51 protein-coding genes and 3 pseudogenes (1 of these 54 cut by a window edge) are annotated in these 57671 nt (G+C 56.3%); 23 read left to right on the forward strand and 31 right to left on the reverse strand.

What is annotated here, in order from left to right; all coding sequences use genetic code 11:
* The first annotated feature begins 7 nt into the window (after positions 1–7).
* From N8E88_RS28425 to N8E88_RS28435, 3 genes and pseudogenes are all read left to right on the forward strand, one after another.
* On the forward strand, positions 8–238 hold the full coding sequence (locus N8E88_RS28425; RefSeq protein ID WP_262293465.1) for a hypothetical protein: 231 nt from the start codon (positions 8–10) through the stop codon (positions 236–238).
* A gap of 188 nt (positions 239–426) precedes the next feature.
* The gene (locus N8E88_RS28430) at positions 427–1200 is read left to right on the forward strand and encodes an NAD kinase (protein WP_262293466.1); all 774 of its coding nucleotides are present in this window, start codon (positions 427–429) and stop codon (positions 1198–1200) included.
* 206 nt (positions 1201–1406) lie between these two features.
* Positions 1407–2597 (forward strand): annotated as a pseudogene (locus N8E88_RS28435) (DEAD/DEAH box helicase); the annotation flags it as partial.
* A 343-nt stretch (positions 2598–2940) separates the two neighbouring features.
* Here N8E88_RS28435 and N8E88_RS28440 read toward each other — a convergent pair.
* Positions 2941–3264, reverse strand: coding sequence for a TfoX/Sxy family protein (locus N8E88_RS28440; protein WP_262293468.1), 324 nt, complete (start codon positions 3262–3264; stop codon positions 2941–2943).
* A gap of 9 nt (positions 3265–3273) precedes the next feature.
* Positions 3274–3648, reverse strand: coding sequence for a Fe-S cluster assembly scaffold SufA (sufA, locus tag N8E88_RS28445; RefSeq protein ID WP_114429356.1), 375 nt, complete (start codon positions 3646–3648; stop codon positions 3274–3276).
* Positions 3649–3755: 107 nt separating this feature from the next.
* Between sufA and N8E88_RS28450 the strand changes: the two genes are divergently transcribed.
* Positions 3756–4328: a hypothetical protein gene (locus N8E88_RS28450; RefSeq protein ID WP_262293469.1), complete on the forward strand. Its 573-nt coding sequence runs from the start codon at positions 3756–3758 to the stop codon at positions 4326–4328.
* 156 nt (positions 4329–4484) lie between these two features.
* On the opposite strand, the gene N8E88_RS28455 is transcribed toward N8E88_RS28450, so the two are convergent.
* The 7 genes from N8E88_RS28455 to N8E88_RS28485 all read right to left on the reverse strand — a co-directional run bounded on the left by N8E88_RS28455 (position 4485) and on the right by N8E88_RS28485 (position 11378).
* Positions 4485–4901, reverse strand: coding sequence for an SUF system Fe-S cluster assembly protein (locus N8E88_RS28455; protein WP_224505993.1), 417 nt, complete (start codon positions 4899–4901; stop codon positions 4485–4487).
* Between the two features lie 5 nt (positions 4902–4906).
* A complete protein-coding gene (locus N8E88_RS28460) occupies positions 4907–6148 on the reverse strand; it encodes a cysteine desulfurase (protein WP_262293470.1) in 1242 nt (413 codons plus the stop codon).
* Between the two features lie 32 nt (positions 6149–6180).
* Positions 6181–7452, reverse strand: coding sequence for a Fe-S cluster assembly protein SufD (sufD, locus tag N8E88_RS28465; protein ID WP_262293471.1), 1272 nt, complete (start codon positions 7450–7452; stop codon positions 6181–6183).
* 11 nt (positions 7453–7463) lie between these two features.
* Complete coding sequence (gene sufC / locus N8E88_RS28470) at positions 7464–8219, reverse strand: Fe-S cluster assembly ATPase SufC (RefSeq protein ID WP_262293472.1); 756 nt, start codon at positions 8217–8219, stop codon at positions 7464–7466.
* A gap of 82 nt (positions 8220–8301) precedes the next feature.
* A complete protein-coding gene (locus N8E88_RS28475) occupies positions 8302–8508 on the reverse strand; it encodes a hypothetical protein (protein ID WP_112530945.1) in 207 nt (68 codons plus the stop codon).
* Entirely contained in the window at positions 8508–10034 is a 1527-nt protein-coding gene (gene sufB, locus N8E88_RS28480) for a Fe-S cluster assembly protein SufB (RefSeq protein ID WP_262293473.1), read from the reverse strand. Before sufB ends, N8E88_RS28475 begins: the two co-directional genes overlap by 1 nt.
* 168 nt (positions 10035–10202) lie before the next feature.
* Positions 10203–11378, reverse strand: coding sequence for a cysteine desulfurase family protein (locus N8E88_RS28485; protein ID WP_262293474.1), 1176 nt, complete (start codon positions 11376–11378; stop codon positions 10203–10205).
* A 194-nt stretch (positions 11379–11572) separates the two neighbouring features.
* On the opposite strand from N8E88_RS28485, the gene N8E88_RS28490 reads away from it, so the two are divergent.
* Positions 11573–12247 carry an alpha/beta hydrolase gene (locus N8E88_RS28490; protein WP_027231414.1) on the forward strand — a complete coding sequence of 225 codons (675 nt, stop codon included), beginning with the start codon at positions 11573–11575 and terminating at the stop codon, positions 12245–12247.
* Here the strand turns inward: N8E88_RS28490 and N8E88_RS28495 are convergent.
* A pseudogene (locus N8E88_RS28495) lies at positions 12244–13375 on the reverse strand (anhydro-N-acetylmuramic acid kinase). The gene N8E88_RS28490 and the pseudogene N8E88_RS28495 sit on opposite strands and share 4 nt — an antisense overlap.
* 100 nt (positions 13376–13475) lie before the next feature.
* Between N8E88_RS28495 and tyrS the strand changes: the two are divergent.
* On the forward strand, positions 13476–14729 hold the full coding sequence (tyrS, locus tag N8E88_RS28500) for a tyrosine--tRNA ligase (RefSeq protein ID WP_262293475.1): 1254 nt from the start codon (positions 13476–13478) through the stop codon (positions 14727–14729).
* Positions 14730–14922: 193 nt separating this feature from the next.
* Here the strand turns inward: tyrS and N8E88_RS28505 are convergent, their stop codons facing one another.
* On the reverse strand, positions 14923–18261 hold the full coding sequence (locus N8E88_RS28505) for a YhdP family protein (protein WP_262293476.1): 3339 nt from the start codon (positions 18259–18261) through the stop codon (positions 14923–14925).
* Between the two features lie 201 nt (positions 18262–18462).
* On the opposite strand from N8E88_RS28505, the gene N8E88_RS28510 reads away from it, so the two are divergent.
* The 4 genes from N8E88_RS28510 (at position 18463) to N8E88_RS28525 (ending at position 21053) form a co-directional block, all read left to right on the forward strand.
* A complete protein-coding gene (locus N8E88_RS28510) occupies positions 18463–18936 on the forward strand; it encodes a peroxiredoxin (protein WP_262293477.1) in 474 nt (157 codons plus the stop codon).
* A 118-nt stretch (positions 18937–19054) separates the two neighbouring features.
* Positions 19055–20338, forward strand: a complete 1284-nt coding sequence (locus tag N8E88_RS28515; protein ID WP_262293478.1) for a M23 family metallopeptidase — start codon at positions 19055–19057, stop codon at positions 20336–20338.
* A 240-nt stretch (positions 20339–20578) separates the two neighbouring features.
* Positions 20579–20794: a type II toxin-antitoxin system RelE/ParE family toxin gene (locus tag N8E88_RS31615; RefSeq protein WP_315975270.1), complete on the forward strand. Its 216-nt coding sequence runs from the start codon at positions 20579–20581 to the stop codon at positions 20792–20794.
* Positions 20781–21053 (forward strand): helix-turn-helix domain-containing protein, encoded by a 273-nt coding sequence (locus tag N8E88_RS28525; protein WP_262293479.1) that lies wholly within the window; start codon positions 20781–20783, stop codon positions 21051–21053. Before N8E88_RS31615 ends, N8E88_RS28525 begins: the two co-directional genes overlap by 14 nt.
* A 1-nt stretch (position 21054) precedes the next feature.
* Here N8E88_RS28525 and prfB read toward each other — a convergent pair.
* The 12 genes and pseudogenes from prfB to N8E88_RS28585 all read right to left on the reverse strand — a co-directional run bounded on the left by prfB (position 21055) and on the right by N8E88_RS28585 (position 33100).
* Positions 21055–22184, reverse strand: a pseudogene (gene prfB, locus N8E88_RS28530) (peptide chain release factor 2).
* A 249-nt stretch (positions 22185–22433) separates the two neighbouring features.
* Positions 22434–24893 carry a penicillin-binding protein 1A gene (locus tag N8E88_RS28535; protein ID WP_262293480.1) on the reverse strand — a complete coding sequence of 820 codons (2460 nt, stop codon included), beginning with the start codon at positions 24891–24893 and terminating at the stop codon, positions 22434–22436.
* A 329-nt stretch (positions 24894–25222) separates the two neighbouring features.
* Positions 25223–25402, reverse strand: coding sequence for a hypothetical protein (locus N8E88_RS28540; RefSeq protein ID WP_112530935.1), 180 nt, complete (start codon positions 25400–25402; stop codon positions 25223–25225).
* Between the two features lie 75 nt (positions 25403–25477).
* On the reverse strand, positions 25478–25843 hold the full coding sequence (locus N8E88_RS28545; protein WP_262293481.1) for a GFA family protein: 366 nt from the start codon (positions 25841–25843) through the stop codon (positions 25478–25480).
* A gap of 79 nt (positions 25844–25922) precedes the next feature.
* Positions 25923–27101 carry a BaiN/RdsA family NAD(P)/FAD-dependent oxidoreductase gene (locus tag N8E88_RS28550; protein WP_262295673.1) on the reverse strand — a complete coding sequence of 393 codons (1179 nt, stop codon included), beginning with the start codon at positions 27099–27101 and terminating at the stop codon, positions 25923–25925.
* Positions 27098–27892, reverse strand: a complete 795-nt coding sequence (locus N8E88_RS28555; protein ID WP_262293482.1) for a YdcF family protein — start codon at positions 27890–27892, stop codon at positions 27098–27100. Before N8E88_RS28555 ends, N8E88_RS28550 begins: the two co-directional genes overlap by 4 nt.
* A gap of 1 nt (position 27893) precedes the next feature.
* Positions 27894–28379: a GNAT family N-acetyltransferase gene (locus N8E88_RS28560; protein WP_262293483.1), complete on the reverse strand. Its 486-nt coding sequence runs from the start codon at positions 28377–28379 to the stop codon at positions 27894–27896.
* Positions 28380–28389: 10 nt separating this feature from the next.
* Entirely contained in the window at positions 28390–29871 is a 1482-nt protein-coding gene (gatA, locus tag N8E88_RS28565) for an Asp-tRNA(Asn)/Glu-tRNA(Gln) amidotransferase subunit GatA (RefSeq protein WP_262293484.1), read from the reverse strand.
* Positions 29872–29886: 15 nt separating this feature from the next.
* Positions 29887–30369: a GNAT family N-acetyltransferase gene (locus tag N8E88_RS28570; protein ID WP_262293485.1), complete on the reverse strand. Its 483-nt coding sequence runs from the start codon at positions 30367–30369 to the stop codon at positions 29887–29889.
* Positions 30370–30377: 8 nt separating this feature from the next.
* On the reverse strand, positions 30378–30665 hold the full coding sequence (gene gatC / locus N8E88_RS28575; RefSeq protein ID WP_262293486.1) for an Asp-tRNA(Asn)/Glu-tRNA(Gln) amidotransferase subunit GatC: 288 nt from the start codon (positions 30663–30665) through the stop codon (positions 30378–30380).
* Positions 30666–30754: 89 nt separating this feature from the next.
* The gene (locus N8E88_RS28580) at positions 30755–32347 is read right to left on the reverse strand and encodes a hypothetical protein (protein WP_262293487.1); all 1593 of its coding nucleotides are present in this window, start codon (positions 32345–32347) and stop codon (positions 30755–30757) included.
* 48 nt (positions 32348–32395) lie between these two features.
* Complete coding sequence (locus N8E88_RS28585; RefSeq protein WP_262293488.1) at positions 32396–33100, reverse strand: metal-dependent hydrolase; 705 nt, start codon at positions 33098–33100, stop codon at positions 32396–32398.
* A gap of 372 nt (positions 33101–33472) precedes the next feature.
* On the opposite strand from N8E88_RS28585, the gene ruvX reads away from it, so the two are divergent.
* Entirely contained in the window at positions 33473–33973 is a 501-nt protein-coding gene (ruvX, locus tag N8E88_RS28590; RefSeq protein ID WP_262293489.1) for a Holliday junction resolvase RuvX, read from the forward strand.
* On the opposite strand, the gene N8E88_RS28595 is transcribed toward ruvX, so the two are convergent.
* The 3 genes from N8E88_RS28595 to N8E88_RS28605 all read right to left on the reverse strand — a co-directional run bounded on the left by N8E88_RS28595 (position 33937) and on the right by N8E88_RS28605 (position 36740).
* Positions 33937–34272, reverse strand: a complete 336-nt coding sequence (locus N8E88_RS28595; RefSeq protein ID WP_262293490.1) for a DUF6105 family protein — start codon at positions 34270–34272, stop codon at positions 33937–33939. The two genes, ruvX and N8E88_RS28595, sit on opposite strands and share 37 nt — an antisense overlap.
* Positions 34273–34562: 290 nt before the next feature.
* Entirely contained in the window at positions 34563–36194 is a 1632-nt protein-coding gene (locus N8E88_RS28600) for an acyl-CoA dehydrogenase family protein (RefSeq protein WP_262293491.1), read from the reverse strand.
* Positions 36195–36470: 276 nt separating this feature from the next.
* A complete protein-coding gene (locus N8E88_RS28605; RefSeq protein ID WP_262293492.1) occupies positions 36471–36740 on the reverse strand; it encodes a DUF982 domain-containing protein in 270 nt (89 codons plus the stop codon).
* 83 nt (positions 36741–36823) lie between these two features.
* Between N8E88_RS28605 and N8E88_RS28610 the strand changes: the two genes are divergently transcribed.
* The 5 genes from N8E88_RS28610 to dprA all read left to right on the forward strand — a co-directional run bounded on the left by N8E88_RS28610 (position 36824) and on the right by dprA (position 41306).
* The gene (locus N8E88_RS28610) at positions 36824–37039 is read left to right on the forward strand and encodes a hypothetical protein (RefSeq protein ID WP_262293493.1); all 216 of its coding nucleotides are present in this window, start codon (positions 36824–36826) and stop codon (positions 37037–37039) included.
* Positions 37040–37292: 253 nt separating this feature from the next.
* A complete protein-coding gene (locus tag N8E88_RS28615) occupies positions 37293–38258 on the forward strand; it encodes an aspartate carbamoyltransferase catalytic subunit (protein WP_262293494.1) in 966 nt (321 codons plus the stop codon).
* Entirely contained in the window at positions 38255–39541 is a 1287-nt protein-coding gene (locus N8E88_RS28620; protein WP_262293495.1) for a dihydroorotase, read from the forward strand. Before N8E88_RS28615 ends, N8E88_RS28620 begins: the two co-directional genes overlap by 4 nt.
* 20 nt (positions 39542–39561) lie before the next feature.
* The gene (gene plsY / locus N8E88_RS28625; RefSeq protein WP_262293496.1) at positions 39562–40176 is read left to right on the forward strand and encodes a glycerol-3-phosphate 1-O-acyltransferase PlsY; all 615 of its coding nucleotides are present in this window, start codon (positions 39562–39564) and stop codon (positions 40174–40176) included.
* Positions 40173–41306: a DNA-processing protein DprA gene (gene dprA, locus N8E88_RS28630; protein ID WP_262293497.1), complete on the forward strand. Its 1134-nt coding sequence runs from the start codon at positions 40173–40175 to the stop codon at positions 41304–41306. Before plsY ends, dprA begins: the two co-directional genes overlap by 4 nt.
* Here the strand turns inward: dprA and N8E88_RS28635 are convergent.
* Positions 41274–41474, reverse strand: a complete 201-nt coding sequence (locus tag N8E88_RS28635; protein ID WP_114429323.1) for a hypothetical protein — start codon at positions 41472–41474, stop codon at positions 41274–41276. The genes dprA and N8E88_RS28635 overlap by 33 nt on opposite strands.
* A 327-nt stretch (positions 41475–41801) precedes the next feature.
* On the opposite strand from N8E88_RS28635, the gene topA reads away from it, so the two are divergent.
* The 5 genes from topA (at position 41802) to rpmG (ending at position 49798) form a co-directional block, all read left to right on the forward strand.
* Positions 41802–44414, forward strand: coding sequence for a type I DNA topoisomerase (topA, locus tag N8E88_RS28640; protein ID WP_262293498.1), 2613 nt, complete (start codon positions 41802–41804; stop codon positions 44412–44414).
* Between the two features lie 11 nt (positions 44415–44425).
* Positions 44426–46747 (forward strand): ribonuclease R, encoded by a 2322-nt coding sequence (rnr, locus tag N8E88_RS28645; protein WP_410010628.1) that lies wholly within the window; start codon positions 44426–44428, stop codon positions 46745–46747.
* A complete protein-coding gene (locus N8E88_RS28650) occupies positions 46747–47178 on the forward strand; it encodes a DUF983 domain-containing protein (RefSeq protein ID WP_262293499.1) in 432 nt (143 codons plus the stop codon). The genes rnr and N8E88_RS28650 overlap by 1 nt, the downstream gene beginning before the upstream one ends.
* A 738-nt stretch (positions 47179–47916) precedes the next feature.
* On the forward strand, positions 47917–49092 hold the full coding sequence (locus tag N8E88_RS28655; protein WP_262293500.1) for an MFS transporter: 1176 nt from the start codon (positions 47917–47919) through the stop codon (positions 49090–49092).
* A gap of 538 nt (positions 49093–49630) precedes the next feature.
* Positions 49631–49798, forward strand: a complete 168-nt coding sequence (gene rpmG / locus N8E88_RS28660) for a 50S ribosomal protein L33 (protein ID WP_008122896.1) — start codon at positions 49631–49633, stop codon at positions 49796–49798.
* Between the two features lie 97 nt (positions 49799–49895).
* Here the strand turns inward: rpmG and N8E88_RS28665 are convergent, their stop codons facing one another.
* Both N8E88_RS28665 and N8E88_RS28670 read right to left on the reverse strand, forming a co-directional pair.
* Entirely contained in the window at positions 49896–51275 is a 1380-nt protein-coding gene (locus N8E88_RS28665; protein ID WP_262293501.1) for a PleD family two-component system response regulator, read from the reverse strand.
* Between the two features lie 18 nt (positions 51276–51293).
* Complete coding sequence (locus tag N8E88_RS28670; protein WP_008122893.1) at positions 51294–51665, reverse strand: response regulator; 372 nt, start codon at positions 51663–51665, stop codon at positions 51294–51296.
* Between the two features lie 286 nt (positions 51666–51951).
* On the opposite strand from N8E88_RS28670, the gene N8E88_RS28675 reads away from it, so the two are divergent.
* Positions 51952–52239: a DUF3572 domain-containing protein gene (locus tag N8E88_RS28675; RefSeq protein ID WP_262293502.1), complete on the forward strand. Its 288-nt coding sequence runs from the start codon at positions 51952–51954 to the stop codon at positions 52237–52239.
* A gap of 84 nt (positions 52240–52323) precedes the next feature.
* Positions 52324–53655 (forward strand): DNA polymerase IV, encoded by a 1332-nt coding sequence (locus N8E88_RS28680; RefSeq protein ID WP_410010629.1) that lies wholly within the window; start codon positions 52324–52326, stop codon positions 53653–53655.
* A gap of 105 nt (positions 53656–53760) precedes the next feature.
* On the opposite strand, the gene dnaE is transcribed toward N8E88_RS28680, so the two are convergent.
* Entirely contained in the window at positions 53761–57243 is a 3483-nt protein-coding gene (dnaE, locus tag N8E88_RS28685; RefSeq protein ID WP_262295675.1) for a DNA polymerase III subunit alpha, read from the reverse strand.
* A 392-nt stretch (positions 57244–57635) separates the two neighbouring features.
* Positions 57636–57671: the final stretch of an ABC transporter ATP-binding protein gene (locus tag N8E88_RS28690; RefSeq protein ID WP_114429312.1), read on the reverse strand. The gene runs 648 nt beyond the window's last position; the window shows 36 of its 684 coding nt (coding positions 649–684); its start codon lies off the right edge, out of view; it ends in the stop codon at positions 57636–57638.

Consider the following 57671-nt stretch of genomic DNA (forward strand, 5'->3'; position numbering starts at 1 on the left):
TGAAGAAATGACCATGAGCTTCGAGGAGTTTCAAGGTTCGCGTGACTATAGTGACGATCTCCATGCGGAAGGTTTGTGTGAAGGCGAAGGGTTTGTCTACGCCGATGGACTTTGTTGCATCGAAAAGAGTGGCGCCGTTTATTTGCTGCACAGCGATGGCCGGACACTGGTGAATACGGATCTCGAGGAACTTGAGCGGGAGCTGTATCAGCGATTTTATCTGGCTGCAGCGGCTTAGCCACGCTTTCGCAGCATGTTAAAGAGTCATCTATTGGCGGCGATCACCTGCCGCCCGATTGGCTTGTAACAGCATCGTTTCGATACCATCCTGTAGCGCTGCCATCTCCAGAATACTTCATGGTCTTTTTGCCAGATGGCTTCCGGCGTGTTAGGCACGTTGCCAGTCGTTCGGATATGCAGGCAGCCATGAACCGGAAAATCGAAACATTTGCTTTTCTTTCCTCCGGCACGCCGGATTCCGATGAGGCGCTACACGATCTCACAAGGATTTATGGGCAGGCCGAGGCCAAGGATGCCGATGTCATCATCGCGCTTGGCGGCGATGGCTTCATGTTGCAGACGCTGCAGAACTACATGAACCAAGGCAAAATGATCTATGGCATGAACCGTGGGTCGGTCGGTTTCCTGATGAACGAGTTCAGCGACACCGCGCTGAAGGAACGGGTGGAGGCAGCGCAAGCAGAGACAATCCGGCCATTGAAGATGGTAACGGAGTCCGCCGAAGACGGTACGTTCACGGCGTTTGCATTGAATGAAGTCTCATTGCTGCGACAGTCATACCAGGCTGCCAAGATCAGGATCAGCGTCGATGAGCAGGTGCGGCTGGAAGAACTGATCTGCGATGGCGTCATGGTCGCAACGCCGGCCGGCTCGACCGCATATAACCTTTCAGCGCAAGGACCGATTCTGCCGCTCGATGCACGGCTTCTTGCCCTCACCCCGGTTTCCGCTTTTCGCCCCCGGCGCTGGCGCGGTGCACTCCTGCCGAACAAAGTGACCGTGCGGTTCGATATCCTCGAGCCAGAGAAACGGCCGGTAAATGCCGTCGCCGATCATATGGAAGTAAAATCCGTTCTATCGGTCACCGTTGAAGAAGCATCTCAACTCAGGGCGACCATTCTGTTTGACAAGAACCATTCCTGGAACGAACGAATTCTCAAGGAACAGTTCCTTTATTGACAACATCAGAATAAAATGATGCACAATTGTAACGAACTCTTAAATCTGGCTTCATGCAAGAGTTGACTTTTGCTGGCATGCGCCGTAACGCCATTGTCAGCAAACGCTGTGCAAAATCGAGAGTGCCTGATGCTTTGATGCAGATGACGCCCTAGCCGACAACAGGCATGCGCAGCACCGACTGCAGATAGAAAGTTAAATCTCCATTGACCACCTTTGCTGACCTGGGCCTTTCGCCGAAAGTGCTCGATGCTGTAGAAGCAGCAGGATATACGATACCGACACCGATCCAGCTTGGCGCGATCCCGCACGCGCTGCAACGCAAGGACGTTCTTGGCATCGCCCAGACCGGAACCGGCAAGACCGCCTCTTTCGTTCTGCCGATGCTGACGCTGCTCGAACAGGGCCGCGCGCGGGCACGTATGCCACGCACACTCATCCTTGAACCGACGCGCGAACTCGCAGCGCAGGTTGAAGAAAACTTCGTCAAGTATGGCAAGAACCATCGCCTCAACGTCGCGCTGCTGATCGGCGGCGTTTCCTTCGACGACCAGCTGCGCAAGCTTGAACGCGGCGCCGACGTCCTGATCGCAACGCCGGGACGGCTGCTCGATCATTTCGAGCGCGGCAAGCTGCTTTTGAGCGCCGTCGATATTCTCGTCATCGACGAAGCCGACCGCATGCTCGATATGGGCTTCATTCCCGATATCGAACGCATCTGCAAGCTGATCCCCTTTACGCGCCAGACACTGTTCTTCTCGGCAACCATGCCGCCGGAAATCACCAAGCTGACGGAACAATTCCTGCATTCTCCCGTCCGCATCGAAGTTGCAAAGGCAGCGACGACGGCGAAAACGGTAGAGCAGCAGCTGGTGAAGTCAGGTAAAAAGGATTGGGAGAAGCGCGCGGTGCTGCGCGATCTCATCCGCGCCGAAGCTGACGGACTGAAGAACGCGATCATCTTCTGCAATCGCAAGAAGGATGTGTCCGAGCTTTTCCGCTCGCTGGTGAAACACGAATTCGATGCCGGCGCCCTGCACGGCGATATGGATCAGCGCGCGCGCACGACAATGCTGGCTAACTTCAAAGACAACAAGTTGAAGATTCTCGTTGCGTCTGACGTCGCCGCGCGCGGGCTCGACATTCCCGATGTCAGCCACGTGTTCAATTTCGATGTCCCGATCCATTCCGAAGACTACGTCCATCGTATCGGCCGTACGGGTCGCGCTGGCCGCTCCGGCAAGGCTTTTACGCTGGTGACGCCAGCCGATGTCAAATATCTTGCGTCGATCGAAAAGCTGATCGGCGAGGACATCAACTGGTACGATGGTGATCTGTCGACTCTGCCTGTTTCGACTGAGCCGGATGATGCGCCGCGCCGTGGCCGCAATAGTCGCGACAAGAGCGTGCCAAAGCGCAGGCCGCGCAATGAGGGCCGTGAACGCGAACGTCCACAGTCCGAAATCGACATTATCGCAGCGGCTGAAAAGGCCAAAGACGTCGATGCGCAGCCGATAGTCGATGATCAGCCGATCACTCGTACAGCTGAGAAACCGCAAAAGGCCGCGATCAAAGCGGAAAATGAGCAGCGCCGTGCCCGCGTTCCGCATGCCGAGCCGCGCCGTGATCACCGTCGCGACCGCGATGACATGGGTTCGGCACCGATTGGTTTCGGTGATGAAATCCCGGCATTCATGCTGATCGACACAAAGGTCTGAATTTTTATTGCAGGCGCGAGCGTTATTTGGCTATACGCAGTGACGCTTCGTACGCCCGTCTTGCCCATTCCGTCATGATGTCGGGGTCATCGAAAGCCTCTGCGGGGACCGACCAATAAGGCATGCCGACTGGCCTCCTGCCCTCGCGCTCATAGGTCCATTGGCGGCAATTGGCTGCCTCAAACTCGGGCGCTGAGACCTTGTCTGCTTTCAAGAGAATTTCGTCACTGACTTCGAGCGCGATGATCGTGCCCTCGAAATAGATACCCTTGCCGCCGCCAAACATCCGTTTGATCGTGACCGGCCCTAGCCCTGAAAACAAATCCTGAATTGCGTCATTGTCCATGACGGAAGATCAAGAAGCGGCTGATGCCAGCGCTTCCGGCTTGACCGGCGTCAACTCAACAGACTCTCCACAGCCGCAGGCTGAAGTCTGATTGGGATTGTTGAAGACGAAGCCTGTGCGCAGCTTGGTCACCTCAAAGTCCATCTGCGTGCCCAGGAGGTAGAGCACAGCTTCCGGCGCGACGAAAACCTTCGAGCCGTCTTTTTCGACCACATCATCACCGGCTTTTGCTTCGGTAACGAGATCGATCATATATTCCATGCCTGCGCAGCCGCCCTTCTTGATGCCGACGCGAATGCCGAGCGCATTTTCGCGCGTCGCCACAATCTCGCTCACGCGCTGTGCGGCGGCGTCAGTCAACGTCATGACAGAAAAACGACCCATTTCTCATCTCTCTTGTTCGAGATCGCTGGAACGATCACTCGAATAACATAGTTAGTGTTACACAACCGTCACTGCAAGTGTTCAAACTGTTCAAGAGGGCCGAAAGCATGAATTATCGCCATCTCGTTGTTTGCAGCGCAGCAGTGTTCTCGCTGCATATTGTACCAGGGCTTGCGCAGGAAGCGAAACAGCCTGAAGCAACCACACCTGCACCCGCGGAAACACCGGTACCGAAGGAACAAGCGGCAACCGCAACGCAGACGCCGCCCGAATATCTTGATGACCGGAGCAATCCCGAGGCCCTGATCAAATCCTACTATAATGCCATCAATAGGCAAGAATATGCCCGCGCTTACAGCTATTATGCTTCGGATAGCCCGCCGCAACCGTTCCCGCAGTTTCAGGCGGGATATGAAACCACCGCGTCGGTCAGCGTGCTGTTCGGCAAGGCTGTCGGCGAAGGCGCAGCCGGTTCCGCCTATTGGAGCCAGCCAATGGCGATTAAATCCGAGGGCAAAGATGGCAGCGTGACGGTGTTCAATGGTTGTTACCGTCTGCGGCTGGCAAATCCGGCGATTCAGGGCGTTCCCTACGTGCCGCTCTCCATATTGGACGGAACACTGCAGAAATCAGATCAACCGTTCGAAGAGAGCGTGCCGGAAGGCTGCGAAGCGCCTTAAAGAAAAAACCTGCTTAGGGTGCGTTGAGATTCGCGATCATGACGAGGCGAAAACGGTGGTTTTCGAGAAGCGGAGCGGAGCGTACTTGGAGTACGTGAGCACCGATCGCAGAAAAATGCCGTTTGCAGACCGTCAGGGCGTGAATATCAACTTACCCTAGTACCAGCCGACGGCAACCTGCGCCTCTTCCGACATGCGATCGGGTGTCCAGGGTGGATCGAATGTCATGGTGACATCGACAAAACTCACGCCTTCTACGGCGCTGACCGCATCCTGTACCCAGCCCGGCATTTCGCCTGCAACCGGGCAGCCCGGTGCCGTCAGCGTCATTTCGATCTTGACCGAACGGTCGTCTTCGATGTCGATCTTGTAGACCAGACCGAGCTCGTAGATATCGGCAGGAATTTCCGGGTCATATACGGTTTTCAACGCACCGATCACATCATCGGTCATCCGCGCCAGTTCGTCGGCAGGAATAGCCGACACAGGCGCGGTCTCGACCTCAGCCTTTGCAGAACCGGTTTCAACTACCGGTGTCTCAGCTTTTTCCAGTGTCTCGACTTTGTCAGTCATTGTCATCACCCAAAGAATTTCCGCGCCTTTTCCAGCGCATCGGCGAGAACATCGATCTCGTCTCTTGTATTATACATCGCAAACGATGCACGGCATGTGGATGTTACACCGAAGCGTTTCAATAGCGGCTGGGCGCAATGGGTACCTGCCCGCACCGCAACGCCTGCACGGTCGATGACCATCGATACGTCATGGGCGTGGATGCCCTGCAGTTCGAAGGAAATAATCGCACCCTTGCCCTTTGCATCGCCAAATATACGCAACGAATTGATTTCGCGCAGACGTTGGTGTGCATAGTCGCGCAAATCTTCTTCGTGGGCGAGAATGGCGGCGCGGCCGATCTTTTCCACATATTCGATCGCTGCGCCAAGCCCGATAGCCTGGGCGATCGGCGGGGTGCCGGCTTCAAACCTGTGTGGCGGGTGGTTGTAAGTGACGATATCCTCCGTCACCTCCTCGATCATTTCGCCGCCGCCCTGGAACGGCCGCATCGCTTCGAGCATTTCCTTGCGCCCATAAAGCACACCGATGCCCGACGGGCCGTAAATCTTGTGGCCGGTAAAGACGTACCAGTCGCAACCGAGATCCTGCACATCGACCGGCAGGTGCACTGCACCCTGGCTGCCATCGACCAGCACCGGAATACCGCGCGCATGGGCGATGCGTACGATCTCCTTGATCGGCGTCACTGTTCCGAGCACGTTCGACATATGGGTGATCGCGACAAGCTTGGTGCGGTCGGTCAGCCGCTTTTCAAATTCCTCGATGTGGAAAGCACCCTGTTCATCGACAGGCACCCAGACAAGCTTCGCACCTTGCCGTTCGCGAATGAAATGCCATGGCACAATATTCGAGTGGTGCTCCATGATGGAAAGCACGATCTCGTCACCCTCGCCGATATTCGGCATACCGTAGCCATAGGCGACGGTATTGATCGACTCTGTCGCAGATTTGGTGAAAACGATTTCATCAACCGACGCTGCATTCAGAAACCGTCGAACGCTTTCCCTTGCTTTTTCATAGGCATCGGTCGCAGCGTTCGACAGGAAATGTAGCCCCCGATGCACATTGGCGTATTCGTTGGAATAGGTGTGCGTGATCATATCGATGACTGCGCGCGGTTTCTGGGCCGAAGCGCCATTATCGAGATAGACCAGCGGCTTGCCATAGACTTCACGCGACAGGATTGGGAAATCCTGGCGAATTGCCTCTACGTCATAGCCGCTTTGAATGATCCTTGTATCCATGATAGCCGCGCTTTCCATATAGGTTCAGTCGATCAGACGTGTACCGCGAGCCATTTGTCGAGAATGTCTTCAAGCGCCTCGACAAGGGGTTCGTTTTCCAGCTCTTCGACGATTTCGGCAACGAAAGCCTTGATCAAAAGACCGCGTGCTTCATTTTCGGGGATGCCGCGTGCACGCAGGTAGAACAGATGATTGCCATCGATCTCTGTAACGGTTGCGCCATGGCCGCACGCCACGTCATCCGCAAAAATCTCAAGCTCCGGCTTGGCGTCGAATTCGCCATCGTCCGAGAGAAGCAACGTGTTGCATGCCATGCGCGCGTCGGTCTTCTGGGCGATCTTGTTGACCTTGATCTGACCCTGAAACACTCCGCGCGCGCGATCCGTCACAACGTTTCGGATGATTTGCACCGATGTTGTGTTTTCGACCAGATGACCGAGTGTCATGGTGACGTCCGTATGGCTGTCGCCGCCGAGCAAATTGACACCGCGGAGCTGGAAGTCGGAACCCTCGCCCTTCACCAGCACATGCACTTCCTGACGGACGAGCTTGCCGCCGGCATTGACAACGTAAAGCGTCAATTTGGCATTGGAACCAATCGTGGCAATGAACTGCGCCAGCTGCGTTGCCTCGACGCCCTGCTCGCGCAGGATGATCCAGGTGATTTCGGCATCATCAGCGATGGTTACATTGCTGACGCTGGTCGAAAAACCTTCGCCCTCGCCGCCGGTTTGGCGCTCGATGATTGTTGCCTTGACACCCTTGCCGAATTTGACCGGAAAACGCACATGCCCCTGACCGCGAAGCTGGGCGTTCTGCAATTCGAGCGGCGTTTCCAGTTCTACACCATCGGCAAAGGCAATGGCCCAGCCATCGGTGACATATGCCGCATTGATCTGGCCGATCGCGTCGTCGCCGTCACGAATGGCAAGCTCGCGGATCACCGAACCATCGGACAGTTTATCACCGAACCTGGTGAATTCGACACCTTCGAGACGCGGAGACGTCAGCGCGACGCCGTTGGAAACGGTCGCCACCGCCGATCCTGCGATAATCGCCGGCAAGGCGTTGGTTCCAGCTGTCCCATCATGGGCGGGAACGTTGCGTAGCAATGTGCGCAGATCAGTATAGTGCCAAGCCTCGACTCGACGCGAAGGAAGACCTTGCGTCTTCAACGCTTCAATGGCGTTGTCGCGGGCGCTGGCGATCTCGCCGTCGCCCGGCAGTTCGCCCATCCGGTCGACGAAAGCGTCGACCAGTGCCGATTCAGCAGGTGTGGGTTGGCGTCCTGTATGAACATTCATGACGTTATTCCTCAGGCTGCCTCACCGATGATATTGGCATAGCCATTCTCTTCCAGCTCGAGCGCAAGATTCTTGTCGCCCGACTTGATCACCTGCCCCTTGTAGAGAACATGGACAGTGTCCGGCACGATATAGTCGAGCAAACGCTGGTAATGGGTGATGACGACAACAGCGCGATCGGGCGACCGCAATGCATTGACGCCATCGGCAACGATCTTGAGCGCGTCGATGTCGAGACCGGAATCGGTCTCGTCGAGAACGCAGAGCTTCGGCTCGAGCAGCTTCATCTGCAGGATTTCCGCACGTTTCTTCTCGCCGCCGGAGAAACCGACATTGAGTGGACGCTTGAGCATGGCGATATCCATGTCGAGTGACGCAGCTGCTGTCTTCACGCGCCCGATGAATTCGGGGATTTTCAGCGGCTCTTCACCGCGCGCCTTGCGCTGCGAATTTATCGCAACCTTCAGGAATTCCATCGTCGCAACCCCCGGTATCTCCATCGGATACTGGAACGCCAGGAAAATGCCCTTGGCTGCACGCTCGGACGGGTCGAGCTCCAGGATGGATTCGCCATTGTAAAGAATGTCGCCTTCGGTGACCTCGTAGTCGTCGCGGCCCGCGAGAATATAGGACAGAGTCGATTTCCCGGAACCGTTCGGCCCCATGATCGCAGCGACTTCACCAGCCTTGACGGTAAGATTCAGACCGCGAATGATCTCGGTGTCCGTGTCTGCGATCTTCGCATGAAGGTTTCTGATTTCCAGCATTTTACTACCTTTTGGATTCCGGGAATCAGCCTTGGCGATCCCTAACTTTTAATCTTGGTTCTGTTGGCCTGTGCCGTACCGACTATGATGAACTCTCGCCGCTGAGGGTCTTGAGGCGCTCGACCACAGATGCGAGCTCCTTGCGCGCTCTGATCAGCTCCGGCTCAAGAACGCTCTCGGTCGCGGTAGACGAACGCGCTATCGTGTCAGTCAACTCGTCGATCACTTCACCCAGTTCTTCATAACGCCGGCGAAGCCTGTCGAGTGCGTCAGTAGTGATTGGTGCCATTATCCGACGCTCCCCTCGAGGCTGATGCCGATCAGCTTCTGCGCTTCAACGGCAAATTCCATCGGCAATTCCTGGATGACTTCCTTGACGAAGCCATTGACGATGAGTGCAATCGCCTCTTCTTCCGGAATGCCGCGCTGCATTACATAGAACAGCGCATCTTCCGAGATCTTCGAGGTGGTCGCCTCGTGTTCGAACTGCGCGGTCGCATTCTTGGCCTCGATGTAGGGCACCGTATGCGCGCCGCAATCATTACCGATCAATAGCGAGTCGCACTGGGTGAAGTTGCGGGCGTTCTCGGCCTTGCGATGGGCTGAAACCTGACCGCGATAGGTGTTGTTCGACTTGCCCGCCGAAATACCTTTGGAGATGATACGGCTCGACGTGTTCTTGCCGAGATGCAACATCTTGGTACCGCTGTCGATCTGCTGGTGACCATTGGAAACGGCGATCGAGTAAAACTCGCCGCGTGAATTATCACCGCGCAGAATGACCGAAGGATATTTCCAGGTGATCGCGGAACCGGTTTCGACCTGCGTCCATGAAATCTTGGAATTGACGCCGCGGCAATCGCCACGCTTGGTGACGAAGTTGTAGATACCGCCCTTGCCTTCCGCGTCGCCGGGGAACCAGTTCTGCACCGTCGAATATTTGATCTCTGCATCGTCAAGCGCAATCAGCTCGACAACAGCCGCATGCAGCTGGTTTTCGTCGCGCTGCGGTGCCGTGCAGCCTTCGAGGTAGGACACATACGCACCTTCTTCAGCGATGATCAGCGTCCGCTCGAACTGGCCGGTATCACGCTCATTGATGCGGAAATAAGTGGAAAGCTCCATCGGGCAACGCACGCCCTTCGGCACATAGACAAACGAACCGTCAGTGAAGACAGCCGAATTCAGCGTCGCGTAGAAATTATCCGAAACCGGAACAACCGTTGCGAGATACTTCTTCACCAGATCCGGATGTTCGCGGATCGCTTCGGAGATCGAGCAGAAGATGACACCGGCTTTTGCCAATTCAGCCTTGAACGTCGTGACCACCGAGACGCTGTCGAACACAGCGTCGACAGCAACGCGGCCGGACTTGTAGACATTGTCGCTGGCTTCATCTTCGTCGCTGGGGCTCGCTTCGCCGACCTTGCGTACACCCGCGAGGATTTCCTGCTCTTTCAAAGGAATTCCCAGCTTCTCATAGGTGCGCAGCAGCTCCGGATCGACATCGGCAAGCGACGTCGGGCCGGTCTGGTTCTTCGGACCGGCGTAATAGACCATGTCCTGGAAGTCGATCTTAGGATAGTTCACGCGCGCCCAAGTGGGCTCTTCCATCGTCAGCCAGCGTTCATAAGCCTTCAGACGCCATTCAAGCATCCAGTCCGGCTCATTCTTCTTGGCAGAGATGAAGCGAATGATATCTGCATTAAGGCCCTTCGGCGCCTTATCCATTTCGATAAGGGTTTCAAAGCCGTATTTGTACTGGTCCACGTCAAGCGTACGGACCCGGTCAATGGTTTCCTGCACTGCAGGCATTGGCGTTCTCCATCCACGCGGGGTTCAAGGTCCCGCAGTTGCAAACGTCAAGGCAGTATGTCGTCTTGAATATCTGCCTCTATGTAGTGCGCAATCGCACGATTTAACACCGGTATTCACCGGATTTTTTTCAATTAACGGCGATAATCTGCCGATAATCGAATTTCTTTACGCGGCATCGGCCGCGGCTGGTTTCGAGCGGTCGCGTCGTGCGACCATAATCTTCAGCGCTTCCAGAAAAAGCGCGATCTCTTCATCACCGGTATCCGGCGCCGTTGAGATGCGCAGACCGCCTGTTCCGTCGCCATATCCCATCGCCGCAAGCACGTGACTTGGCCCGACTTTTCCGGATGAACAGGCGGATCCGGCCGATAGCGCGATTCCGGCAAGATCGAAAGCGATCTGTACCGTTTCCGCTTTCATATCAGCCAGCGAAAACATGGTGGTGTTCGGCAGGCGGTCGACGGCCCCACCATAGATAAATGCATCAGGTGCGATCGCCCGCACGCTCTGTTCTATCATTTCGCGTTTTTGTGTTGGCCATCCGCCAGAATCCAGGCGTTCCTTGGCCACGCGTGCCGCTGCACCGAATCCGGCGATCAGCGGCAAGGCTTCGGTACCGCCGCGATGGCCCTTTTCCTGTCCACCACCGCGGATGATGGGTTTCGGCATCACCAGATCAGATACGGCCACAATTGCTCCAACGCCTTTTGGACCGCCGATCTTGTGCGACGACAGGATGAGATAATCCGCAGAAGATGTTGTAATATCGAGCGGAACTCGTCCTGCGGCCTGCACCGCGTCAACAACGAAGAGCCCGCCAAATTCCTTCACCAGCGCACCAATCGTTTCGATCGGCTGCAAGACGCCAGTTTCGTTGTTGGCCGCCTGTACGGCAACGAGCGGCAGCCCTTGGCTGCGATCATGGGCAACAAGAAACTCGCGCAGCTGCTCCAGATCAACCAGGCCGTTGTCGTCAACACCAATTAAGTCAACCTGATCTGCCGGAAACTGTCCGCCGGCCAGGATACAAGGATGCTCGGTTGCGCTGACATAAAGCCGCGAAAGACGCATCGCTGCCCGCCCCATCGTATAATGTGGCGTCAGCAGGGTTGAAGCTGCCTCGGTCGCACCCGATGTAAAGAACACATGATCAGGCTTGGAGTTCACCAGCGCAGCGACATCGCGGCGCGCGGCTTCGAGAATTGCCTTGGTCGCCCGGCCTTCCAGATGAACGGATGACGGATTGCCGGTCTGCATCAGCGCATTGACGACAGCATCGCGCGCCGCCGCAATCAGCGGCGCACTTGCATTGTAGTCGAGATAGGCGCGATTGCGGGCCATGCTTCTCTGATTCCTGTTCTTTTGGCAAAAAGCGCAATTTTCTTGAAATTCGGCCTCGTACCAGCCTATTAAGCCGGTTCGAGATAAGTTCTACACCAGTTTTGAACGGTTCTAAACTGGTTTTATGGTCGCTGTTGATTGCCGTCAAGCCCGGCTGGTCAAGAAGCGCCCAATTGGCGAAGACTGGAGTATATATGCCTGAAGTAATTTTCAATGGACCAGCGGGACGTCTTGAGGGCCGATATCAGCCTTCGACGGAAAAAAATGCCCCGATCGCGATTGTCCTGCATCCCCACCCGCAGTTTGGCGGGACCATGAACAACAAGATCGTCTACGATCTGTTTTACATGTTCCAGCAGCGCGGATTCACGACGTTGCGTTTCAACTTCCGTGGCATCGGCCGCAGCCAGGGTGAGTTTGACCATGGTTCAGGCGAATTGTCGGATGCCGCGGGCGCGCTTGATTGGGTGCAGTCGCTCCATCCGGATTCCAAGACCTGCTGGGTCGCCGGTTATTCCTTCGGCGCCTGGATCGGCATGCAATTACTGATGCGCCGCCCGGAAATCGAAGGATTTATCTCGGTCGCGCCGCAGCCAAACACCTATGATTTCTCCTTCCTCGCGCCTTGCCCTTCTTCCGGCCTGATCCTTCATGGCGATCAGGACAAGGTTGCACCACCCAAGGATGTACAGGGCCTGGTTGATAAGCTGAAGACGCAGAAGGGTATCACCATCACGCAGAAGACGATGGTCGGTGCCAACCACTTCTTCTCGGGCATGACTGATGAGGTCATCGCAGAATGCTCCGATTATCTCGATCGCCGTTTGAATGGCGAATTGGTCGAGGCCAAGCCGAAGCGCCTGCGCTAGGCAGGTTTGACGAGCACGCCCCCGGACACGGGGGCGCTGCAACCGGTTGTCGTTGGCCAGGTCAACGGCAACCCGTCCAGCGACCGCACGGCGAGATACGCCCAGGCTTCGGCTTCCATCAGAATCGCCATTGAACCCCAGATCCTCAGCAACGATAACTTTTGCTCCGGCATTTGCTGCTCCCTCGGCAAGATCGGTCATGATCGTCGCATTCTTGCGGCCGCCGCCGCAAATGACCCAGAGCGATGGTATTTCTGGCGCATAGGCGCTCGCCTTGAGGATTGCTTCAGCCGTCACTTTGGCCAAGGTCCGTGCACCGTCTGAAAGTTCCATGTCACCCAGCTCGGCAAGCGTGAAGTCATTGCGATCGAGTGATTTTGGAGGAGCGAGATCGAAAAACGGTTTCGCCAGATAGCGCGTGACCGCATGGCCTATCACCAGCCCTTCGCTGGCAATCGTACCGCCCGCATCGTAAGCGATGCCTGCCTTTTCGGAGACCCACTGATCGATCAGCGTGTTGCCCGGTCCGGTATCGAAGGCGATCGGATCAGAATTGCCCGAAACAATGGTGACGTTGGATATGCCGCCAATGTTGACGAAGACGACAGGCTTGCTGTTGCTGAGTTCCGTCGGAACCCGCGCAGCCAGCGCCTGATGATAGGCAGGCACCAACGGTGCGCCCTGCCCGCCGTGCGCCATGTCATTGGCTCGCATGTCGTAAACGACCGGGATACCTGTCCGGTCAGCGAGCATTTTCCCATCGCCGAGCTGTACCGTCAGCGCCCGAAGCGGTCTGTGCAGAACCGTCTGACCATGAAAACCGATCACGTCGACATCGGCTTTACCGAGGCTATGGCTCGAAAGAAAAACCGAGACCGCATCGCCGTGACGCTTTGTCAGCTCCGCTTCGATCTCGCCAAGTTCGCCTGGCCTTTCGATTCTCGACGTGATGGATTTCGCATCGTCGAGACTGGCTTCGATCCGGCGCTGAAACGCACGTTCGTAGGGCATGAAATCCGATGGACCGCGCCGCACTTCGCTTCTGCCATCCGTTTCCAGGAGCGCGATGTCGATTCCGTCCATGGACGTTCCGCTCATCAGGCCGATTGCGCGCCGTATCGCTGCCAAGACACTGCCTTTCTTGTGATTCGATAGAGAATGATGTTAAACGGCTGCGTCCTCCAAGGCACATCTTTTGTGCCAGTTGATTCAATCAGGAAAATCCGAAATGTCTGCCTTCAAATCCGAATTTCTGCACACGCTTTCAACGCGCGGCTTCATCCATCAGACTTCCGACGATGCGGGTCTGGATGCGCTCTTCGCCAAGGAAACCGTGTCGGCATATATCGGCTTTGATCCAACGGCGCCCAGCCTTCATGCGGGCAGCCTGCTGCAGATCATGATGTTGCACTGGATGCAGAAGACTGGTCATCAGGCAGTGGCGCTGATGGGCGGCGGTACTGGTATGGTCGGCGACCCATCCTTCAAGGATGAGGCGCGCAAGCTGATGACGCCGGAGATCATCCAAAGCAATATCGATACCCTCAAGAAAGTCTTCGCCAATTATTTGTCCTTTGGCGAAGGCCCGAACGACGCGCTGATGGTCAACAATGCCGAATGGCTCCTGCCGCTCAATTACCTCGAATTTCTACGCGATGTCGGCCAGCATTTTTCCGTCAATCGCATGTTGTCCTTCGATTCTGTAAAGCAGCGGCTTGATCGCGAGCAGTCGCTTTCATTCCTCGAATTCAACTACATGATCCTGCAGGCCTACGATTTCGTCGAACTGAACAAGCGCTACGGCCTGCGCCTGCAAATGGGGGGGTCGGATCAGTGGGGGAATATCGTCAACGGTATCGATCTCGGTCATCGCCTTGGCACGCCGCAGCTCTACGCCCTCACCTCGCCGCTTTTGACCACCTCGTCAGGCGCGAAGATGGGCAAGTCGATGACTGGTGCAGTCTGGCTTAACGCAGATCTGCTGAGCCCTTACGATTTCTGGCAATACTGGCGCAACACCGAAGATGCCGACGTCGAACGGTTTCTGAAACTTTACACGACCTTGCCGCTGGATGAGATCAGCCGTCTGGCTTCGCTGGGGGGAGCGGAAATCAATGAAACCAAGAAGGTCCTTGCCACCGAAATCACAGCTCTCCTGCACGGCCGCCAGGCTGCGGAGGAAGCTGCGGAAACGGCCCGCAAGACGTTCGAGGAAGGCGCTTTGGCAACTAATTTGCCGACTGTCGAAATTGCAGGCAGCGACCTCGAAGCTGGAATTGGCATCTTGACCCTTCTCGTCAAGGCAGGCCTTGCCGGATCGAACGGTGAAGCGCGCCGCCACATCCAGGGCGGTGCTGTGCGGGTGAATGATGCCAGCGTTTCAGACGAAAAAGCTAAAATCAGTTCATCCGACGTAACGGCCGAGGGCGTGATCAAGCTGTCTCTTGGCAAGAAGAAGCATATTCTGGTGCGGCCGGTTTAAAATAGCTGGCACTACTGCTGTGCGTGGTTCGACGGGGCTCACCATGAGGGAGATTAGTGGACTGCAGAATGGTCAGCAACGTTGGAGATAATGTCTCCCTGCAATTATCAACCTCCCTCATGGTGAGCCCCGTCGAACCACGCACAGCCGCATTGCTACCCGGTAAAGCCTCAAGCCTGTAGAAGATTGGCCTCTACTGAAATTCAAAAATGGAACGGAAAATACCCGGCGCGATCACCGAAATCGGATTGACGATAATCTGCGGCTGTTTCAATGGCCCGATCAATTTGTAAGTGATGCCGATCAACCCGCCATCGCGGCCGTTGCCGAGGAAAAGGCCAAGGATCGGGACATCGCCAAAGATGCGGTTGATCCCGTAGGCGGGCATGAATGTGCCTGTAAGCGACATGTTGCCCTGGGGATCGCTGAGCACGCCCTGGAACGTCGTGCCGATCGTCGAACCGCGGATAACGCCATTGGCAAGGTTTATGTAATTCGCGCCCTTCTCGATTTGCGAGAAACCGCGGTCGAACGTCACTCTCGACACGTCGATATTCTTCTTCACCGCATCGTTGAGGCTCGTACCGTTGGGCGCTGTGGATACCAGCTTGGCCAAGCGCGGTTCGTTGACCAGTGTAAAATCACGCGCGTCGATCTGCCCCCGCAAAGGACCGTCACCCTTGGAATCGAGCGCAACATTGATGCTGCCTCCGGACATCTTGTCGTAAAAGCCGAAGAAGCGCAGCACCGCACCGGCATCCTTCGATTGCAGGCTGATAGAACGCGCACCACTTTCTGAACTATCGGCTGCCACCACCTTCTGTCCCGTTTTGGTTACGGCGTTGAAGGCGAGGCCCGAAACGTTTGAGCCCACCCCCTCATATGACAGAGACACATTGGCAAAGTTCTCGGAGTAAAAACCGGTTACGGTATCGATGTCGGCATTAACCAGCACGCGCTGCTTGCTGTTGCTGTCGTTGCCTCCGTTCTTTTTCTTGTCTGTTATCTGATTGAGCAAAGGGCGGGCATCGAATGAACTGCCCTTCACACCGACCCTGTATCCATATTTGGTGCGGTCGACCTTTACCGCGATATCGTCACCGCGATTTAACCTGACGGTACCAAAATCAGCCGAGGTCATATCCCCATCCACGACATTCACATCGCCTTGCAAGCGGAACGTGTCGCCGGAAATGTCAAGGTCGCGGATGCTGGCGTTGTCCCCATCTTGCTGGAGCGAGAATTTTGCGGTCGCTTTTACGCCCGCACCCTTGGTCCAACCTAGCTGTGCAAGTTTGATTTCGGCCTTCGTCAGATCGGCGATAGCGACCCGCGACCCGTCGGCCGTCTTGTCGATTTCTACGGAAATCGGGCCGGAAAGCAAAGGATCGAGCGCCGGGAACAGCGCATTCCGGGTCTTGTCATCGAGTTGCAAAGTTACGCTCTGTTCGCGCTTCGCTGTGTTTTTCCCCAAGGGTTCAAACATCGTCACTTCAGCGGGAATGCCATTCACCTGCGCGGTGGCCTCGATACGCGCTTCATCCTGATTGACGGAGAGCGTTCCGTCAGCATCGGTTATCGCCTGCCCATCGATCTTCTTTGCGATCGAAACATTGGATAATTGCATGTCAGCGGACCATGTCAGGCTTCCCGCTGGCGCACGGCGTGTCACCGGAAACGTCACGAGCACGTGTGCCTTCACATCACCTTTTATGTCTTCCGGGGCAAAAGGAAGATTTTTCAAGCCGTTGATGGGTTTAAACCCGATGAATTCGGAGACGGCGGAAGCGTCGCCTACAACATTCAAATCAAGGTCGGAGAGGACTGGGCGTTGCGGGCCCCACGGAATGACAAGCTTTCCATCGACGATCTCCACCTCGCGATTGGCGGGCGTGATTGACGACCCCTTCTCTAGACTGATCGTCGTATAGGCGCCTCGAACGCTGATTTTCCCATCGGCGTTCTGAACAGCTGGTAGTTCTCCGACAATATCAAATCGCGAGCCCGTGACATTGAAATCGACTTGAACTTCATTATCCTCGAGAGGTGGCGGCTTGCCTGGTCCGTTGAATCGTCCGGCCGGAAACGTCACTTTGATTGTGCTGTCCTTCGCCTCCCCGTCGTGCATCTTGTCGATAAGCCAGCGTCGAGCACCCGTAGCGACCCAGATAGGCCATAGCTGCTTGACATCCGCGACCGGCATTTCAGGTATCTGCAGGTCGAGGTTCATCGCAGGTGAACCGCCGCCGAAAGTAACGCTGGCGTTGCCGGACAGCGAACTTGCCTTGTTTGCCAGCACTTCTATCTGCGAGACATCGAGGTGCTTCAACGTCAAGTCATACCGGCCCGCAAGGCGCGCATCGAAGGGAAGCGCCGGGACCGGAGAATCGGCAGGAGCTGATTTGGCGTCTTTGGTGGTAAGTTCGAACTGGTAACCCGGATTGGCCGCTGACGCAGGACCCGGCGGCCGCGTCTCCGGTCCGATTGCTCCTTCGACAATGCCCGTGAATCCACCGAAATGAATGTTCGACGGTTTGATCGCAATCTGGTCGACCCCTGCTAAGTGTTCGAAATTAATCTGGGATTCCACCGCCATATCTTCGACATTGCCGATCGTAACCGGGCCCTTGCCGATATTGAGCGCACCCCAGACACGCGCTGGCTCGGAAGCAGTCGCCGCCAGACCATCCAGCTTCACCTCAGTCAGATTGTCGTAGGTCAGATAGGCGCCATCGGGCTTGATGCCGTCAATGTCAGGCACAGGGGCCGTACCGAATTTACCTGCGAGCGGAATCTTGCTGATAGCCAACGAAAACGCTTCGATCTTCGCTCCGATCGCCGAACGCTTGGCCTGAGCATTGATATCGACTTGCTTTCCGCGCCACTCCACCGTGCCATTGATGGCAACCGGGCCACCGGTTTCCGATAGATCGAGATTGACGATGCGCAAACGTTCCGGCGCACCCGCAAGCGTGAAATCAAACGTTGTATCTGCAATCGAGATATCGCGCGTCTCACGCTGATCGAGCAGCGATACCGCACTTTGGAGACCCGAGAAAATTGCCGCCGATGCACCGTCGAGATCGACAAGGCCGCGATCGTCCTTGGGCACCAAAGACATGAAATCGAAGGGCACAACCGAGGTAACCTTGATCTGCGCGCCGTCGAGTTCCAGTCGCTCGACGCGCACATTGCCGTGCAACAAGGGCATTGTTGCCAGACCGATACGGACAGAGCGTACATCATTGATTTCGATGCCACGCTTGGCATCGGTAATATTGACGTCTCGCGCCTCGAGGGCGACGTGATGGCGCCGGTCTAGAGAAATCTGCGCGGAATTGATCGTGGCAACTGCGGCCGGGCCGAGAACCGTTTGCAACGCGGTTTGCGCCCGCTGCGTCAGCGCTTCACCACCAATGCCCACGCGCAAAACGACAAAAGCGATGCCGGCCAAGACCGCCATAAGAATGGCGAAGGAGCATGTGGCGCCGGCCGCGAAATGCAGCCGCGATCGCCTTCGAGGCGTCGGCACAGGAACCTCGTCTTGCTCGCAAGCAGAAGGATATTGGTGCAGTTTCGTGAAGTCCCGCTTTGTAAAGCGGACTCTTTTCGGTTTCTCTGTCAAATTCCAAAGCCAATTGAGGAATCAATTGGGAAACCGTAGACGATTCCCGCACCTCTCTATAATTGCGTAAGTAGCGTTCGCGTTCAATCATCAAAGAAAGGCATTCCTATGACTATTTTGGATATCGGCAGCACCCCGCCGGACTTCACCTTGCCGCGTGATGGTGGCGGTACGATCACCCTGTCGGGCCTGCGCGGAAAGCCTGTCATTCTCTATTTCTATCCCAAGGACGACACGAGCGGCTGCACCCAGGAAGCGATTGAATTTTCGGGTCTCAGACCGCAGTTCGAGAAGCTTGGGGCGAAGGTCATCGGCATGTCACCGGACCCCGTCAAGAAACACGACAAGTTCAAGACCAAACATGATTTGAAGGTCGACCTCGTTGCAGACGAAGACAAGGCAATCATCGAAGCCTACGGTCTTTGGGTTGAGAAAAGCATGTATGGCCGGAAATACATGGGCGTAGAGCGGACGACGTACCTGATCGATTCGGCTGGCAAGATCGCCAAAATCTGGAACAAGGTAAAAGTTCCGGGACATGCAGCCGAAGTGCTCGAAGCAACCAAGGCTCTTGGGACGTGACTTTGCGCGTTTTAGTTGCAATTTGATTGAAATACAGTGCAGTTGTCAGGATTTGTTAACCCTAACAGAGTGTAATCGCTGTATAAATTGAAGCTGCAAATCAACGAGCGTAGCCGCAATGAAGAAGCCTCAAACTAACAGCATCTTCGGCAGCACGAGAGAGCCCCACACGATCATTATCGCGCGGGGCGAAACGATCCGGCATTTCACCATCAAGCCGTGGATGGCATTCCTTGGTGGCACCCTCGCCCTTGGCCTCGTTGGCAGCTATCTTCTCGCGACATCCTATCTGGTCTTCCGCGATGACCTCATAACCGGCAACGTCGCCCGTCAGGCACGCTTGCAGCAGGCCTATGAAGACCGGATTGCCGCGCTGCGCATTCAGCTGGATCGCATCACAAGCCGGCAATTGCTCGACCAGAAATTGATGGACGGCAAAGTCAGTGAGCTCATTCAACGGCAGAGGGCTCTCAGCGAACGGCATGACAAGCTTGCGCCCGTGCTGCAGCGCGCTGAAAAAGCCGGGGCCGTTTTGCCGGGAGACGCCGCCAATGCTCTTTCGATGGAGGGTAACGGTCAGGACGTGGTGAATTCCGACGATGCAGAAGGTTTTTACGGCATTGATCCGATCATTACGGGACCGACCACTTCAACACGCAAGCCAGCGCCGCACCGTGACAAGGCCAAAACCGGCGTAGACAAGGCCGAGCTTCTGCTCAAATCCGTCGATCATTCCTTGACCGGGATAGAATCCCGGCAGACTCAGCAAATGCAGAAGCTCTCCAACACCGCCTATGAGAGCGCCGACCGGATTATGGAAGCCTTGGCTGCGACCGGCGTCAAACATGTCCCTGACGATGAAACTGCCGGTACGGGTGGGCCATTGCTGCTGGCAAGCACAAATCCGACATCCGGTTTCGACATAAAATTTGCCGATCTCGATGAAGCGGTACAGCGGCTCGAGAGCGCCAAGAGCCTCGCAAAATCCATTCCCATCGCCAATCCGGTTCCCGGCATGCCGGTTTCAAGCCCGTTTGGTTCACGCGCGGACCCGCTTCTTGGGATGATCGCGTTTCATTCCGGTATGGATTTTCGCGCCATATCGGGAAGCTCGGTGCATGCCACCGCCAACGGAACGGTGACCGCCGCCGATTATAATGGCGGCTATGGCAATATGGTCGAGGTCGACCACGGCAACGGACTCGTGACGCGTTATGGCCATTTGAGTCTGATTCTCGTAAGCGTCGGCCAGCGCGTGAAACTTGGCGATACGATCGGCAAGGTCGGCAGCACCGGACGCTCGACGGGCCCTCATCTGCATTATGAAGTTCGCAGGAACGGCGGCGCGGTCAATCCTCTCGGGTATCTGGCGATTGGGCGGAAGCTGGCAGCCGAACTTTAGTCTTAAGCTTAAAGTGTCATTTGCTGTGTGAGTCAGCCATGAAACAATGGCTGGTAAATTTGATTTATTTCTTTCAATAAATTTGTGTTTATATCCAAAGCAGTATATTTTTATGAAGCAATTGAGGTTTCTGGGAGATTCCATCAAACGGCTACGTGATTTTCCTGCAATGGCAAGGCAGGACGCGGGCTATCAACTGGACAAGGTGCAACGAGGCGAAGGCCTGACGACTACAAGCCAATGCCAACAATCGGCCAGCGTGTAGAGGAACTCAGGATATGGGACGATAGCGGGACTTATCGATTGATCTACACTGCACGGTTGTCAGATGCCGTCTATGTTCTAAGCGCATTTCAGAAGAAAACGCAGACCACGCAAGCACAAGAGATCAAGCTTGCAAGGGTGCGGTACAAAGAACTCAAAAGGCTATTGCATGGTGGAGATGGAAAAGTTTGATAGTGTTTGGGATGCGATCACCGACACACCTGCCGAGGCCGCGAACCTGCGGACTAGAGCAGAGCTGATGAGGCAGATCGCCAAGATCATCGAAGAAAATGGTTGGAAACAGACCGAGGCAGCCATCCATTGCGATGTCACGCAACCGCGCATAAATGATTTGTTGCGCGGTCGCGTTTCGCGGTTCTCACTAGACGCGTTGGTCAATATTGCTACGGCTCTTGGCCGCCGCGTCCACATTGAACTCGAAGCGGCATAAATCAAGCAATGTCTTCGACTTCGACATCCGATCCGTGCACGCGGTGGGCCAGAGCGGCCTCCATGAACATATCGACATCGCCGTCGAGCACATCTTGCGGGCTCGTGCTTTCAACACCGGTGCGCAAATCCTTCACCAGCTGATAAGGCTGCAGCACGTAGGAGCGGATCTGGTGTCCCCAGCCGATATCGGTCTTGGAGGCTGAAATCGCATCTGCTGCCTGTTCACGTTTTTCCAGTTCCGCCTCATAGAGACGGGCGCGCAACATCGACCAGGCCGTCGCGCGGTTCTTGTGCTGCGAACGCTCTGCCTGACACTGCACGACAATACCCGTGGCGATATGCGTGATACGAACCGCCGAATCGGTCGTGTTGACGTGCTGACCACCGGCGCCGGATGCGCGATAGGTATCGATGCGGACGTCTGCTTCGGTTACCGCGATATCGATATTGTCATCGACGACCGGGTAGACCCAGATGCTCGAAAACGACGTGTGCCTGCGTGCATTGGAATCGTAGGGCGAAATACGCACGAGCCGGTGTACACCGGATTCCGTCTTCAAGAGCCCGTAAGCGTTGTGCCCCTTGACGAGGATGGTGGCAGATTTGATGCCAGCTTCTTCGCCATAATGGACTTCGAGCAATTCGACTTTCATGCCTTTGCGCTCTGCCCAGCGCGTGTACATGCGCAGGAGCATATTCGCCCAGTCCTGGCTCTCTGTACCGCCCGCACCGGAATGTACTTCCAGATACGTGTCGTTTGCGTCGGCCTCGCCGGAGAGCAACGTATCGATTTGGCGACGGTCGACTTCCTGTTTGATGGCGCGGATATTCTCTTCCGCCTCCGTCACGATCGACTTGTCGTCCTCCTCCTCGCCCATGGCGATGAGTTCGACATTGTCATCTAGGGACTGCGTCAGCGTGCGAGATCGAATTGATGCCGTCTTCCAGCTGCTGGCGTTCGCGCATCAGCTTTTGCGCTTCCTGCGCGTCGTTCCAGAGTGTTGGATCTTCGGCGAGCTGGTTCAGATAGCCCAGGCGTTTAATTGATGTATCCCAGTCAAAGATGCCTCCTCAGCAGGCTTATGGCCTGCTTGATCTCATCGACGAGGGTCTCGATTTCGGCGCGCATCGGCAATCCGTTCCTTCTTTATGCTCAAATTTCGGCGGACCATATTGACTGGTCCGCGCGATGTAAAGTGTTCGGGTTCAATGCAAATGACCGCGGCAGGAACCAGTTGGGGCTTTTGAGAATTCAGCCTGATGAGGTAGCCGGTGTGATTTTCGAGACCCGAAGCGCAGTGGACATTTCTGTCCATGAGCATCGGAAGCGGAGAAAATCGCATCAGATGCCCATCAGGGTGAAGTTATTGAAGAGTCGTCAGAAGAGGCCGCCGCCACCGCCTTGTATCGCCCGGTTGACATTCGGAGACTGGACTCCGACAGGCGAGCCCTCCGAGAACGTATCCATGCCGATGACAGAATAGCTGTCGGCAGGTCCCGTACCCGGCTTGAACGCTTCCATGATGACGTTCGCTCCGCCAGGCGATGCCCGCATGCCTGTCTTGCGATCGATTGCGATTACACTCATGCCCGGCGGGGGGTCGAAGGGTACAGATCGCTGGCCTTGCAATGCAGCCTCAGCAAAGTCCTTGAACACTGGTGCCGCAAGCCCGCTACCGGTGAAGCCGTGACCCATGGGCGCAGGATCGTCATATCCGAGGTAAACGCCGAAGACGAGGTTCGGCGTGAAGCCAATGAACCAGGCGTCTTTTTCATCGTTGGTGGTTCCGGTCTTGCCGGCTATAGGTCGGTTGAGGCTTTTCAGGATCGTTGCGGTACCGCGCTCAACCACGCCCTCCATCATGGATGTGATCTGGTAGGCGGTCATCGGGTCGAGCACCTGATCCCGATCGTCGATCAACTCGGGTTCCGGCTGATTCTTCCACTCGTCTGCCGAACAATTATCGCACTTGCGCTCGTCATGCTTGAAAATCGTCTTGCCGTAGCGGTCTTGTATCCGGTCGATCATCGATGGCGTTATCTTGCGACCGCCATTTGCAATGATCGAATAACCCGTGACCATGCGCAGAACCGTAGTTTCGCCGGAGCCAAGCGCCATGGCGAGAACCGGCAGCATCTTGTCATAAATGCCGAACCGCTCGGCATATTCGGCCACGAGTTTCATGCCCATGTCCTGGGCCAGTCTCACAGTCATCAGATTGCGCGACTGCTCGATACCATAGCGCAATGTCGATGGACCTGCGAATTTACCGCCGTAGTTCTTCGGCGCCCAGATTCCAAGACTGCCACCCTGATCGACGGAGATCGGTCCATCGAGAACCACGGACGCCGGTGTATAGCCATTGTCGAGCGCGGCAGAGTAGACGAATGGTTTGAAAGACGAGCCCGGCTGACGCATTGCCTGCGTTGCCCGGTTGAATTCGGATTCGGCAAAGGAGAAGCCGCCAACCATGGCAAGCACACGCCCCGTATGCGGATCCATCGCCACCGCGCCACCTTCGATTTTCGGCACCTGATGCAGATCGAATTCGGTGTCGCTGCCCTCTTTCTTCTGAACGAAGATCACGTCACCGACGTTGAAAACGCTCTCCAGCGACTTGGCTGTGGTGCGCTTGTCATCATTGAGCAAGCGGAAAGCCCATTTGATATCCGCCGCTGCAATGGTGCCCTTCTTGCGTTCAGTGGCAAGTTTGTCCGATGCGTCCCGCTCCGGCTGGAGCCCGATGGTCGCCTGCTCCGGCGTCACCTCAAGCACGACGGCCAACTGCCAGTCGGGAACATCGGAAAACGCTTTTATCTCTGAAAGGGGAATGCCCCAGTCGCCGTTCGTCGAAATGGTCTTGTAGGCGCCGCGATAGCCTCGCGCTTCATCGTATTTGAAGAGGCCGTGCTGCAACGCTGCACGCGCCTGCACCTGCATTTTCGGATCAAGCGTTGTGCGAACCGACAGGCCGCCCTCGTAAAGCGCATTTTCGCCATAACGGGCGATGATCTGACGCCGGACTTCTTCCGTGAAATATTCTGAAGCAAAGAGATAATTGCCCGTGTGACGCGGCGTGACGCCAAGCGGTTCCGCCTTGGCTACTTTTGCTTCCTCGGCGGTCACATAGCCATTTTCAGCCATACGGTCGATCACCCAATTACGGCGTTCGACGGCACGATCCGGCTGCCGGAACGGGTGGTAATTCGATGGCCCCTTGGGAAGCGCTGCGAGGTAAGCGGCTTCGGCTACGGTCAGTTCGTTGACCGATTTGTTGTAGTAGGTCAGCGCAGCCCCGGCGATACCGTAGGAGTTCAAGCCGAAGAAAATTTCGTTCAGATAGAGTTCGAGAATGCGATCCTTGGAATAGGCCTGCTCGATGCGAAAGGAAAGAATCGCTTCCTTGACCTTGCGTCCGATCGTCTGATCGTTGCTCAGGAGGAAGTTCTTCGCAACCTGCTGTGTAATCGTCGATGCACCGACCGGCCGGCGTGAGCCCCAATTCTGCACATTGGTGATGACTGCGCGGGTAAGACCAGCGATATCCACACCGGGATGCTGATAGAAATTCTTGTCTTCGGCCGAGATAAATGCTGCCTTGACGCGGTCGGGGACAGCCTGGATCGGCAAATAAAGCCGGCGTTGGCGCGCAAATTCAGCCATCAACGAACCATCGGAAGAATGAACACGTGTCATGACCGGCGGCTCATACTTAGCCAGCACTTCGTAGTCGGGCAGGTCTTTTGACATGTTGACAACGTAGAGCGCGACGGCACCCGCTCCCAGAAGCGCCATGACAGTGCCGATTCCGAAAAAATATCCGATCAAGCGTATCATTTGTATCCGGAACCCATTTCACCTGTTGGCATGTGCGTTACCAATGCATGAGCAGATCATGCAGATTGCATCGTGGAAGACACCAATCCCGAAGGTCTTCCCCGTCCGGCAATCGAATAATGCAATGCCGGTAACTCGTTGACGCAATTGAGCGACAAATGTGACAAAGGCAAGGACAACCCGCGCGTGTTCACAATATAAATACCAATTGTGGGGTTTGGGCAACGCACGGAAGAGTGATTTTCTCTACAATCTTAATGCAATGGGAGGTTGAGACCACCGCCACTGCCCCCTCCCTGCATCGATCGCCAATTCAATACGTGCTTTGCCTAACTGGTCGTAATTCCGACTTTGCGCTGGATTTCTTCGGTAGTTTCCTTCACGAAAAAAGTTAACCCCGCCGTGGTTGTCACAATGTGCGTCCCTGTTCCATAGGGGTTGAAAGAGACGACGTGAGCGAAGTTGAGTGTAATGTGATCCCCATTGACATCCGTCAGATTGATCCACATGGCCGTACCTCCCTGCTTGCAACAAACGTTAGGTCGTAAATCAGGGAAGCAGGATTCTCTCGCCGAGGCAATGACTTACCAGAGATTTCTCCCGTCCAGCGTTTCCACCGGTAACGAACCTATATCGAAATTGTCGAAGAGACGAACGTTGACGCTAATTCGTGGCTTGTCGAAGTCCGGTTTGTAGTCAATCCATGTCGGCACTTGTGAAAACGTCCCGCAACCGCAGACGTTGCAATGATGATGCTTGTTCATGCCATTGCGCGAATATGCTGTGTCGGCCTCGGGCGTTACCGAAAGCTTCACCTGTGCCGGCTGAAAATACGCCCAGAGCGCGCCGCGTTTTGTGCAGAACGTACAGGTGCACGCCGTTACAATGGTCGGCGCTTCACTGATTTCGAATTTGATCGCGCCACAATGGCAACTTCCCAGAATTGTCATGAGCTCCTCCTCCCGAGATCATCCTTTCATCCGGTAATGATAGCCATGGAGTTCACGATTGAAACCGACAATCGCCCTCCTAGACCGATTGCCCTGCCACCCAGCCCGATGACCATGCCCATTGGAAATTATAGCCGCCGAGCCAACCCGTTACATCGACAACTTCACCGACAAAATAAAGGCCTTTTGTGGATCTCGCTTCCATCGTTTTCTGGTCAAGCATATCCGTATCGACACCGCCGAGCGTCACCTCCGCTGTACGGTAGCCTTCGGACCCTGCTGGCCTGATTTGCCATTCATTGACCGATTTTTCCACCGCAAGAAGCTGCTTGTCCGAAATATCCGCCAGATGCGCTTCTATCCTGCTGTTTTCTGCAATCAACTGCGCGAGGCGTTTCGGTAATAGTTCGCCAAGTGCCGTCTGCAGCGCTTGCCGGCCGTTGCGGCTGCGTGCGGCGCGTAGTGCCTCGAAGACCCTGACGCCCGGGAGCATGGCAACCGAGATCACATCGCCTTCCCTCCAATAGGATGAAATCTGCAGGATAGAAGGACCACTCAGACCGCGATGGGTGAACAGCATGGCCTCGCTGAACTCTGTCTTGCCGTGACTCACAACTGCATCGACGGAAATGCCAGACAGGGGTTTGAGCGGAGCAAGCGTATTCTCGTCAAACGTCAGCGGCACCAGCGCCGGGCGTGTTTCGGTGAGCGCAACCTCGAATTGTTTGGCGATCTCGTACCCAAAGCCGGTTGCGCCCATTTTCGGTATGGATTTTCCGCCGCATGCAACGACGAGGGACAAACACCGTACGCGTTCGCCCGACAGATCGAGTTCAAATGCATCGCCTGATTTCGCGACAGCATCGACGGTCGTACGAAGCCGAAGCTCAACCCCCGCCTGGTTCATCTCCGTCACCAACATATCGATGATCTGCTTTGCCGATCCATCGCAAAAAAGTTGGCCGAGCGTCTTTTCATGCCAGGCAATGCCATGGCGATCTACGAGACCGATAAAGTCGCGCTGGGTGTAGCGGCGCAAGGCCGAAATGCAAAAATGCGGGTTCTTGCTGATAAAGTTCTGCGGTGCCGCATTGAGATTGGTGAAATTGCAGCGGCCACCGCCCGATATGCGGATCTTTTCGCCGGGCGCGGCAGCATGGTCGACAATGAGCACGGAGCGGCCGCGCTTGCCTGCCTCAATGGCGCACATCATACCTGCGGCGCCGGCACCTATGATAAGGACGTCCACCTGTTTCATGGCGATGGCAAAAGCTCGCCCGTCCGCCCCGTCAGGCGGTAGGCGACGAGTCCGATCCATTCTCTAAGCGCTATCGACACATTCTGCAGCGAATCCTGCGGATTGTCATGCGTAACGCCTATGCCCTCGTCGCCTGACGTCCGGTAGTCGGAGGGCCAAGGCACAACATCGAACCCGACTGTGCGAAAGATCCCCATGGAGCGCGGCATATGGAATGCCGACGTAATCAGCACCCACGTCTCGCCGGGTTTCGGCTTCACCAAGTCCTTCGTGAAAACCGCATTTTCATAGGTGTTGCGCGACTGGCTTTCCATGATGAGCCGATCGGGGGCGACGCCGAGCGCCGTCAGCAAACGGGGTGCCGTCACACCATCACCCTCGCCCTTGAGCAACAAATTACCCGATCCACCGGTCACGACGACCTTGGCTTGCGGATGGCGCGCGGCGAGAACAGCCGCCTCGACAAACCGGTCGCCGCTGGAGTTCATCTCATAACCACCGCGGACCAGATTCACACCGCCCTCGAGGCCGCCGCCGAGCACAATGATCCCGTCGATCTTCTCCGGCAACGAGGCCGGGCGTTGAAAGCGGTCCTCAAGCGGATGCATCATGAGCGCGCCCAGAGACGTCCATGCGCCAAGGCCGAGGATCAGAAAAGCCCCCACCGCTGTCACCAAAGCGAAACGCCGCCAAGCCAGCAGCAGCAGAAAGAACGTCAGACCGATCAACAATATGGAGAAATTCAGCGGCTCGGCGAAGAACCAGAGGATTTTGGACAGAGTGAAGAACATTCTATCGGAGCTCCGCCAGCATTTTTACCTTGTCCATCTCTCGCTCGAGGCTTGTCGACCATTCCGAGCCCTGTTCGATGACAGTGAAGCCTTCGCGCTCATAGAGCCGGATGGCCTTCACATTGCGTGCATGGGTGCTGATACGAGCACGCAAATATCCCGCATCGCGAATATTGGCCATCAACGTACGGAGGATTGCCGAACCGATCCCTTGGCCCTGAACGACGGGATCAACCCACAGATCGGAGATGTAGTCGTTGTCCTCTTCCCGGGCGCCCCAGCCAAGCACGACGTTGTCCAGTTCACCCACCAGAACATTTCTGTAGGACGAATCTGCAAACGCGCGGAATGCCTTTTCGACGTGCATTCGCATGCCGGGCAATTCGGGTTCGAACGAAAAAACGTTGGACGCCCAGGCGCGGGCGCCGACCGCAGCGATGGCAGCAATGTCGGCCTCTGCTGCAGGTCGGATGCGAAATGAGGACATCTCGCTTACGTTACCACCATTTCGGAGCGTTGAACTTGCCTGCCGCCTGTTCGATGACATAGGCGGTCTGGAACAGCGTTCCCTCGTCGAACGGCCGCCCGATAAGCTGCAGGCCAAGCGGCAGTCCTCGCGCATCGAGGCCAGCGGGGACAGCGATACCCGGAAGACCAGCCATGTTCACGGTGACGGTGAAGATGTCGTTGAGATACATTTTGACCGGGTCGGCCGCCATATCCTGGTCGGCAATGCCGAATGCCGCCGAAGGCGTGGCTGGCGTCAGGATCGCATCGACACCCGCGTGGAAGACGTCCTCGAAGTCTTTCTTGATCAGGGTGCGGACCTTCTGCGCCTGAAGATAGTAGGCGTCGTAGTACCCGGCCGAAAGCACATATGTGCCGATCATGATGCGGCGCTTGACCTCTTCGCCGAAGCCGGTGGCGCGGGTCCTTTCGTACATGTCGACGATGTCCTTGCCTGGAACGCGCAAGCCGTAGCGTACGCCATCATAGCGGGCAAGGTTCGATGAAGCCTCGGCGGGCGCCACGATATAATAGGCAGGCAGCGCATATTTCGTATGTGGCAGCGAGATATCGACGATCGAAGCGCCGGCATCTTTCAACCATGCAATGCCCTGCTGCCAGAGCTTTTCGATTTCTTCCGGCATACCATCGACGCGGTATTCCTTGGGAATGCCTATCTTGAGTCCGGCAAGCGGCTTGCCGATGGCCGACTCGTAATCCGGCACGGCGATATCGACCGACGTTGTGTCCTTCGCGTCAACCGAAGCCATGGATTTGAGCAGGATCGCCGCATCACGCACGTCGCGTGCAATTGGTCCGGCCTGATCGAGCGATGAGGCGAAGGCGACGATGCCCCAGCGCGAGCAGCGGCCATAGGTCGGCTTGATGCCAACAGTGCCGGTGAAGGCGGCTGGCTGGCGGATCGAACCGCCGGTATCGGTGGCCGTAGCACCGGCGCACAAGCGTGCGGCGACCGCAGCGGCCGAGCCGCCAGAGGAACCGCCGGGTACAAGATCGACGTTGGACCCCTCTGCGCGCCAAGGGTTTTTAACAGGGCCGTAATAGGAGGTTTCGTTCGACGAGCCCATGGCAAACTCGTCCATGTTGAGCTTGCCGAGCATGACTGCGCCATCCGCCCACAGATTGGCGGTCACGGTCGACTCATAATGCGGCTTGAATCCGTCGAGGATATGCGATGCAGCCTGCGTATGAATACCTTCGGTACCGAACAGGTCCTTGATGCCAAGCGGAATGCCCTCGAGCGCTCCGGCATTGCCCGAAGCGAGGCGTGCATCCGAAGCTTTCGCCATCTCCAGCGCCTTTTCCGGCGTGGTGACGATATAGGCGTTCAGCGTCTCGTTAGCGTTCTCGATCGCCTGGATATAAGCGCCAGTCAGCTCCGTAGCGGTAATCGCCTTGGCTTTCAGCTGCTCGCGCGCCTCGGCAATGGTGAGAGCGGTCAGATCGGTCATAGTCTTTTCAGGTCCTTATTGAGCTGGCGCGAGGGCCAGCCACTTTTCGTAAAATGCACTGTGTTCCGAGTCCGGATAATCGAGCAGAACGCCGCAACGCGTGAACCCCGAGCGCTCGTAGAGCCGGTATGCGTCGGCGAAACCCGCTCCAGTGCCTGTTTCGAGGACGAGCCGCGTGACACCCTTTTCCTTGGCGAGTTCGGTTATGGCCTCGAGCAAGGCCGACCCGACGCGCTGACCCCGCACCGTCGGCCGGGTGAACATGCGCTTCACCTCGCCAAGGTGATTTCCATGGTCTTTCAAAGCGCCGCAACCGACTGCCGCACCATTCTCGTCGCGCGCCACGAACACCGTCGTATCTGCGCCCGCCATCTGCTCCACAGTCATCTTGAACTGGAACTCGATGGGCGAAAGCGGCAACAGATGATCGTTTAGCTCACTGACCAGTGCCCTGACGTCATCCTGCAGTGGCGTTTCAACGGCAACGGAAATAGCCATCGCTCCGCTTACTCCACCACTTTCGGCACGACGAAGAAATTCTCTTCATGGATCGGTGCATTGGCAACAATATCAGCCGCCTTTTCGCCATCGTCGACAACGTCCAAGCGCTTCTTCATCGCCATGGGCGTGACGGATGTCATCGGCTCGACACCATCGACATTCACTTCATTCAGCTGTTCGACAAAGCCGAGAATGGTGTTCAGCTGCCCTGTCATACGGGCAGCATCGTCTTCGCTCACGGCAATACGGGCAAGATGCGCAACGCGTTTGACGGTGGAAATATCGACAGACATTCGGGATTCCTGAAATTCGGATCTTGGATTACGCAGCTATAGTGTCCGTTGCGGTCAAGCGCAACGGACAAGACGATTTGAAAATGGTGCTATTGCGGGGCTGGCGGGGCAGGATCCGAATTGTCCTCCTCGTCGTCAGGCACGATCACGTTGTCATCCTGCGTGGGGTCATCGGGCATCGTCGTCGTATCGTCGTCGGTTGCCGGATCGACGACGGGGTCCGGGCCCTTCACCGGATTCCCGTTGACGCTCACCGACCCGTCGGATTTCTGGTCGACGATCCATTGTATGTTTCCGTTTGGCAGCAGCATGCCGAAATCCTTGGCGAGTTTGGCGAACACGATGTAATTCTTGATCTCTGGCTCCTGTTCGGACGCCGTCGTCAACCGAGCCACAACCGCATCGAAATTGCTCATCTCCCATGTGGTGTGGCTCTCCGGTTTCAGAGCGGTGAAGGAAACGTCCCCTTCAACCGAAAGCTCCGTGTCAACTGTACGGACAAAGCTCCTGTTAATCACCATCTTCGGCGGGTTGGCCATGAATGCGGTAGCTGTGTTTGCTTCAAACTCTTCGGAAAACGGCTTTGCACGCCCCAAATCCATGTCGGCGACTGCTGCCCGGACAACCGTGTCGAGATCAAGACCTTCCGTACCAAACGCGAATTCTACATCAGTCGGCAAAAATGGCACGCTCCACGCAGGTATCGGCAACGCGGGATATCTCAGACCGTTGGTCCGCAGCGCATAGTGATAGCCGCCGCTCTTGCTGATGCCATCGAAGTCGATTTGCTGAACCATGGTCTTGGCGGCAAATGGTCCAACAGGAGTCTCGACGTTGAGATCGGAAAACTGGTACGCGCCCGAAAGCTTGTCCCAAAATGGCAGAGCGGCGAGGAGTTTTGCCTTCAGATCGGCCTGCTCCTGATGCTTCAGCGTTGTCTCTTCCACATGCGCGATGAAAAATTTCCAGAGTTCCAGGAACTCCAGATTGCGAAGGCCCTTGCCTTCCGCATTGGCGCCGATCTGGCCGCCGCTCAGAACGATCTTCATCGGCTGTGCGCCAGTCGCGACATCTCCTGAAGGCGGCGATTTGACAGTCACCGTTTCCAGAAAGTTTATCGCGGAATGGTTGCTGCTGAAATCAATACCGCCCGTTGGCGCAGCCATGCCAAGCATTTCACCCTTGGCCGAATCGACACTCGCTTCGACGTTCTGGGTAGGGCTTGTCGTGTTCATTTTCACGGCGCCATAGGAAAACGACGCCTTGGAGAAAGCGCCGATTTTGGGATCGAACGTTCCGTTGATATTCGCATTGTCAACGGACCACTGAACCGCCTCTCGGCCCTCCGGGGTTGTTACCTCGACTGAGCCACCGGGAATCGCAGTTGATGAGACATTCCAGGACCCGTCGGCAACTGGCTTTATCAGCAGGCTGTATTCGCCGAAATCACCCTTGAAATAATCCTGCTTGGGAAGTGTTTCGATCAACTTCGCTGTGCTGAGGGTAATGCGGTAACTGTCTCCATCGGGGACGATCGAGACGATATTCTTCTCGATCGCTTTCTTTCCAAGATAGTTGGACAGAACTTCGGTAAGCGCTTTTGCGCCGGAGACATCGACAGCCTGTGCATGCACCGGCGTCGTGGCAACCAGCAAACACGAGATCAGAAAAAGTTTACGCACTTGCGCTCCAAGGCCTGAGGATCGACGAATGTGCTGTAGCACTCTGCATCAAACCGCAAAATGCTTATTCGTACTGGCAACGATAACTTCGCTCGCACCGCCTTCCATACCGGCGACGAACTTATCCGCCGTCTGATCGATGATCGGAAATGACCCGTAATGGCAAGGTATGACTTTGCTGAATTTGAAATAGCGCCGGCTTGCGAGCGCTGCAACCGCGCCGCCCATGGTGAAGCGGTCACCGATTGGAACAATACCGATTTCGGGCTGATGCAATTCATTGATCAGCGCCATGTCGGAGAAGATGTCCGTATCGCCCATATGATAAAGCGTCGGATCATCGTCGAAATGCAGCACAACGCCGTTGGCTGAACCCAACGAATGGGAAACGCCGTCCTCGGTCATTTGTGCGGAAGAATGCAGAGCGTTGACATAGGTTACGGTGAAACCGTCATAGGAAACCGTGCCGCCTGTATTGGTCGGATCGACGCGATTGACTCCGCGGGAGCCGAGCCACGTTACCAGATCGGCATTGCCGGTCACCAGCGCGCCGGTCTCTTTCGACAGATCAATCGTGTCACCCACATGGTCGCCGTGACCGTGGGTCAGGATGATGTGTTTGACGCCCTTCGCAGCTTCCTTCATGTCAACACCCTTCGCACCCGGGTTCCCGGTCAGGAACGGGTCGATAAGAATGGTATTTTTTGCCGTTTCAATCCGAAAGGCCGAATGGCCAAGCCAGGTGATTTTCATATCCGTGTTCCTTCAACTGCAAGTGAACCCTCGCCATAGGCTTCTAGAGCCTTTCATGCTTAAATAGAACCAGTTCTGTTTCGCGGATGGCGAGACAATCCACGCGGAAGGTGGCGAGGTCGATGTGTTTCCATCGTCCGAGGTCGCCTGACAAAGTGGGTGGCGGCCAGCCGGAAACCCAAAGGGCCGGGTGAATTCGGACCAAATCCTTCGGGCCTCGGCATCGTCCGATGGAAAGGCATCGGCCTCGCCAACCCCCCTCGACCTTGTCCCACGAATTTCCTCCGGCAGAACGGTTCTATTTAGGCATGAAAGGCTCTATTGCCGGTATGTGACAATAAAGCGATCCATGAAAGTGCGGAACCAATCAAATTGACGGTACTGAGAATTGAACAGCTCGAAGAGCACGTCGCGGATGGCAAGACTGTAGCCGGCCTTGACCTTGGTACGAAGACGATCGGTATCGCCATTTCCGATCGCGGATTCTCCTTCGCCAATCCGCGTCCTGTGCTGAGGCGCAGCAAATTCGCCCATGACGCACAGGATCTGTTGAAGGCCTTGAGTGCTGACAATGTCGGCGCAATCGTCATTGGGCTACCGGTGAATATGGACGGCAGCGAAGGTCCGCGGGTGCAAGCCACCCGCGCTTTTGTACGCAATATGGAAAAGCTGACCGAGCTTCCGTTCGTATATTGGGACGAGCGGCTATCGACCGTTGCTGCGGAACGCGCCTTGATCGGAATGGATGTTTCGAGACAGAAACGCGCCGAGCGGATCGATTCAGCGGCAGCAGCCTTCATCCTGCAAGGCGCGTTGGACCGTCTGCAAACTCTGCGTCAGGAAGCCGACGTGGACGGTAATTCCTCGACATAGGTTGCTGCGGTTGCTGCCCGTGCAGCACGCCAGGCCTGCACCCAGGCGATGATCTGGCGACGGCGGCGGAACGCTATCAGACACAGAACGAGGCCGGTATCGACGATGCAGGCACGTGCAACCAATGGTGGAATCGTCTCCGGCGGGATGTCCAGGATATTTCCGTAGATAGTGAAAACCTGATCGTGCATCTCGCGGCTGAAGAAAAACATGCCCATGCTCAGGTCATAGAGCGAGAGAAAATACCAGCCCCACAGGAAGCCAAGAGGCCCAGCCCAAAAAATCAGGAAGCTGCGCATTCAGTTTCTCCTCGATTGGGCGGGTCTAATCATTTCGTCTTAACCCTGCGTTTTTGCAGTGCATTTTCAGGTTGTAGTGATATCGTTTAAGAAACACACCGCAATGTAAACCTTTTGTTAAGGTTAATTTATAAAAATTTAATTCAAATTGAAGGCATTAGCGAGCCCCCTTCTGCGCCGCCGATGCGATTTTTTTGATGAGTCAGCAGATTTTTTGACAATAGAAGGCAGCACACGCAGCGCGTGCACTGCATGAGATCACGTAGCAGGGAAGCAGTTAGAGCTTTGGACTAATTAGCCGCTGGGTAGAGCGAGTCGATAATATCCTTGGCGTTGTGGCGGGCATCCAACATGCCGTAGGTCGTGCGCCACTGTCCGCCCAGACGGGTTTCGACGAAGGCGTCGGCGATATCTTCTGACTGCAGATGCCGCAGTTCGGCGCCAGCGGCCGCGAGCGCCAGTTGCTCGGTCAATATGCGCGCTGCACCTTCGTCGTTTTCGGCAACGCGCATCGCGGCGCGCAGGACTTCCACGGTGCCCTGCCCGCCGCGCCCGAGTTGCGCGCCGATCCAGTTGAGCACTTCGTCGAAAAGCTGCGGACCGCGTTTCAGCACACGCAGCACGTCGAGTGCCATTACGTTGCCGGATCCTTCCCAGATCGCGTTGACCGGAGCCTCCCGGTAATAGCGCGCAAGATTGCCTTCCTCGATATAACCATTGCCTCCGAGACACTCCATCGCCTCGTAGAGCATCGCGGGCGCAATCTTCGCCACCCAATATTTGACGACCGGCGTCATCACGCGAGCAAATGCAGCCTCGCCGCGGTCTTTTGCAGCGTTATCGAACGCCCGCGCCAGGCGCAGCGACAAAGCTGTCGCGCCGGCAACATCGAGGGCCATATCCGCCAGGACCCGCAGCATTAGCGGCTTGTCGATCAGCGGTCCTTCGAAGACGATGCGGTGCCGCGCATGGTGTACGGCCTCGGCCAGGCCCGCGCGCATCAGTCCGGCCGATGCAATCGCGCAGTCGAGGCGGGTGAGCGTCACCATGTCGATGATCGTCTTGACGCCATCGCCCGGGTTCCCGACCATCTGGCCGAACGCATTGTCGAATTCGACCTCCGAAGAAGCATTGGAGCGGTTGCCAAGCTTGTCCTTCAAACGTTGAAAACGAAAACCGTTCGAAGAGCCATCGGGAAGAATGCGGGGCACGAGAAAGCAGGATAGTCCCTCGCGCGCCTGTGCCAGCACCAGAAATGCATCCGACATCGGCGCTGACATGAACCATTTGTGGCCGGTGATGCGATAGAACCCGCTTCCGGTCGGTTCCGCTTTTGTGGTGTTGGTGTGGACGTCCGTGCCGCCCTGCTTCTCGGTCATGCCCATGCCAAGGGTGAGACCTGTCTTCTTTGCCGGCGATTTATTGCTGGAATCATATTTGCGCGGCAGGATCAGCGGCGACCATTCGCGATAGAGATTGGGCGCGGCCATCAATGCCGCCAGCGAGGCACTCGTCATGGTCAGGGGGCACAGGTGCCCGCATTCCAGCTGCGATGTCAGGTAAAAACGTGCGGCGCGCGATTGATGCCGCGACCCCGCTTCCGGCTTGCCGTCCTCCCATATGGATGAATGCAGGCCCTGGCTCACCGACCGGCGCATCAACGCATGGTATGCAGGATGATAGTCGACAACGTCGATCCGATGCCCTTGACGATCATGCGTCCTGAGCTTCGGCACCTCGATATTGGCAAGCCTGGCCAGATCTTGTGCATCGCCGGAGAGTACGAATTTGCCGTTCTGCTCCAGCTCCGTACGCACGGATTGCGGCAGTCGCTTGGTGATCTGCATTATCAGTGGATCGCCGAGATAGGCGTTCAGGCCGGTCATCGGTGGCGTCTGGTTGAGAACGTCGTGGGTTTTCAAGAAACTGTCCTGATTCAAATTTCAATGTTCGCGCAAAGCTGCGGCCTATGCGATTGATTGCGCGTCGAACTCTTTATGGGATGAAGACTCTGACAAGCGGTTAACTCATTCATACAAGGACTCTCGCCCTTTAGTCGATATTCATCGCATAATGCTTTTCGCATTTTCAGTAAATGCGATGGGCAATCGAGAGGCGGTCGATGCCATTAGACATTGGATCGCCGGGCGCAACCGCAAACGAGCGGCCAACCAATGCGGCTGACGCCAGCTGGCCGACTAAGGATTGGTCGGTGAAGGCGTGCGTTCCCTCACGTAGATATCGGCTTCTTTTGCTGCGGCAACAAAGGCGGACCGTGCGTGTTTGGCTGTTTCCCTTCCTGCCATGGCATCAAGGCATATTTGTCGAGCTGATCGGAACTTCCTGCCCTTTTCTTCAGGCCAATGCAGCGTCAGGAACTCGGCAGCTTCTTCCACCGACGCAATGTTCTGCATCATGCCGCCATGACCGGTACTGATTGTCACGTGATGAAATGGTAGTGCACGCATGTTGCGAAACGCAGAAAATCATTTGCGGTTCCAACGGACCAGCATAGTGTGTGCATCTACAGAGATCACTGACTGGAACGAGTATGGAAAAGAGGCTGGACAGCAAGCTTGAATGCCCCAACTGCCACCGGATCTATCTCACCCTCACCCAGAACGTGACTTCGATTTCACCAATTCACTGCAGTGCGTGCGGTACGTATCTAGGCACCTGGGCGGAACTTGAAACGGACTTCTACGCGCAAGGCGGCGACAACGGTGTGTTCGAAATGCATGATGGCCAGATCATTCGCAAGGACTGACAGCGCACTACGCCGGCGTGTACCCACTGCTTTGTATACTCTTTCGCGAGCTCGTCGCGCCGGACGTACCGACGATCAGGGGACGGCGTCGCTGCGTATCGGCGTGCGAGTAACGCGTTGCCCATGGCTTGCGGCGAATCCCCGCGTTGAATATAAGCCCATCGCAATGGGTATCGCGATATTCGCCGGGTGGCAGATGACCAAAGAGATAGGGCGGTTTAAATGATAGATTTTAAAGCCTTGAAAGTTTGATATGACATCAAAAGAGCCCCCTCTCCTGTTTCCCCACCGCCACTTGCTTGGCATCAAGGGCCTTTCGCCTCAAGACATTGTCCAGTTGCTCGATCTTGCCGAGAGCGAGATCGCGGTTTCGCGCCAGTCCGAGAAGAAAAAAACGACTTTGCGCGGACGCACCCAGATCAATCTGTTTTTCGAGGCATCGACCCGCACCCAATCATCCTTCGAACTTGCCGGAAAGCGGCTGGGCGCTGACGTCATGAACATGGCGGTTGGAAACTCCTCGGTCAAAAAGGGTGAAACCCTGATCGACACGGCGATGACGCTCAATGCCATGCGCCCTGATATCCTGATTATTCGCCATGGGTCGGCCGGAGCCGCCGCACTTCTCGCACAAAAGGTCGGCTGTTCGGTGGTGAATGCCGGCGATGGTGCACATGAACATCCGACGCAGGCGCTGCTCGATGCGCTGACGATCCGCCGCGCCAAGGGCAAGATCGCCCGGCTGACCGTTGCCATCTGCGGCGACGTACTGCACTCGCGCGTGGCGCGGTCGAACATAATACTTCTCAATGCCTTAGGCGCGCGCGTTCGTGTGGTCGCCCCCTCGACCCTCCTCCCCGCGGGCATTGCGCATATGGGGGCCGAAGTCTTCCACAACATGGAAGAAGGCCTGAAAGACGCCGACGTGGTGATGATGCTGCGGCTACAGCGCGAGCGCATGACCGGTTCCTTCGTACCCTCGGTACGGGAATATTTCCGCTATCACGGCCTCGATCGCGAAAAGCTCAAATACGCCAAGCCGGATGCGCTGGTCATGCATCCCGGTCCGATGAACCGCGGCGTTGAAATCGCATCGGATGTAGCCGATGGTTCACAGAGCGTTATTCAGGAACAGGTCGAGATGGGTGTTGCTGTGCGCATGGCGGTGATGGAAGCGCTGCTCGATCCCCGCCGCAATGCCGAAGGAGTGGCCGGATGAGCGCCACCGTCCTGCAAAATGCACGCATCGTCGATCCGTCGCGCGGGCTCGACGAAACCGGCACGATCATCATCGAGAATGACAGGATCGTCGCCAGCAGCGTCGATGCCCGCAATCAGGGCACCCCGGAAGGCGCGACCATCATTGACTGCAAGGGTAAGGCGGTGCTTCCGGGTCTGGTCGATGCACGCGTCTTCATTGGTGAGCCCGGCGCAGAACATCGCGAAACCATTGCGTCTGCCAGCCATGCCGCGGCAGCTGGCGGTGTTACATCGGTTATCATGATGCCGGATACCGACCCGGTCATCGATAATGTCGCACTGGTTGAATTCATCAAGCGAACGGCACGCGATACGGCGGTCGTCAATGTCTACCCGGCGGCCGCAGTCACCAAGGGCTTGCATGGCGAGGAAATGACCGAGATCGGTCTCCTGCGTGAGGCGGGTGCAGTGGCCATTACTGAAGGGCGCAATTCGATCGCCAACACCCAGCTGATGCGCCGCGCCCTCACCTATGCCCGTGATTTCGGTGTGGTCCTCGCGCATGAGGCTCAGGACCCGCACCTCGGTATCAGCGGCGTCATGAACGAGGGATTATATGCGAGTTGGCTGGGACTTTCCGGCACGCCACGCGAAGCCGAAGTGATCCCCCTCGAGCGGGACATGCGCCTGGCGGCGTTGACACAGGGCGCCTACCACGCCGCGCAGATTTCGACTGCCATGTCGGCAGAGGTGATTTCCCGTGCCAAGCAGAATGGTCTGAATGTCACTTCGGCGGTATCGATCAACCACCTCTCCCTGAACGAAAACGATATCGGCGAATTCCGCACGTTCTTCCGCTTGCAGCCGCCATTGCGGCTCGAGGAAGACCGCCGCGCCATGGTCGAAGCCCTGCGCGACGGCACGATCGATATCATCGTGTCCGCGCATGATCCCCAGGACGTCGATACCAAACGATTGCCATTTGCCGATGCGGCAGCGGGCGCAATCGGCCTCGAAACCCTGCTCGGCGCAGCACTGAGATTGCACCACAACGGCGACGTTCCGCTCTTGCGTATCGTCGAAGCGATGTCCAGCGCGCCTGCCAGGATTTTCGGCCTCGATGCAGGTTCGCTGCGACCGGGTTCAAAGGCGGATATGACCATAGTCGATCTTGACGAACCGTGGGTAGTGAAGGAAGAAGATTTACGGTCGCGTTCCAAGAACTCTTGTTTCGAGGGCGCACGTTTTCAAGGCCGGGTTATACAGACATTTGTTGCAGGGAAGTCGGTCTTCACGATCTAGTTCACCTAAGGGGACGATGCATGTCGGATTTCTTCAATGGGCAGGCAGGAATTCCGCTCCTCCTCTTTGCACTCGTTTTTGGCTACCTGCTCGGCTCGATCCCCTTTGGCTTGATTCTGACCCGCATGGCAGGCCTTGGCGATGTGCGCAGCATCGGTTCCGGCAATATCGGCGCGACCAATGTTCTGCGTACCGGCAACAAGAAACTGGCCGCTGCAACATTGCTGCTGGATATGCTGAAAGGCACCGTGGCGGTGTTGATCGCCGGCATCGCCAGCCCTGAAGCAGCAATTGTCGCAGGCTTCGGCGCCTTCGTCGGCCATATTTTCCCGGTCTGGTTGAAATTCAAGGGCGGTAAAGGTGTCGCGACGTATCTTGGCGTTCTGCTTGGGCTGTTCTGGCAGGGTGCACTGATTTTCGCCGCCGTCTGGCTGATTATAGCCTACACCACTCGCTACTCCTCGCTCGCCGCCCTTGTCGCGGCCATCATCGTTCCGATTGCACTCTACATAATGGGCGTCCACCAGATCGCAGCGCTTTTCCTCGTCCTGACAATTATTGTCTTCATCAAGCACAGGGCAAATATCCAGCGCCTTGCCTCCGGCACCGAAGGCAAGATCGGCGCCAAAGGATGAATGAAGAAAAGAAGGGCATACGCCTTTCTGACAGCCAGCGCTTGAGCTGGCTTCGGTTGATCCGCAGCGAAAATGTCGGTCCCGCAACGTTCCGCGACCTTATCGTTCATTGCGGTTCTGCGAGCGATGCATTGGAAATGCTGCCCGAACTCGTCAGGCGCGGTGGCGGCGGCCGGCCCATTCGAATTGCCAGTCTGCAGGACGCTGAACGCGAAATGCAGGCGGCGGCAAAAATGGGCGCTGTTTTCGTCGGCATCGGTGAGCCCGACTATCCCCGCTATCTCCGCCAGTGCGACAATCCTCCGCCCTTGGTCGCGATCAAGGGGAATCCCGCGGTATTCAGGTTACCGCCCGTTGCCATCGTCGGCGCACGCAACGCGTCGTTGGTGGGGATCAAGTTTGCCCGGATGATTGCGAGGGAACTCGGTGAAGCGGGCTATGCCATTATCTCCGGTCTGGCACGTGGAATAGACACGGCTGCCCATGAGGCCAGCCTGGATTACGGAACAGTGGCCGTCATGGCCGGCGGGCTGGACGTCCCCTATCCGCCGGAAAACCTCAATCTCTATAAGGCGATAAGTGCACGCAATGGGGCTGCGATCAGTGAAATGCCGTTCGGTTGGGAACCCCGGGCCCGAGATTTTCCGAGGCGAAATCGTATTATCGCCGCCCTGTCGCTCGGCCTGGTCGTCGTTGAAGCCGCTGAACGTTCCGGCTCATTGATCAGCGCCCGGCTGGCGGGAGAACTTGGCAGGCTTGTCTTCGCGGTGCCCGGCTCTCCCCTCGATCCAAGGGCGAAGGGCACCAACGGGTTGCTGAAAAACGGAGCCATCGTGACAACCACTAGCGAAGACATAATAACCGCATTGACGCCACTGGTCGAACGGCCTGTTTTCGATGATCCAGGGTTTCTCGCACCAGACATCGATTTCCCGACAATCAATCCACCCGACGAAACCGATCGGGACCGCTTCGTCAATCTGCTCGGCCCCGTTCCAGTCGATATCGACGACCTGATCCGCACCAGCGAACTACACCCGTCGGTGGTAATGCTGATTCTGCTCGAACTCGATCTCGCCGGACGTTTACAGCGTCACTCAGGCGGACATGTTTCGCTTGTTTATGCGTGAAGCTGTACCCAGTTCTTTCTGCAACTGGTCACTGCTTTCAATATATGCAATTTCTATAAGATACGCCAACATCTCCAGCCGGTTCGTTTTGGCCATTGCTCGTAACTCACCGAGCATTTGCTGAATAAATCTGGCGTTTTCAATTTGATCAATTCGACTTTCGCTCATAATTTGATCCTTAAATATAAATTTATATCGAAAATATGCGCTATACTTTGACTCAGAATATCTTAATTTATGCCTATATAAGCTGCTGTTTTTTATACTCTATATACGAAACCATAAATGACTCACACGAGAATTCACTATAGGCTTGAACCCCAGGGGGAAATACCATTAATTGCATAAGTTATGCGAGCAACCCTAGGTTGTAATTCACGATTTTTGATGTACAGACCTTGACGTTGTGTCGAAGCCTGTTCATTTCACAGGCCTGTTCCGAAGCTAAATTAGTGCTTTTGCAATCTGACAAGGGCAGGAAAGCTCAAATCTGTAATGAATGTTGTCGTCGTCGAATCGCCTGCCAAGGCCAAAACAATCAACAAATATCTCGGTTCGGGTTATACGGTCCTGGCCTCGTTCGGCCATGTGCGCGATCTGCCGGCCAAGGATGGATCGGTGCGCCCTGACGATGATTTCTCGATGTCGTGGGAAGTCGACTCGGCCTCGGCCAAACGACTAAGCGACATTGTCAAAGCTTTGAAAGAGAGCGACGGCCTCATCCTCGCAACCGATCCGGACCGCGAAGGCGAGGCTATCTCCTGGCATGTTCTCGAAGTACTGCAGCAGAAAAAGGCCATAGGAAAGAAGAGCGTCCAACGCGTTGTGTTCAATGCCATCACCAAGGGTGCAGTACTCGATGCGATGGCCAATCCGCGCGACATCGATATGCCGCTCGTCGACGCCTATCTCGCACGCCGGGCTTTGGACTATCTTTTCGGCTTCACCCTCTCCCCCGTGCTTTGGCGGAAACTCCCTGGCGCACGCTCTGCTGGCCGTGTCCAGTCGGTCGCCTTGCGGCTCGTCGCCGATCGCGAAGCGGAAATCGAACGCTTTATCCGGGAAGAATACTGGAATATCGCGGCGCTCCTGAAAACCCCGCGCAATGACGGATTCGAGGCACGGCTGGTATCAGTCGATGGCAAGAAACTCGGCAAGCTCGATATCAAGAATAGTGAACAGGCCGGCGAAATTCGCGGCATGCTGGAGGGTGCGTCCTTCAAGGCGGCATCGGTCGAAGCGAAGCCGATCAAGCGGAGCCCTGGCCCGCCCTTCACCACATCGAGTTTGCAGCAGGCGGCGTCTGGTCAGCTCGGATTTTCCGCATCACGCACCATGCAGATCGCGCAGAAGCTGTATGAAGGCATGGATCTCGGTACCGAAACCGCTGGCTTGATCACTTATATGCGTACTGATGGCGTGCAGATGGCGCCCGAAGCCGTTCAGGCGGCGCGCCAGACGATCGGCAAGGTTTTTGGCGACAAGTACGTTCCGGAAAAGCCTCGCTTTTACGCCACAAAGGCAAAGAACGCCCAGGAAGCGCACGAAGCGATACGCCCGACCGATTTCAATCGACATCCCAAGGATATGCGGCAGTTTCTTGATGCGGATCAGGCGAAGCTATACGAGCTGATCTGGAAGCGCGCTATGGCCAGCCAGATGCAGTCTGCGGACATCGAACGAACGACCGTTGAAATCGATGCGCAGAACGGGTCGCGTTTTGCGCAACTCCGCGCCACGGGCTCGGTCATCAGGTTTGATGGCTTTCTCGGTGCTTATACGGATCATCGCGAGGAAGAAGACGTCGATGAAGACGGTGGACGTCTTCCAGAGATCCGCGCGGGAGAGCCCCTTGCCCGCGAAAAAATCAACGCGACACAGCATTCGACTGAGCCGCCGCCGCGTTATTCGGAAGCGACGCTCATCAAGAAGATGGAAGAACTCGGCATCGGTCGTCCTTCCACCTATGCATCGACGCTCGCCACCCTTCGCGATCGCGAATATATAACCATCGACAAGCGCAAGCTCATCCCAGAAGCCAAGGGCCGGCTGGTCATTGCCTTCCTGGAAAGTTTCTTCAAGCGCTATGTCGAATATGATTTCACCGCTGCTCTTGAAGAGAAGCTCGACGAAATTTCCGATGGAAAGCTGAAGTGGAAGGATGTTCTGCGCGCTTTCTGGACTGATTTCTTCGGGTCTGTCGATGGAATCAAGGAACTGCGCGTTACCAATGTGCTGGATGCGTTGAATGACCAGCTTGGACCGCTGGTGTTTCCGCCGCGTGAAGATGGCAGCGATCCGCGTATCTGTCAGGTCTGCGGCACGGGCAATCTGTCGCTGAAGCTCGGCAAGTACGGCGCATTTGTCGGCTGTTCGAACTATCCTGAATGCAAATTCACGCGTCAGCTTGGCGGCAGCGAAGCGGCAAACGAGAACGGCAATGGTGGCGACGAGCCAAAACTGCTCGGCAAAGACCCCTATACGGACGAGGATATTACCGCACGCAATGGCAGGTTTGGGCCCTATGTGCAGCGAGGCGATGGCAAGGAAGCCAAGCGTGCCAGCCTGCCGAAGGGCTGGACGCTTGATGCACTGGACCATGAAAAAGCGCTGGCGCTGCTCTCCCTGCCTCGCGATGTGGGCCAACATCCCGAAACGGCGAAGATGATCTCGGCCGGAATCGGACGCTACGGCCCTTACATCACGCATGAAGGAACCTATGCCAATCTGGAGAATGCAGAAGAGGTGTTCTCCATCGGCCTCAATCGTGCGGTTACCGTGCTTGCGGACAAGCAGGCAAAGGGTCCGGGGCGCGGTCGGGGCACGCCTGCAGCGCTCAAGGATCTTGGCGAGCATCCCGATGGCGGGGTGATAACCGTTCGCGACGGAAAATACGGCCCCTATGTGAACTGGGGCAAGGTCAATGCCACGCTGCCGAAGGGCAAGGACCCGGCGGGCGTGACCGTCGAGGAAGCACTTGCTATGATCGCTGAAAAGGCGGGCTCCAAAGGTACGAAGAAGGCGTCCCCTAAAAAAGCGCCCGCAGCCAAAAAACCAGCCGCGAAAAAACCGGCTGCGAAAAAGACTGCAACGAAAAAAACAAGTTAGGAAAAAATCGATTGGCACGCCGTATCTCTCCACCCAGCGGAAAAAAGCGGCCTGCCAATTCTGCGGCTTCGGGACGCGAACCGCATATGCCAAGTCGCGATGAGATTCTGCAATTCATTCAGGAAAATCCTGACCTTGCCGGCAAACGTGACATCGCCAAAGCATTCAATCTGAAGGGCGATGCACGCATCGCCCTGAAGGATATTCTACGCGATCTCGCGGATGGCGGGCTCGTCGAAAAGCGCGCCAAGCGGCTCGCCCTGCCCGGTAGCCTCCCGAGCGTGGCGGTTCTCGACATAACCGGACGCGATAGCGATGGCGGGTTGATCGCCAAGCCTGCTGAATGGGACGCCAACCACCAGGAACGGCCACCGGTCGTTTTCATTCGCGCCTCGCGCAATCAGAAAGGTCCGACTCCCGGCGTCGGCGACCGTGTTCTGGCGCGTATTTTTGTCAGTGCTGACCCTACCGGACCTGCCTATACGGGACGTGTCATCAAGAAGATCGAGCATCGCAAGGATGCGGTTTTGGGCGTGTTGCGCAAACTCGACAATGGCGAGTGGCGCCTCGAACCTGTTGAACGGCGACAAGTCGAACTCGCGATCGATCCTGCCCAGCTGAACAATGCCAAGGCAAACGACCTCGTCGAAGTCGAGGTTTCAAAAATCAGCCGATATGGACTTGCACTTGGCCGGATCACGCAGGTTGTCGGTTCCGTTGCGAGTGAAAAAGCCCTGTCGATGATCGCCATCCATGAGCATGAGATCCCGCATGTCTTTCCGGATAGCGTCACTGCGGAAGCCGAAAAGGCCAGACCCGCAACCATGGCGCATCGCGAGGACTGGCGTCATGTTCCGTTGGTGACCATCGATCCAGCCGATGCAAAAGATCACGACGATGCGGTTTATGCCGAGCCTGATCCGGACGAGAAAAATCCGGGCGGCTTCATCGCGACCGTCGCCATCGCTGATGTCGCAGCCTATGTAACCCCACGTTCGCAGCTGGACCGCGAGGCTTTAAAGCGCGGCAATTCGGTCTATTTCCCCGACCGCGTCGTGCCGATGCTGCCTGAGCGCATTTCCAATGATCTTTGTTCGCTGAAAGAACTGGTCGACCGCCCTGCTCTTGCCGTCCGCATGATCTTTGATGCCGAGGGCCGCAAGCACTCCCATGCCTTTCACCGCATCATGATGCGGTCGCACGCCCGGCTTTCCTACCCGCAGGCGCAGGCGGCGGTCGATGGCGCTACGGACGAGAAGACAGCGCCGATACTTGATACGATCCTGAAGCCGCTCTGGGCGGCCTATGCCGTGCTGAAACGCGGCCGAGACGCGCGAGAGCCACTGGAACTAGACCTCCCCGAAAAGAAAATCCTGCTTACACCCGAAGGCAAAGTCGACAAGGTCGTGATCCCGCCGCGGCTCGATGCGCACAAGCTCATCGAAGAGTTCATGATCCAGGCCAATGTTGCTGCCGCCGAAACGCTGGAGCGCAAGAAACAGCCACTGATCTTCCGCATCCACGACGCGCCTTCGCTGGCCAAGCAGGAAACCCTGCGCGAGTTCCTGCGGACCATGGATATATCGCTGGCCCGGGGCGCAGAATTGCGTCCGAACCAGTTCAACCATATCCTGAAGCGCGTCGAGGGCAGCGACAGCCAAGATCTCGTCAATCAGGTCGTGCTGCGTTCGCAATCGCAGGCGGAATACAACCCCGCGAACATTGGGCATTTCGGCCTCAACCTTCATCGCTACGCGCACTTCACGTCGCCCATCCGCCGCTATGCCGACCTTATCGTGCACCGCGCGCTGATTTCGGCATTGGGCCTCGGACCTGATGGCCTGACGCCAGACGAAGAAGCGGCATTGCCTGAAATCGCCGCCCTGATCTCGACGTCCGAGCGTCGCGCCATGGCCGCCGAGCGCGACACTGTCGACCGGCTGATCGCGCACTTTCTGGCGGACAAGGTGGGCAGCAGTTTCGACGGCCGCGTCCAGGGCGTTACCAGGGCCGGCCTGTTCGTTTCCCTTGCGACATATGGCGCGGACGGGTTTATCCCCATTTCAACTTTGGGCGATGATTACTATCTTTACGACGAAACCAACCACGCTCTGTCCGGCGAACGCAGTGGCAAGGGATTCCGCCTCGGCGACGTTGTCGAGGTTCGTTTGGTCGAAGCCTTGCCAGTTGCCGGCGCGTTGCGGTTCGAGATGCTTTCGGAACCGCATCCGGTGCCGAGCGGCGTTCGCTCGCACCATAAGGCAAAGCGTTTTATACGCGGAAACCAGAAGCGTCCGTCTACCGTATCGCGGGGCGGACGAAGAGGCAGGTAATGGCAGAACAAATTTTCGGTGCTGATACGACGCCCGCGAGAGAGCACCGGCCGGTGTGGCAGGCGATGTGGCGTGGATTGCGCTGTCGCTGCCCGCATTGTGGCGAAGGCAAGCTATTTCGCGCTTTCGTCAAGCCGGTCGATAATTGCGCCGTATGCGGCGAGGACTACACCCATCAGCGGGCCGACGATTTTCCGGCCTATATCACCATCACGATCGTCGGCCACATCGTCCTTGGCGGATTTCTGGCCGTTGAAACCCTGTTCATATTGTCCAATTGGGTGCATCTGGCCATCTGGGTTCCCTTGACGATCCTTCTGTCGATAGGTTTGCTGCAGCCGGTCAAAGGCGCCATCATTGGCTTGCAATGGGCAAATTATATGCATGGTTTTGGCGGCGAGACTGACGATCAGGAGCCACGGGAACAGTGAATGATCAAGCCACTGCCATCCCGATCCAACCAGACAAGCCGATAGTTCCTATCCGGCCACGCGATGCTGCTTCCTTGTTGCTCATCGACCGCTCCGGCAAGGATCTGCGCATCCTCATGGGCAAGCGGCATATGCGTCACGTGTTCATGCCGGGAAAATTCGTCTTCCCTGGCGGGCGGACGGAACCCGCGGACGGCCGCATATCCGCCATTGCTGAACTCTCCGATGTTGATCAAGCAAAACTGTTGACCGGCATGGGCAGCCGCTCAAGCGTTCAACGCTGCCGGGCAATTGCGCTCTCTGCGATTCGCGAAACCTATGAAGAGGCGGGGCTCCTTCTCGGACGCCGGCATCCGGATGCCGTTTCGATATCACACCCGGACTGGGCCGCCTTTGTCGAACGCAGGATTCTCCCCGATCTCTCTGTCTTGCGGTATTTTGCGAGAGCAACCACGCCGCCCGGTCGCTCCCGCCGTTTCGATACACGGTTCTTCCTTGCTTTTCGCGATGCCGTCGCCGATACCCTTCCCGAAACAACCGGGCCATCGCAGGAACTCGAAGAACTGTGCTGGCTGCCCTTCCGCGAGGCAAATCAGCTCGATATTCCAGAGATCACCCGGACGATCATAAAGGAAGCCGAGGCGATTCTTGCCGCAAATCCTGCCCTGGCCCCGGGCAGCGCTGTCATTCGTTACCGTATGAAATATGGACGATCTCGTCCGAGAGGTTTTTTGATTTATGGATGCTTCGCCGACCACCGGCCAGACAACCGTCCGGTCTTCCTGGCGCGCGCTTGTCGCGGCCATCGCCACCATCAGTTCCGTTGGTGTCGCCATCGGGCTTGGCATTCCACTCCTGAGCGTCATTCTGGAGAGCCGCGGCCATTCGGCCACCATGATAGGCTTGAACGCCGCGGTCGCAGGTATCGCGTCAATTGTGGCCGCCCCCTTCGCTGCTCCCATCGCAGCCCGGTTCGGTGTGGTGCCTACCCTGCTCGGAATGTTGCTGATTGGCGGCTTCTCATTCGTGGGGTTTCACTTCTTTACCGAGTTCTGGATGTGGGTCGTACTACGTGTTTTCCTGCATTTCGCGCTGACAATGCTGTTCATCCTTTCCGAATACTGGATCAATGCCGCCGCTCCTCCCGAAAAACGCGGGCTGGTGCTTGGCATTTATGCCACCGTTCTTTCAGTGGGCTTCGCGCTTGGACCATGGCTGTTCTCGCGTATCGGCAGCGTCGGCATCATGCCGTTTGCGGTCGGCTTCGGCATCATCATCTTCGCCATGTTACCGGTGCTTTTCGCGTGGAAGGAAAGCCCGGATTTCCATGAAGAGGAGCATGTTCCTTTCGCACCGTTCATTTGGGCTGTGCCGACGGCGACGGCAGCGGTCTTTGTCTTTGGCGCGGTTGAAACCGGGGGCTTTGCATTGTTTCCCGTCTTCGGCTCCCGGGTCGGCTATAGCGAAGCCAATGCAGCTCTCCTGCTCACAACCATCGGGCTCGGCAACGTGCTACTGCAGATTCCAATTGGGCTCCTCAGCGATCACGTCAATGATCGTCGCAAGATCCTGCTTGTCTGCGCGTTGATCGGCTTGGCGGGCATGTGCGTCCTGCCATTCATCTATTCCAACTGGTATCTCGTCGCGGGATTGCTGTTCGTCTGGGGTGGCGTTGTGGCCGGCCTTTACACCGTTGGCCTGGCCCATCTCGGCTCGCAACTCACGGGCCGCGAGCTAGCCTCCGCCAACGCGGCCTTCGTCTTCTGCTACGCAGTCGGTATGCTCGTTGGTCCGCAAGCCGTCGGTATCGGCATGGATCTGATGGGCCCCGCGGGCTTTGCAGTCGCCCTTGCGATATTTTTCGCTGCTTACGCGCTTTTGGTGGGCTCACGTCTAATTAGCCGCAGAGGCTAATCAACTACAACTACAGCGCGCTTGGATTTATTCAAGACAGTGCTATATTGCCCCTGGAGTGAGAGGCGAGCTGTCGCCCGCCTCTCTCTTCCTTATCTTTGAAAGTGAACCCGGATCGCTATTGTCCAGCACGTCCGGGTTCTTTTCATAGTAAGGCTGATGCTAAACGGCAAATACCGCATAGATTCAACTCCAAGGTTGAAGGCAAGGCTCTTGCCGCAGTCGGGGGAGCCCGTCTCCCCCGATACACCGGCTGGCTGGGTGTTGCTGCTTTTGCCTTCAAATCTCGAAGTTTGACTCATCGCGTGCTTTGAGGTGCTCGGCAACGAACGCAGGGTTGAATCGAGATCTCGGAAAATGCGGTACAAGGTTGTCCTTCATTTGAGGACACGCCGATTGATCGATTATATTGGCGCGGTGACCGACGCAGGCTTGACTTTTCCCCCCGTTCGGTTAAGTGTCCGGCCGAATTTCCGCTTATGGCCACGTTGCTGGACTTGAATAGCGGTCCTCAATAATCAGAACAGGTAAACTGAAAATGGCCAAGGCTGCGAATATCAAGATCAAGCTTCTGTCGACCGCTGACACCGGTTTCTTCTACGTTACGAGCAAGAACAGCCGTACCAAGACGGAGAAGATGTCTTTCCGCAAGTACGACCCGGTCGCACGCAAGCACGTTGAATTCAAGGAAACCAAGATCAAGTAATCTTGTTTTTCCGGAAACAAGAATGCCGCCTTCAGGGCGGCATTTTTGTTTGTACATTTTTATCGAGCAAACACGATAAGCCGTTGATTTTTATCCGTCAGGCCGCGGCCGAGACTACGCGATTGCGTCCGGCCGCCTTTGCGCCGTAAAGAGCGTCGTCGGCCCGCTTCAACAGATTTTGCACGCTGTCATCCTTGGGCAGCACACTGGCAATACCGATGCTGATTGTTACGGGAGCGCCGGTCCCGCTTTGATTGACAACAAATGGTGTCGCTGCAACCTCGCGCCGGATGCGCTCAGCCACAACGGCAGCGAGCGCCGAATCGGTATCCGGCATCACTATGAAAAACTCCTCACCGCCATAGCGGCTCGCAAGATCGCTGCCGCGTACATTCCGCCGCAAGCGCCTTGCAAATTCCCGCAACACTTCGTCCCCGCCGTCGTGACCGTGCGTATCGTTGATAAGCTTGAACCGGTCGATATCGGTCATGAGAATGGACAACGGCCGCCGGCGTTCGACAGCGCGCTTGAACAGGGTTGCAAGATGCGTCTCCAGGTAGAGACGGTTGTGCAAACCGGTCAGGCTATCCGTGACCGCCATTTCATAGGTCTTGACGACACTGGCCCGCAATCCATCATGATAGGCTTTCCGTCGAAGCTGTGTGCGCAACCGCGCCAGCAATTCATTCGGATTCAGCGGTCGCACCAGATAGTCATTCACACCCAATTCCAAGGCGCGCCGGATCAATGGTTCTTCACCCCGATCTGCCACGAGGATAATGGGCAGCGACCGCGTGTTGTCGAGTGACCGCAATTGCGCACAAATGCGCAGCGGGTCAAAATTCGCGAAGCTTGATGAAATGACCAGGCAATCATGGTTGCCTTGGATAGCGTCGAAGAATCCCGCTTGCGGATCCGTTTGAACATCGACGACCCCTTCGTCGGCCAATATGCGCTGAATCCGCTCGACGCTTTCGGGTCGTTCATCGATCAGCAGAACACGGGCGTTCTTGGCGCTGCCCTCGCTGCCACTCGGGAACCGCAAGATCGACTCCAACCCGACATCGCGGGTAGTAGCAACCCGTAACCGCAGCTCATCGGTCAGGTTTTTCAATCGCACCAAGCTCTTCACGCGTGCAAGAAGTTGCAAGTCGTTTACGGGTTTGGTCAGGAAATCGTCAGCACCTAAGTTCAGTCCGGTAATGCGGTCTGTGTCCTGATCCAGAGCCGTGACCAGGACCACAGGGATATGTGCGGTTGAAGGCTGCGACTTCAGTCGGCGGCAAACTTCGAACCCGTCCAATCCTGGCATCATGATATCAAGCAGAATGACGTCAACATTGCTGTTCTCGCATATTTCCAAGGCCTCGTAGCCGTCCGATGCCGTGACGACTTCATAATACTCCGCGCTCAATCGCGCTTCGAGCAGCTTCACATTGGCGGGAACATCGTCAACGACTAGAATGCGGGCCGTCATATTTCACTCCCCTGACGATCAAGCGTCGCCAAGATAAGATTTGATGGTTTCGATGAACTTCGGCACCGAGATGGGTTTTGAAATATAGGCCTCGCAACCGCCCTGCCGGATACGTTCTTCGTCGCCTTTCATGGCGAAAGCGGTAACGGCGATGATCGGGATTACATGCAGATCGTCGTCCGCCTTCAGCCACTTCGTGACTTCCAAACCCGACACCTCGGGCAGCTGAATGTCCATGAGGATCAGATCAGGCCGATGTTCGCGAGCCAGATCAAGTGCTTCCAGCCCATTGCGGGTCCGGATGGTTTCATAGCCGCTGGCTTCAATAAGATCGCGGAAGAGCTTCATGTTAAGCTCATTATCCTCGACGATCATCACTTTCTTTACCATCGGCAATTTCCTGTTGATCATGCTTGAAAGACGCATGCCACCTGTCAAGTTTTATGGGACAAAGATCGGATCGCAGCCCCAACTGTATGGATGCATTTGATAGCCTGTGATGATTGATGAAAAGGAAACTCTTCAGCCCAATCCCGAAATGCTGCTGATCATGTTTAACCAAGGATTTATTGAACATCTTCTTTTGATCATATTCAACCGGCTATAGCGAAATTTGGAAACAACGAAACAGCGGATGGGACTGTGAACAGTACTATTCTGGGCGGGAGGCGGTGTAATGAAGGATCAAGTCAATGTCGGCGACGCGGAAACCTTGGCAATCAATGCTTTGATGTTTCTGGCTGACGACAGCGAGTTGCTTGCCCGGTTCCTTGCATTGACGGGAATTACCGCCGAACAGATTCGGAGGGCTGCCGGCGAGCCGGGATTTCTGGCGGGCGTTCTCCAGTTCTACCTTGGGCACGAACCGACGTTGCTGCGCTATTGCGAGGCAACAGGAACAAATCCTGCCCGATTCCAGGAAGCGCTTCGGCTCCTTCCTGGTGGCCGGCAAGACATCGATTGAACGGTTGATAGGTCTTGGCTGATCGTTGCAAGGTAACGGCACCTTCGCTAAGGTCTGCTCGTTCCTTTTATGTTCCGGACCCCGATGGCAACCCTCAACGATCCGAGATTTGGTTTTTGCCGTGACTGTCTGGCAGCTCAGGCAACCGACGGAAAACGCTGCCATGTGTGCGGCAGCCCGCGTCTCTTGCGCCATCCGGAACTGTATCGCCTCAGCATCGCTCATGTGGATTGCGATGCGTTCTATGCTTCAGTGGAAAAGCGCGACAATCCGGAATTGCGAAACAAGCCGGTCATTATTGGCGGGGGGAAACGTGGCGTCGTTTCAACGGCTTGCTATGTCGCCCGCATCCATGGGGTGAAGTCGGCGATGCCGATGTTTAAAGCTCTGGCGGCTTGTCCGCACGCTGTTGTGATCAGTCCTGATATGGAAAAATATGCCCGCGTTGGTCGCGAAATCCGGCAGATGATGCGCGATTTGACTCCTTTGGTCGAGCCGCTGTCGATCGATGAAGCTTTTCTGGATCTGTCAGGGACAGAGCGCCTTCATCACGATCCACCGGCCCGGGTGATGGCGCATTTTTCAAATCGAGTAGAACGAGAAATGGGGCTTTCGGTTTCGGTCGGCATTTCCTATTGCAAGTTTCTCGCAAAGATTGCCTCGGACTTCGAAAAGCCGCGCGGCTTTGCTGTCATCGGAGCGAAAGAGGCCTCCACTTTCCTGGCCGATAAACCGGTGACCATGATATGGGGCGTTGGCAAGGCGTTCAATGCAACGCTGGAGCGCGATGGCATTCGCACCATAGGCCAACTTCAGACGATGGAACTTGGTCCCTTGATGGCTGCCTATGGTACGATGGGGCAGCGCCTCTACCGTCTATCGCGGGGACTTGATACGCGGCGTGTGGAACCTGACAGCGAGAGCAAAAGTGTATCCGCTGAAACGACCTTCAATGCAGATATCGCATCGCTTGAAGAGCTCACGCCGATATTGCGATCTTTGTCGGAAAAGGTTTCGAGGCGCCTCAAAGCGGCGGACATCGCGGGACGGACCGTCGTTCTCAAATTGAAGTCTCGGGATTTCAAACTTAGAACCCGGAACCGGCAGTTGTCTGATCCGACACAACTGGCCGACCGGATTTTTCGCACCGGTTTTTCGCTGCTTGAAAAAGAAATCGACGGCACACGATTTCGTCTGCTCGGGATAGGCGTCAGCGACCTTGGCAACGATGATCGCGCTGACCCTCTCGACCTGGTCGATATTCAAGCGACTAAACGTGCGGTTGCCGAAACGGCGATAGACAAGCTCCGCGGGAAATTCGGCAACAATGCTGTCGAGACCGGATACACGTTCGGCAGGATCAAATCTCGAGTCGAAGCTCTGCCGGATGATACGGATTCAAACGAAAACCGGTGAATATGGGACAAAGACTCTCCCAATCTGGAACAAGAATAGCCGAATCTGGAACGAAATTTTCCACCCGGAATTGCAATTCAGTTGTTGCTGGTTGAGGTTTGCCTCTCAGGCCATCTCGACTTCCACAATTCCCGGTATGGCTTTCATCGCACTTGCGACCTGCGGACCGACACGATAGCGGTTCGGCAGTTCGATCTCCACTTCGGTTGCGCCATTTTCCTTGATCAGGATCAGGCTCACTACCTGGCCGTCGTTTTGCGGTATCAGATAGGGAGTAACGGCGCTCAATGGTTCGCTGGAACGCATATAAAGGCGCAAGGCCTTCTGCATGCGGGTCGCCTCGTCTTCGAGCGATTGAGCCGTCTGGATGCGCAGACTAATGCCCTCCGGCCGATCTTCGGCGCCAACAGTGACCACCACGGAACGACCTGGTTCTAGCAGATCGCGGTACTGCGCAAGAGCTTCGGAAAAGAGCACCGCCTCGAATTGTCCTGAAGAATCAGAGAATTGGATGATTCCCATTTTGTTGCCGGTCTTGGTCTTGCGCTCCTGCTTGGCCGTAATTGTCCCGGCAAGACGCCCTGCATTGGCGCCGCGCTTGACCGCCGCCGAAAACTCCGACCAGGTCTGGACGCGCATCTTTTCCAGCACTGCCCGGTACTCGTCGAGCGGATGCGCCGAGAGATAGAACCCCGCCGCTTCAAATTCCCGCCGCAACTTCTCCGCCGAAAGCCAAGGTGCAGCCGCGGGGAGTTGGATGGTTTGGGCACTTGCGGCCATTCCCCCGAATATATCCGCCTGACCACTAACGCTGTCTTCCTGCGTGCGTTGTGCATGACCGATAATCCGGTCGAGCCCGGCGATCAGGGCGGGCCGTTCACGCCCGAAACAGTCGAAAGCTCCAGCATTTATAAGGCTTTCGAAGACGCGGCGGTTGACGACACGCGGGTCGATCCGCTCGCAGAAATCCTCGAGGCTGGCATAGGTCGTCGCACCGCGTTTCTCGACAATATGATCGACAGCCGCTTCGCCAACACCCTTGATAGCCGCCAGCGAATAGAAGATTCGGTTTTCGCCAACCTCGAACAAACGGTAAGACGTATTGACCGATGGCGTGACGACTTCGATGCCGAGCCGCACAGCTTCCCGGCGGAAATCGTTGAGCTTGTCCGTGTTTGACATGTCGTATGTCATTGATGCGGCAAGGAATTCTACTGGATAGTGGGCCTTCATGTAGGCCGTCTGGAACGACACGATCGCATAGGCCGCGGCGTGGGATTTGTTGAATCCGTAGTCCGCAAACTTGGCGAGCAGGTCGAAGATGAAGTTGGCTTGCGGCTTGGTCACTCCACGCTCGACGGCTCCATCAACGAATCGGACCCGCTGCATGTCCATCTCGGCGCGGATCTTCTTGCCCATGGCACGCCGAAGAAGATCGGCTTCTCCCAGCGTATAACCCGACATTTCCTGCGCGATCTGCATCACCTGTTCCTGATAGATGATGACGCCTTGTGTTTCCTTGACGAGATGATCGATTTTCGGATGTATCGACGCCATCTCTTCATCGCCGTTCTTGCGCGCATTGTAGGTCGGGATGTTCTCCATCGGGCCCGGCCGATAGAGCGCGACGAGCGCGATGATATCCTCGATCCGGTCCGGCCGCATGCCGATCAGCGCCTTGCGCATACCGGTGCTTTCCACCTGGAACACGCCGACAGTCTCACCGCGGGATAGCATCTCGTAAGTGGGCTTGTCGTCGAAGGGCAGATCCGAAAGATCCACCGTGACGCCGCGCCGCTTGAGGAGATTGACGGCGCTCTGCAGCACCGTCAGCGTTTTCAGACCAAGAAAATCGAATTTGACCAGCCCGGCCTCTTCAACCATTTTCATGTTGAACTGCGTAACCGGCATATCTGAACGCGGATCACGATACATCGGCACAAGTTCCGACAAAGGCCGATCACCGATGACGATACCCGCCGCATGGGTCGAAGCATGGCGATAAAGCCCCTCAAGCTTCAATGATATGTCGAGCAATCTCTCGACGACTGGCTCTTTGTCGCGCTCTTCGCGCAGGCGCGGCTCGTCTTCGATTGCCTTGGACAGCGTCACAGGATTTGCCGGGTTTGCCGGCACCATTTTGGTCAAGCGGTCGACCTGACCATACGGCATTTCCAATACACGTCCGACGTCGCGCAATACGGCGCGAGCCTGGAGCGTACCGAAGGTTATGATCTGAGCTACCTGATCACGGCCATATTTACCCTGAACATAGCGAATAACCTCATCGCGCCGCTCCTGGCAGAAGTCGATATCAAAGTCCGGCATCGAGACGCGATCCGGGTTAAGAAAGCGCTCAAAGAGCAAAGAGAACCGAAGAGGATCGACGTCTGTGATCGTCAGGGCATAGGCGACGAGCGAACCCGCGCCTGATCCACGTCCGGGGCCGACCGGGATATCATGAGCTTTCGCCCATTTGATAAAGTCGCCAACGATAAGAAAGTAACCCGGATATTTCATCCGGGTGATGATAGAAATCTCGTATTCCAGCCGCTCCGAATATTGCTCGGCTGTATGGCCACCGGCTAGCCCCAAGGTCTGGATCCGCTGCGCAAGACCTTCCCGCGCCTGACGCGCCAGTTCATCGGCCTCGGCCTGCAATGCCGCTTCCGGGTCGTCGCTCTCGCCCGTAAAGCGCGGCAAAATCGGCGCACGGTTCTTGGGATAGTAGGAACAGCGTAGTGCGATCTCGACAGTGTTCTCAACCGCCTCAGGCAGATCGGCAAATAACTCCACCATCTCGTCTTCGCTCTTGAGATAGTGATCCGGTGTCAACCTGCGGCGATCGTCAATCGACAGAAGAGAGCCGGAGGCTATCGCCAAAAGTGCGTCGTGCGCTTCATAATCAGCACTTTTGGAAAAAAACACGTCGTTCGTCGCGACGAGCGGCAGTTCCAGTTCGTAGGCAAGTTCGACTTGCGCTGCTTCCAACGCGCGATCGTAACCGCGATGACGCTGGAGTTCGACATAGACTCGATCACCGAACAGCGATTTCAAATAGTTCAGCCGCTGCCGCGCACGATCAATCCGATCGTCCTTGATCGACTTGGCGATCGGGCCTTCGGGACCGCCGGACAACGCGATGATACCGTCCGCACGACCTTTCAGCCATGCCGAAGTGATATGCACGGGATCGCCCGCTGGGGTTTCCAGGTACGCACGGCTGACGAGACGCACGAGATTTGCATAACCTGCCTCGGTGGCCGCAAGGAGGACGAGCGGCGCCAGTCCTAGCGCTTCGCGCCTGTTGGCGCTGCGGCTTTCCTCTGCCTGGTCGTGAAAGGCGATATCAAGCTGACAGCCAATAATGGGTTGCAGACCTGCCTTCGAGCCCTTCTGGGCAAACTCAAGCGCCCCAAAAAGATTGTTCGTATCGGTAATCGCGATCGCCGGCGCCTTGTTGGCAACGGCAAGATCAATGACTTTTGGAACCTGCAGGGCGCCTTCAAGCAAGGAATACGCAGAATGGACTCTAAGGTGCACGAAGCGCAGCGCCTGTTTGCTCGCGGCGCTTAGACTGCTGTTTATCTGACCATCTGCCAATTATTCTGTCTCCGAAAACCTGAACGGAGAAGTTGATTCACCGCGCCGGTATAGTCCGACATGCGCGATGAAGTGTCCACCTGATTTGAGGATTTCGCCTGCTTCAGCAGTGGACAGAAATGGGATCGCAGGATCTCCAATCTCAGCGATCCCTGATCTATCAGATTGCGCTGACCCACATTGCAAACGTCGCTATGAACAGGCTGACTGTAACGAATGACATAACATCCTGGAAAAGTTCGCTCATCGGTAAAACCCTTCTTCGTTGTCTGTATGTATGTCTTTTGTTCTTTTTTTGTTCCAAAGTCAAGCACACCAAATCGCCTATTAGCGCTATGGTTTTCGAAATATTAATGGAAGGTAAAAGCGTCGCGCGATCAGAGGTTGGTGATTTTGCCGTCCTTGAGCGTCAC

Source organism: Phyllobacterium zundukense (assembly GCF_025452195.1).
GTDB lineage: Bacteria > Pseudomonadota > Alphaproteobacteria > Rhizobiales > Rhizobiaceae > Phyllobacterium > Phyllobacterium zundukense_A.

Coding starts and splice junctions, on each gene's coding strand:
- N8E88_RS28425 (WP_262293465.1), top strand. CDS start 8: ATGACCATGAGCTTCGAGGAGTTTCAAGGTTCGCGTGACTATAGTGAC.
- N8E88_RS28430 (WP_262293466.1), top strand. CDS start 427: ATGAACCGGAAAATCGAAACATTTGCTTTTCTTTCCTCCGGCACGCCG.
- N8E88_RS28440 (WP_262293468.1), bottom strand. CDS start 3,264: ATGGACAATGACGCAATTCAGGATTTGTTTTCAGGGCTAGGGCCGGTC.
- sufA (WP_114429356.1), bottom strand. CDS start 3,648: ATGGGTCGTTTTTCTGTCATGACGTTGACTGACGCCGCCGCACAGCGC.
- N8E88_RS28450 (WP_262293469.1), top strand. CDS start 3,756: ATGAATTATCGCCATCTCGTTGTTTGCAGCGCAGCAGTGTTCTCGCTG.
- N8E88_RS28455 (WP_224505993.1), bottom strand. CDS start 4,901: ATGACTGACAAAGTCGAGACACTGGAAAAAGCTGAGACACCGGTAGTT.
- N8E88_RS28460 (WP_262293470.1), bottom strand. CDS start 6,148: ATGGATACAAGGATCATTCAAAGCGGCTATGACGTAGAGGCAATTCGC.
- sufD (WP_262293471.1), bottom strand. CDS start 7,452: ATGAATGTTCATACAGGACGCCAACCCACACCTGCTGAATCGGCACTG.
- sufC (WP_262293472.1), bottom strand. CDS start 8,219: ATGCTGGAAATCAGAAACCTTCATGCGAAGATCGCAGACACGGACACC.
- N8E88_RS28475 (WP_112530945.1), bottom strand. CDS start 8,508: ATGGCACCAATCACTACTGACGCACTCGACAGGCTTCGCCGGCGTTAT.
- sufB (WP_262293473.1), bottom strand. CDS start 10,034: ATGCCTGCAGTGCAGGAAACCATTGACCGGGTCCGTACGCTTGACGTG.
- N8E88_RS28485 (WP_262293474.1), bottom strand. CDS start 11,378: ATGGCCCGCAATCGCGCCTATCTCGACTACAATGCAAGTGCGCCGCTG.
- N8E88_RS28490 (WP_027231414.1), top strand. CDS start 11,573: ATGCCTGAAGTAATTTTCAATGGACCAGCGGGACGTCTTGAGGGCCGA.
- tyrS (WP_262293475.1), top strand. CDS start 13,476: ATGTCTGCCTTCAAATCCGAATTTCTGCACACGCTTTCAACGCGCGGC.
- N8E88_RS28510 (WP_262293477.1), top strand. CDS start 18,463: ATGACTATTTTGGATATCGGCAGCACCCCGCCGGACTTCACCTTGCCG.
- N8E88_RS28515 (WP_262293478.1), top strand. CDS start 19,055: ATGAAGAAGCCTCAAACTAACAGCATCTTCGGCAGCACGAGAGAGCCC.
- N8E88_RS31615 (WP_315975270.1), top strand. CDS start 20,579: ATGCCAACAATCGGCCAGCGTGTAGAGGAACTCAGGATATGGGACGAT.
- N8E88_RS28525 (WP_262293479.1), top strand. CDS start 20,781: ATGGAAAAGTTTGATAGTGTTTGGGATGCGATCACCGACACACCTGCC.
- N8E88_RS28535 (WP_262293480.1), bottom strand. CDS start 24,893: ATGATACGCTTGATCGGATATTTTTTCGGAATCGGCACTGTCATGGCG.
- N8E88_RS28540 (WP_112530935.1), bottom strand. CDS start 25,402: ATGTGGATCAATCTGACGGATGTCAATGGGGATCACATTACACTCAAC.
- N8E88_RS28545 (WP_262293481.1), bottom strand. CDS start 25,843: ATGACAATTCTGGGAAGTTGCCATTGTGGCGCGATCAAATTCGAAATC.
- N8E88_RS28550 (WP_262295673.1), bottom strand. CDS start 27,101: ATGAAACAGGTGGACGTCCTTATCATAGGTGCCGGCGCCGCAGGTATG.
- N8E88_RS28555 (WP_262293482.1), bottom strand. CDS start 27,892: ATGTTCTTCACTCTGTCCAAAATCCTCTGGTTCTTCGCCGAGCCGCTG.
- N8E88_RS28560 (WP_262293483.1), bottom strand. CDS start 28,379: ATGTCCTCATTTCGCATCCGACCTGCAGCAGAGGCCGACATTGCTGCC.
- gatA (WP_262293484.1), bottom strand. CDS start 29,871: ATGACCGATCTGACCGCTCTCACCATTGCCGAGGCGCGCGAGCAGCTG.
- N8E88_RS28570 (WP_262293485.1), bottom strand. CDS start 30,369: ATGGCTATTTCCGTTGCCGTTGAAACGCCACTGCAGGATGACGTCAGG.
- gatC (WP_262293486.1), bottom strand. CDS start 30,665: ATGTCTGTCGATATTTCCACCGTCAAACGCGTTGCGCATCTTGCCCGT.
- N8E88_RS28585 (WP_262293488.1), bottom strand. CDS start 33,100: ATGAAAATCACCTGGCTTGGCCATTCGGCCTTTCGGATTGAAACGGCA.
- N8E88_RS28595 (WP_262293490.1), bottom strand. CDS start 34,272: ATGCGCAGCTTCCTGATTTTTTGGGCTGGGCCTCTTGGCTTCCTGTGG.
- N8E88_RS28605 (WP_262293492.1), bottom strand. CDS start 36,740: ATGCGTGCACTACCATTTCATCACGTGACAATCAGTACCGGTCATGGC.
- N8E88_RS28610 (WP_262293493.1), top strand. CDS start 36,824: ATGGAAAAGAGGCTGGACAGCAAGCTTGAATGCCCCAACTGCCACCGG.
- N8E88_RS28615 (WP_262293494.1), top strand. CDS start 37,293: ATGACATCAAAAGAGCCCCCTCTCCTGTTTCCCCACCGCCACTTGCTT.
- N8E88_RS28620 (WP_262293495.1), top strand. CDS start 38,255: ATGAGCGCCACCGTCCTGCAAAATGCACGCATCGTCGATCCGTCGCGC.
- plsY (WP_262293496.1), top strand. CDS start 39,562: ATGTCGGATTTCTTCAATGGGCAGGCAGGAATTCCGCTCCTCCTCTTT.
- dprA (WP_262293497.1), top strand. CDS start 40,173: ATGAATGAAGAAAAGAAGGGCATACGCCTTTCTGACAGCCAGCGCTTG.
- N8E88_RS28635 (WP_114429323.1), bottom strand. CDS start 41,474: ATGAGCGAAAGTCGAATTGATCAAATTGAAAACGCCAGATTTATTCAG.
- topA (WP_262293498.1), top strand. CDS start 41,802: ATGAATGTTGTCGTCGTCGAATCGCCTGCCAAGGCCAAAACAATCAAC.
- N8E88_RS28650 (WP_262293499.1), top strand. CDS start 46,747: ATGGCAGAACAAATTTTCGGTGCTGATACGACGCCCGCGAGAGAGCAC.
- N8E88_RS28655 (WP_262293500.1), top strand. CDS start 47,917: ATGGATGCTTCGCCGACCACCGGCCAGACAACCGTCCGGTCTTCCTGG.
- rpmG (WP_008122896.1), top strand. CDS start 49,631: ATGGCCAAGGCTGCGAATATCAAGATCAAGCTTCTGTCGACCGCTGAC.
- N8E88_RS28665 (WP_262293501.1), bottom strand. CDS start 51,275: ATGACGGCCCGCATTCTAGTCGTTGACGATGTTCCCGCCAATGTGAAG.
- N8E88_RS28670 (WP_008122893.1), bottom strand. CDS start 51,665: ATGGTAAAGAAAGTGATGATCGTCGAGGATAATGAGCTTAACATGAAG.
- N8E88_RS28675 (WP_262293502.1), top strand. CDS start 51,952: ATGAAGGATCAAGTCAATGTCGGCGACGCGGAAACCTTGGCAATCAAT.
- N8E88_RS28680 (WP_410010629.1), top strand. CDS start 52,324: ATGGCAACCCTCAACGATCCGAGATTTGGTTTTTGCCGTGACTGTCTG.